Annotated in this window: 50 protein-coding genes and 1 tRNA gene (1 of these 51 running past the window's edge); 30 read left to right on the top strand and 21 right to left on the bottom strand. The window is 46.2% G+C overall.

All coding sequences use genetic code 11. The annotated features are described in order from the left end of the window. Positions 1 to 2 precede the first annotated feature (2 nt). Together R7093_RS20865 and orn are read right to left on the bottom strand one after the other, a co-directional pair. A tRNA-Gly gene (locus R7093_RS20865) sits at positions 3 to 75 on the bottom strand. A gap of 156 nt (positions 76 to 231) precedes the next feature. Further along, positions 232 to 777 (bottom strand): oligoribonuclease, encoded by a 546-nt coding sequence (gene orn, locus R7093_RS20870; RefSeq protein ID WP_318146790.1) that lies wholly within the window; start codon positions 775 to 777, stop codon positions 232 to 234. A gap of 129 nt (positions 778 to 906) precedes the next feature. Between orn and rsgA the strand changes: the two genes are divergently transcribed. The 4 genes from rsgA (at position 907) to R7093_RS20890 (ending at position 5,547) form a co-directional block, all read left to right on the top strand. Then, positions 907 to 1,971: a small ribosomal subunit biogenesis GTPase RsgA gene (rsgA, locus tag R7093_RS20875; RefSeq protein WP_005381463.1), complete on the top strand. Its 1,065-nt coding sequence runs from the start codon at positions 907 to 909 to the stop codon at positions 1,969 to 1,971. 116 nt (positions 1,972 to 2,087) lie between these two features. Then, a complete protein-coding gene (gene asd, locus R7093_RS20880; protein ID WP_005381465.1) occupies positions 2,088 to 2,945 on the top strand; it encodes an archaetidylserine decarboxylase in 858 nt (285 codons plus the stop codon). Between the two features lie 166 nt (positions 2,946 to 3,111). Continuing rightward, positions 3,112 to 4,527 (top strand): SLC13 family permease, encoded by a 1,416-nt coding sequence (locus R7093_RS20885; RefSeq protein WP_213915369.1) that lies wholly within the window; start codon positions 3,112 to 3,114, stop codon positions 4,525 to 4,527. A 132-nt stretch (positions 4,528 to 4,659) separates the two neighbouring features. Continuing rightward, on the top strand, positions 4,660 to 5,547 hold the full coding sequence (locus R7093_RS20890) for a DMT family transporter (RefSeq protein WP_005381469.1): 888 nt from the start codon (positions 4,660 to 4,662) through the stop codon (positions 5,545 to 5,547). Positions 5,548 to 5,629: 82 nt separating this feature from the next. Here the strand turns inward: R7093_RS20890 and gpmM are convergent, their stop codons facing one another. Then, entirely contained in the window at positions 5,630 to 7,162 is a 1,533-nt protein-coding gene (gene gpmM, locus R7093_RS20895; RefSeq protein ID WP_005381471.1) for a 2,3-bisphosphoglycerate-independent phosphoglycerate mutase, read from the bottom strand. Between the two features lie 547 nt (positions 7,163 to 7,709). Between gpmM and R7093_RS20900 the strand changes: the two genes are divergently transcribed. From R7093_RS20900 to R7093_RS20920, 5 genes are all read left to right on the top strand, one after another. After that, positions 7,710 to 8,144 carry a rhodanese-like domain-containing protein gene (locus tag R7093_RS20900; protein WP_005381472.1) on the top strand — a complete coding sequence of 145 codons (435 nt, stop codon included), beginning with the start codon at positions 7,710 to 7,712 and terminating at the stop codon, positions 8,142 to 8,144. A 225-nt stretch (positions 8,145 to 8,369) separates the two neighbouring features. After that, positions 8,370 to 8,834, top strand: coding sequence for a protein-export chaperone SecB (secB, locus tag R7093_RS20905; protein ID WP_005386410.1), 465 nt, complete (start codon positions 8,370 to 8,372; stop codon positions 8,832 to 8,834). Positions 8,835 to 9,029: 195 nt separating this feature from the next. Continuing rightward, positions 9,030 to 10,067 (top strand): NAD(P)H-dependent glycerol-3-phosphate dehydrogenase, encoded by a 1,038-nt coding sequence (gene gpsA / locus R7093_RS20910; RefSeq protein WP_005381474.1) that lies wholly within the window; start codon positions 9,030 to 9,032, stop codon positions 10,065 to 10,067. Positions 10,068 to 10,145: 78 nt separating this feature from the next. Continuing rightward, complete coding sequence (gene cysE / locus R7093_RS20915) at positions 10,146 to 10,967, top strand: serine O-acetyltransferase (RefSeq protein ID WP_005381475.1); 822 nt, start codon at positions 10,146 to 10,148, stop codon at positions 10,965 to 10,967. Between the two features lie 27 nt (positions 10,968 to 10,994). Continuing rightward, the gene (locus R7093_RS20920; RefSeq protein WP_005381476.1) at positions 10,995 to 12,140 is read left to right on the top strand and encodes a murein hydrolase activator EnvC family protein; all 1,146 of its coding nucleotides are present in this window, start codon (positions 10,995 to 10,997) and stop codon (positions 12,138 to 12,140) included. 73 nt (positions 12,141 to 12,213) lie between these two features. Here the strand turns inward: R7093_RS20920 and R7093_RS20925 are convergent, their stop codons facing one another. From R7093_RS20925 to epmA, 4 genes are all read right to left on the bottom strand, one after another. Continuing rightward, complete coding sequence (locus R7093_RS20925) at positions 12,214 to 13,170, bottom strand: acetyltransferase (protein WP_005381478.1); 957 nt, start codon at positions 13,168 to 13,170, stop codon at positions 12,214 to 12,216. A 144-nt stretch (positions 13,171 to 13,314) separates the two neighbouring features. Continuing rightward, positions 13,315 to 13,950, bottom strand: a complete 636-nt coding sequence (locus R7093_RS20930) for a TetR/AcrR family transcriptional regulator (protein ID WP_005381480.1) — start codon at positions 13,948 to 13,950, stop codon at positions 13,315 to 13,317. Between the two features lie 21 nt (positions 13,951 to 13,971). After that, positions 13,972 to 14,346 carry a VanZ family protein gene (locus R7093_RS20935; protein WP_017635567.1) on the bottom strand — a complete coding sequence of 125 codons (375 nt, stop codon included), beginning with the start codon at positions 14,344 to 14,346 and terminating at the stop codon, positions 13,972 to 13,974. Positions 14,347 to 14,355: 9 nt separating this feature from the next. Beyond that, positions 14,356 to 15,327 carry an elongation factor P--(R)-beta-lysine ligase gene (epmA, locus tag R7093_RS20940; protein ID WP_047104264.1) on the bottom strand — a complete coding sequence of 324 codons (972 nt, stop codon included), beginning with the start codon at positions 15,325 to 15,327 and terminating at the stop codon, positions 14,356 to 14,358. Between the two features lie 435 nt (positions 15,328 to 15,762). Here epmA and frdA point away from each other — a divergent pair, with 435 nt between their 5' ends. Genes frdA through frdD form a run of 4 tightly spaced genes read left to right on the top strand, consistent with a single transcriptional unit; the run spans position 15,763 to position 19,095 of the window. Next, on the top strand, positions 15,763 to 17,562 hold the full coding sequence (frdA, locus tag R7093_RS20945; RefSeq protein ID WP_005381487.1) for a fumarate reductase (quinol) flavoprotein subunit: 1,800 nt from the start codon (positions 15,763 to 15,765) through the stop codon (positions 17,560 to 17,562). Continuing rightward, entirely contained in the window at positions 17,562 to 18,320 is a 759-nt protein-coding gene (locus R7093_RS20950; protein WP_005381489.1) for a succinate dehydrogenase/fumarate reductase iron-sulfur subunit, read from the top strand. The genes frdA and R7093_RS20950 overlap by 1 nt, the downstream gene beginning before the upstream one ends. Before the next feature lie 2 nt (positions 18,321 to 18,322). Continuing rightward, complete coding sequence (gene frdC / locus R7093_RS20955; RefSeq protein ID WP_005381491.1) at positions 18,323 to 18,706, top strand: fumarate reductase subunit FrdC; 384 nt, start codon at positions 18,323 to 18,325, stop codon at positions 18,704 to 18,706. Between the two features lie 11 nt (positions 18,707 to 18,717). Continuing rightward, the gene (gene frdD, locus R7093_RS20960) at positions 18,718 to 19,095 is read left to right on the top strand and encodes a fumarate reductase subunit FrdD (protein WP_005381493.1); all 378 of its coding nucleotides are present in this window, start codon (positions 18,718 to 18,720) and stop codon (positions 19,093 to 19,095) included. A gap of 102 nt (positions 19,096 to 19,197) precedes the next feature. Here the strand turns inward: frdD and R7093_RS20965 are convergent, their stop codons facing one another. Both R7093_RS20965 and efp read right to left on the bottom strand, forming a co-directional pair. After that, positions 19,198 to 20,601 carry an SPFH domain-containing protein gene (locus R7093_RS20965; RefSeq protein ID WP_005381498.1) on the bottom strand — a complete coding sequence of 468 codons (1,404 nt, stop codon included), beginning with the start codon at positions 20,599 to 20,601 and terminating at the stop codon, positions 19,198 to 19,200. 267 nt (positions 20,602 to 20,868) lie between these two features. After that, complete coding sequence (efp, locus tag R7093_RS20970) at positions 20,869 to 21,435, bottom strand: elongation factor P (protein WP_005381500.1); 567 nt, start codon at positions 21,433 to 21,435, stop codon at positions 20,869 to 20,871. Between the two features lie 32 nt (positions 21,436 to 21,467). Between efp and epmB the strand changes: the two genes are divergently transcribed. Beyond that, positions 21,468 to 22,490 carry an EF-P beta-lysylation protein EpmB gene (epmB, locus tag R7093_RS20975; RefSeq protein ID WP_005381502.1) on the top strand — a complete coding sequence of 341 codons (1,023 nt, stop codon included), beginning with the start codon at positions 21,468 to 21,470 and terminating at the stop codon, positions 22,488 to 22,490. Between the two features lie 95 nt (positions 22,491 to 22,585). Then, on the top strand, positions 22,586 to 23,083 hold the full coding sequence (locus tag R7093_RS20980) for an MgtC/SapB family protein (RefSeq protein WP_005381504.1): 498 nt from the start codon (positions 22,586 to 22,588) through the stop codon (positions 23,081 to 23,083). A 100-nt stretch (positions 23,084 to 23,183) separates the two neighbouring features. Here the strand turns inward: R7093_RS20980 and R7093_RS20985 are convergent, their stop codons facing one another. The 5 genes from R7093_RS20985 to R7093_RS21005 form a co-directional block, all read right to left on the bottom strand. Continuing rightward, the gene (locus tag R7093_RS20985; protein WP_005381507.1) at positions 23,184 to 23,747 is read right to left on the bottom strand and encodes a VC2662 family protein; all 564 of its coding nucleotides are present in this window, start codon (positions 23,745 to 23,747) and stop codon (positions 23,184 to 23,186) included. 583 nt (positions 23,748 to 24,330) lie between these two features. Beyond that, positions 24,331 to 24,711 carry a hypothetical protein gene (locus tag R7093_RS20990; RefSeq protein ID WP_021024079.1) on the bottom strand — a complete coding sequence of 127 codons (381 nt, stop codon included), beginning with the start codon at positions 24,709 to 24,711 and terminating at the stop codon, positions 24,331 to 24,333. Then, positions 24,708 to 26,444 carry a group II intron reverse transcriptase/maturase gene (gene ltrA, locus R7093_RS20995; RefSeq protein ID WP_021024080.1) on the bottom strand — a complete coding sequence of 579 codons (1,737 nt, stop codon included), beginning with the start codon at positions 26,442 to 26,444 and terminating at the stop codon, positions 24,708 to 24,710. The genes R7093_RS20990 and ltrA overlap by 4 nt, the downstream gene beginning before the upstream one ends. A gap of 1,120 nt (positions 26,445 to 27,564) precedes the next feature. Continuing rightward, positions 27,565 to 29,211: a chaperonin GroEL gene (gene groL, locus R7093_RS21000; protein ID WP_005381509.1), complete on the bottom strand. Its 1,647-nt coding sequence runs from the start codon at positions 29,209 to 29,211 to the stop codon at positions 27,565 to 27,567. Positions 29,212 to 29,288: 77 nt separating this feature from the next. Then, the gene (locus R7093_RS21005; RefSeq protein ID WP_005381516.1) at positions 29,289 to 29,579 is read right to left on the bottom strand and encodes a co-chaperone GroES; all 291 of its coding nucleotides are present in this window, start codon (positions 29,577 to 29,579) and stop codon (positions 29,289 to 29,291) included. 240 nt (positions 29,580 to 29,819) lie between these two features. Between R7093_RS21005 and R7093_RS21010 the strand changes: the two genes are divergently transcribed. Next, entirely contained in the window at positions 29,820 to 31,202 is a 1,383-nt protein-coding gene (locus R7093_RS21010; protein ID WP_017821828.1) for an MATE family efflux transporter, read from the top strand. Between the two features lie 90 nt (positions 31,203 to 31,292). On the opposite strand, the gene pfkA is transcribed toward R7093_RS21010, so the two are convergent. The 3 genes from pfkA to R7093_RS21025 form a co-directional block, all read right to left on the bottom strand. Next, complete coding sequence (gene pfkA / locus R7093_RS21015; protein WP_005381521.1) at positions 31,293 to 32,255, bottom strand: 6-phosphofructokinase; 963 nt, start codon at positions 32,253 to 32,255, stop codon at positions 31,293 to 31,295. A 283-nt stretch (positions 32,256 to 32,538) separates the two neighbouring features. Further along, positions 32,539 to 33,447, bottom strand: coding sequence for a CDF family cation-efflux transporter FieF (gene fieF / locus R7093_RS21020; protein ID WP_025768809.1), 909 nt, complete (start codon positions 33,445 to 33,447; stop codon positions 32,539 to 32,541). Between the two features lie 111 nt (positions 33,448 to 33,558). Next, positions 33,559 to 34,071, bottom strand: coding sequence for a CpxP family protein (locus R7093_RS21025; protein ID WP_047104268.1), 513 nt, complete (start codon positions 34,069 to 34,071; stop codon positions 33,559 to 33,561). 190 nt (positions 34,072 to 34,261) lie between these two features. Here R7093_RS21025 and R7093_RS21030 point away from each other — a divergent pair, with 190 nt between their 5' ends. From R7093_RS21030 to trmL, 4 genes are all read left to right on the top strand, one after another. Then, a complete protein-coding gene (locus R7093_RS21030) occupies positions 34,262 to 34,951 on the top strand; it encodes a response regulator (protein ID WP_005382384.1) in 690 nt (229 codons plus the stop codon). Next, entirely contained in the window at positions 34,951 to 36,345 is a 1,395-nt protein-coding gene (gene cpxA, locus R7093_RS21035) for an envelope stress sensor histidine kinase CpxA (RefSeq protein ID WP_318146791.1), read from the top strand. Before R7093_RS21030 ends, cpxA begins: the two co-directional genes overlap by 1 nt. Positions 36,346 to 36,519: 174 nt before the next feature. Continuing rightward, a complete protein-coding gene (locus tag R7093_RS21040; protein WP_005382382.1) occupies positions 36,520 to 37,128 on the top strand; it encodes a superoxide dismutase in 609 nt (202 codons plus the stop codon). A 136-nt stretch (positions 37,129 to 37,264) separates the two neighbouring features. Then, on the top strand, positions 37,265 to 37,744 hold the full coding sequence (gene trmL, locus R7093_RS21045; protein ID WP_005382381.1) for a tRNA (uridine(34)/cytosine(34)/5-carboxymethylaminomethyluridine(34)-2'-O)-methyltransferase TrmL: 480 nt from the start codon (positions 37,265 to 37,267) through the stop codon (positions 37,742 to 37,744). A 70-nt stretch (positions 37,745 to 37,814) separates the two neighbouring features. Here the strand turns inward: trmL and R7093_RS21050 are convergent, their stop codons facing one another. Continuing rightward, the gene (locus tag R7093_RS21050; protein WP_005382380.1) at positions 37,815 to 38,333 is read right to left on the bottom strand and encodes an FxsA family protein; all 519 of its coding nucleotides are present in this window, start codon (positions 38,331 to 38,333) and stop codon (positions 37,815 to 37,817) included. Between the two features lie 431 nt (positions 38,334 to 38,764). Here R7093_RS21050 and aspA point away from each other — a divergent pair, with 431 nt between their 5' ends. The 4 genes from aspA to R7093_RS21070 all read left to right on the top strand — a co-directional run bounded on the left by aspA (position 38,765) and on the right by R7093_RS21070 (position 44,517). After that, entirely contained in the window at positions 38,765 to 40,216 is a 1,452-nt protein-coding gene (aspA, locus tag R7093_RS21055) for an aspartate ammonia-lyase (RefSeq protein ID WP_005382379.1), read from the top strand. A gap of 176 nt (positions 40,217 to 40,392) precedes the next feature. After that, complete coding sequence (locus R7093_RS21060; protein WP_005382378.1) at positions 40,393 to 41,700, top strand: anaerobic C4-dicarboxylate transporter; 1,308 nt, start codon at positions 40,393 to 40,395, stop codon at positions 41,698 to 41,700. A 161-nt stretch (positions 41,701 to 41,861) separates the two neighbouring features. Then, positions 41,862 to 43,694, top strand: a complete 1,833-nt coding sequence (locus R7093_RS21065; RefSeq protein ID WP_005382376.1) for a protein-disulfide reductase DsbD — start codon at positions 41,862 to 41,864, stop codon at positions 43,692 to 43,694. A gap of 193 nt (positions 43,695 to 43,887) precedes the next feature. Next, entirely contained in the window at positions 43,888 to 44,517 is a 630-nt protein-coding gene (locus R7093_RS21070; RefSeq protein WP_005382375.1) for a response regulator, read from the top strand. Here R7093_RS21070 and R7093_RS21075 read toward each other — a convergent pair. Beyond that, positions 44,514 to 46,265, bottom strand: coding sequence for a potassium/proton antiporter (locus R7093_RS21075; protein ID WP_005382374.1), 1,752 nt, complete (start codon positions 46,263 to 46,265; stop codon positions 44,514 to 44,516). The two genes, R7093_RS21070 and R7093_RS21075, sit on opposite strands and share 4 nt — an antisense overlap. Positions 46,266 to 46,785: 520 nt before the next feature. Between R7093_RS21075 and R7093_RS21080 the strand changes: the two genes are divergently transcribed. From R7093_RS21080 to R7093_RS21100, 5 genes are all read left to right on the top strand, one after another. After that, a complete protein-coding gene (locus tag R7093_RS21080; protein WP_005382373.1) occupies positions 46,786 to 47,049 on the top strand; it encodes a DUF4212 domain-containing protein in 264 nt (87 codons plus the stop codon). Between the two features lie 12 nt (positions 47,050 to 47,061). Continuing rightward, entirely contained in the window at positions 47,062 to 48,789 is a 1,728-nt protein-coding gene (locus R7093_RS21085) for a sodium:solute symporter family protein (RefSeq protein ID WP_005382372.1), read from the top strand. Positions 48,790 to 48,897: 108 nt separating this feature from the next. Then, complete coding sequence (locus R7093_RS21090) at positions 48,898 to 49,380, top strand: hypothetical protein (RefSeq protein ID WP_005382371.1); 483 nt, start codon at positions 48,898 to 48,900, stop codon at positions 49,378 to 49,380. Between the two features lie 199 nt (positions 49,381 to 49,579). After that, positions 49,580 to 49,957: a hypothetical protein gene (locus R7093_RS21095; RefSeq protein WP_005382370.1), complete on the top strand. Its 378-nt coding sequence runs from the start codon at positions 49,580 to 49,582 to the stop codon at positions 49,955 to 49,957. Between the two features lie 17 nt (positions 49,958 to 49,974). After that, positions 49,975 to 51,360: a class II fumarate hydratase gene (locus R7093_RS21100; protein WP_005382369.1), complete on the top strand. Its 1,386-nt coding sequence runs from the start codon at positions 49,975 to 49,977 to the stop codon at positions 51,358 to 51,360. A gap of 91 nt (positions 51,361 to 51,451) precedes the next feature. Here the strand turns inward: R7093_RS21100 and R7093_RS21105 are convergent, their stop codons facing one another. Together R7093_RS21105 and R7093_RS21110 are read right to left on the bottom strand one after the other, a co-directional pair. Beyond that, positions 51,452 to 54,883 (bottom strand): PAS-domain containing protein, encoded by a 3,432-nt coding sequence (locus tag R7093_RS21105; RefSeq protein ID WP_047104277.1) that lies wholly within the window; start codon positions 54,881 to 54,883, stop codon positions 51,452 to 51,454. A gap of 134 nt (positions 54,884 to 55,017) precedes the next feature. Then, the gene (locus R7093_RS21110) at positions 55,018 to 56,205 is read right to left on the bottom strand and encodes a 3-phenylpropionate MFS transporter (protein ID WP_005382367.1); all 1,188 of its coding nucleotides are present in this window, start codon (positions 56,203 to 56,205) and stop codon (positions 55,018 to 55,020) included. A gap of 233 nt (positions 56,206 to 56,438) precedes the next feature. Here R7093_RS21110 and R7093_RS21115 point away from each other — a divergent pair, with 233 nt between their 5' ends. After that, positions 56,439 to 57,671, top strand: partial view of a DUF294 nucleotidyltransferase-like domain-containing protein gene (locus R7093_RS21115; protein WP_005382365.1) — the 5' portion only. 594 nt of this gene lie beyond the right edge of the window; 1,233 of the gene's 1,827 nt are visible here — the first part of the coding sequence; it begins with the start codon at positions 56,439 to 56,441; its stop codon lies off the right edge, out of view.

A 57,671-nucleotide genomic window follows, 5' to 3' on the forward strand; every position in this document is an offset into this window, starting at 1 on the left:
GGAGCGACACACGAGGTTCGAACTCGTGACCTCAACCTTGGCAAGGTTGCGCTCTACCAACTGAGCTAGTGTCGCATCAACAACGTTTCCGCTGTTTAGGGCTGCGAATTATAAGAGCATTTTTTTGTGATGCAAGTCCTTCCTTCAAAAAAACTTTATTTTTTTACTGAACGACGAAAAAGCAATCAAAAGCGATATAAATTACAACAATTTGGATCGCAACCTTAACAGTTAAATCTTGAAAATAGTACCTCGATAGTACTTAAGTTCTGCGATGGACTCACGAATGTCGTCCAAGGCCAAATGTGTTCCCTGTTTTGTGAACCCATTTAGCACCTCAGGTTGCCAGCGACGTGCTAGTTCTTTAAGAGTACTAACGTCAACATATCGGTAATGGAAGAACTCTTCCAACTCAGGCATATGCTTGTATAAAAAGCGGCGATCCTGCCCAATGCTGTTACCACATATTGGCGAAGCTCCTTTCGGCACCCATTTTTCTAAAAATTCAATGATTTGTGCGACTGCGTCTTGTTCTGAGATTTGACTGTTTCGAACGCGCTCCACCAAACCGCTTGCCGTATGCGTATTAGTGCACCAGTCGTCCATTTTCACCAGTTCTTCTTCCGGCTGATGAATCGCTAACACTGGACCTTCAGCCAAAATATTTAGTTCGCTATCTGTGACAATAGAAGCAATTTCGATGATTTTGTGCGTTTCAGGATCAAGCCCTGTCATCTCTAAATCAACCCAAATTAGGTTTTGATCGCTAAAGGACATGGTTACGCCGCCTATTTGTTTATCGATAAAAGAGGTACTATACCTCAAAATACGAGAAACACGATACTCATACACGGAGCCAAGAGTACGGCTCAACCATTTGAGTAAATTCACATAAAGTACAGAATTGTGGCAAAGAAGAAAAAGTTAACCAAAGGTCAGGTGCGACGCGTACGTAGCAACCAACAAAAGCGTTTGAAGAAGCAAGAAGAGTCCATCCAGTGGGATGAAAACATGCTAGGCGCCAGCAAGCAAGGTCTCGTGATCACTCGTTTTGGTCAGCACGCGGACATTGAAGACCTTGAAACAGGCGAAATTCAACGCTGTAACCTCCGCCGTGGTATTGAGTCTCTAGTATCTGGCGATCGTGTTTTATGGCGCGAAGGATTGGAGTCTATGGCGGGCATCTCTGGTGTTGTTGAAGCGGTAGAACCTCGCTCTTCAGTGCTCACTCGTCCAGATTATTACGATGGCCTAAAACCCGTTGCAGCCAATATTGATCAAATGGTAATTGTCTCTTCGGTATTACCAGAGCTATCGCTAAATATTATTGACCGCTATCTCGTTGCATCAGAAACACTGAATATTGCGCCATTGTTGGTCTTAAATAAGGTCGACCTTCTAGAAGCCGATGATCGTGCAATGTATGAAGAATGGCTCAAAGAATATGAACGTATTGGCTATAAAGTGCTTCTGGTCAGCAAGAAGTCTGGAGAAGGCATTGCTGAACTAGAAACCCTGCTGCGTGACCGAATTAATATCTTTGTTGGTCAATCAGGCGTAGGGAAATCCAGCTTAGTCAACGCGTTAATGCCGGAACTAGAGAGCGAAGTGGAAGAAGGCGAAGTCTCTGAGAACTCTGGCTTGGGCCAACACACCACGACGGCTGCACGTTTATACCACATTCCAACGGGTGGCGATTTGATCGACTCACCTGGAGTACGTGAATTTGGTCTTTGGCATTTGGAAGCAGAAGAAGTAACAAAAGCATTCATTGAATTTCGACCATATTTAGGTGGTTGCAAGTTCCGAGATTGTAAACACAATGATGACCCAGGCTGCCTTCTACGTGAAGCTGTCGAGAACGGGGAAATTAACGAAACTCGCTTTGAAAACTATCATCGCATTTTGGAAAGCATGGTTGAAAATAAAGCAAATCGTCAGTATTCACGTAATAAAAAAGCCGATCTGTAATTGAGTTAAGGCTGTAACTGTGTAAAAAGTCTTCACCTAATACTGACAAGCAAATTAATTTTCAGTAACATCACGCGCCCTAAAGCGCGAATCTAACAGAAGTATCGGAATTAAAGATGGACAAGTTTAAAGTTGGACTGCAGTACTGGATCCCACAACACGGCCTCACTCGCCTAATGGGTAAACTGGCTTCAGCAAAAGCTGGCGGTCTAACAACAGCAGTTATTCGTTGGTTTATCAAACAATACAATGTGAATATGGATGAGGCAAAGCACTCAGATCCTAAGCATTTTAAAACGTTCAACGAGTTTTTCGTTCGTGAGCTAAAAGAAGGCGCACGCCCAATTTCTGAAGGCGAAAACGTCATCACTCATCCAGCCGACGCTTGTGTTAGCCAGTTTGGCCCTATTGAAGATGGTCAACTTATCCAAGCAAAAGGTCATCACTTCTCAGCACAAGAATTGCTGGGCGGTGACGCGAATTTAGCGGACGAATTTAAAGATGGTTCTTTTGCCACATTGTATCTATCTCCGCGCGATTACCACCGTGTACACATGCCATGTGACGGCACTCTGCGCCAAATGATTTACGTACCAGGTGACCTGTTCTCAGTAAACCCTCTGACAGCAGAAAACGTACCGAACCTATTTGCACGTAACGAGCGTGTGGTGTGTATCTTCGATACTGAGTTTGGTCCAATGGCACAGGTGCTTGTTGGTGCGACAATTGTTGGTAGCATTGAGCAAGTATGGGCTGGCACGATCACTCCGCCTCGTGGAAACACTGTCTACAAATGGGATTACCCAGCAGAGGGTGACAAGGCCGTGATCTTGAAAAAAGGTGAAGAGATGGGCCGCTTCAAACTGGGTTCTACTGTTATTAACCTGTTTGCCAAAGACGCGATTGAGTTTGACGCAAGCATGGAAAACGGTAAGCCAACCGTTATGGGCACACCTTACGCCTTGAAAAAATAAGTAAAACACCGTTAAAGAGCCCTTTATTAAGGGCTCTTTTTATTGATAAAAAGCAAAACTCCGTTCGAAATTTAGCCTCTATTTCTCAAACTCATACCTGCCTCTAAGACCCTCATTCCACAATCAATTATCCTGCGCTTAGAATGAATATTTAGAGGGGCAGCCAATGCCAAAGATGAGTGTAAACACGTTGGCGAAATTGCTGGTGTGCTTTTTAATTCCGCTCGGTGTTTTGATGATGCCGATCGATGCTATTCCTATTAACGATCTCACTTTAATTCAGCATCGCCTGTTGGCTATTTTTCTTCTTGCTGCCCTACTTTGGGTTCTCGAGCCGGTTCCCGTTTTTGCTACGTCCATTCTTATTATCGCTCTTGAACTGATCATGATATCGGATAAAGGTTTGCATCTATTTCGCAATCCACCAGCGGGGCATGATTTAGGAGAGTTAATTGCTTACACCGATATTTTCTCGGCCTTCTCTTCACCGATCATTATTCTTTTTATGGGTGGTTTTGCTCTTGCGATTGCGGCTTCCAAATACGAGCTCGACAACAACCTCGCCCGAGTACTATTAAAACCATTCGGCACCCAACCTAAGTTCATCATGCTGGGCTTGATGTTAATTACCGCCGTTTTTTCAATGTTTATGTCCAATACTGCCACGACCGTGATGATGCTAGCCCTGCTTGGCCCCATCGTCGCTTCAGCACCTAAAGGGGATTTAGGCATTAAAGCACTGGTGTTGTGTATTCCAATTGCCGCGAATACAGGCGGCATTGCGACTCCGATAGGCACGCCACCTAATGCGATAGCGCTTCAATATCTCACTGGAGAAAACGCGATAGACTTCCTATCGTGGATGACAATGGGTCTACCATTTGTGTTGGTACAACTCACTGTAGCTTGGTTCTTGTTGCAAAAGCTGTTTCCGTCTAGCGAACCAGAAATGAAACTAAAGCTAGATGGTACATTCAAAAGGAGCTGGCGTGCGATCGTCGTCTACATCACTTTTGCACTAACCATTTCGCTTTGGATGACAACGAAAGTGCATGGCATGAATACATACGTTGTCGCGATTATCCCACTAGCAGTGTTCACGTTAACGGGCATTATGGGAAAAGAAGAGCTCAAGCTGATTAACTGGGATGTTTTATGGCTAGTTGCCGGTGGTATAGCAATTGGCATTGCCTTAGACAAAACGGGCTTAGCCGAAGCATTAGCGCACGCCATTGATTACAGCCTGCTATCACCATTTGCCGTTGTTTTAGCCCTATCGGTAGTGTGCTGGTTAATGGCGAACTTTATGTCTAATACCGCAACGGCAAACTTATTGATGCCTATTGCTGCCGCTATTGGTACATCCATGCCAAGCCTTATTGCGGTTGGTGGCCTACAAGGTTTACTGGTTGTCGTCGCCTTCTCCGCATCACTTGGCATGATCTTACCGGTTTCCACACCACCAAACTCTTTGGCTTATTCAACAGGCCTCATCGAGAGCAAAGACATGGCGAAAGTAGGCCTGATTCTCGGTTTGATTGGTCTACTTATCGTGTATGGCGCAGTTTTGGTACTGTTTTAATCGAAGAGCTCCATGAAAAAGCGTGTTGTCATGGAGCTGCTCTCCAGCTACTGCCCTTACAGAGCGGCTTTTACATCCCATAAATTTCGTGCATATTAAGACTCCTCTACTCTGCAAGGACGTCGACACATCATGGGTTACGAATGGCTTGCTTTATGCGCCGCTTTTCTGTGGGCAGTTTCTAGCCTAATTTCGGTCATTCCTGCACAACACCTAGGCGCTTTTTCTTACAGCCGCTGGCGCATGGGCTGTACGGCCGTGATCTTATCAACAATGGCCTGGATAACTGGCGGCTGGTTAACGGTTTCTTGGGAACATGTAACGCCAATGATGGCCTCAGGACTGATTGGTATTTTTATTGGCGATACCGCTCTATTCGCGTGTTTGAATCGTATGGGGCCAAGACAAGCCGGGTTACTCTTCTCTTGCCACGCCGTGTTCTCTGCCATCTTGGGCTACTTCTTATTTAGCGAAGTCATGACCACAATAGAACTACTGGGCGCATCATTGGTATTTAGCGGCGTGGTGATGGCGATATTCTTTGGCCGAAGAGGTCAAGTGAATAACGTCTTGGAAGACATTAAAGGTAACATCTGGGTAGGTATTGGACTTGGCTTAACCGCAGCAATGTGCCAAGCATTGGGAGGCATTATCGCCAAGCCAGTAATGCAAACCAGTATTGACCCAGTTGCGGCTTCTGCTATTCGAATGATCAGTGCCTTTTTCGCCCACAGCATGTTGTTAGTTCTAGGGGTCAAAGTCGCTCGCTCGACGCAACACATTACTTGGCGCGTATTTGGTATTACTGCCCTTAATGGTTTCTTGGCGATGGCCGTCGGCATGACGCTAATCTTATACGCACTGCAAGAAGGAAATGTAGGTATGGTTGCACTTCTATCTTCAACCACGCCAATTATGTTGCTACCACTGCTCTGGATTTACACTAAACGCCGACCAAACCGATTTGCATGGTTGGGCGCAGCCCTAGCTGTGATTGGTGCTGGCATTTTGGTTCAGTAACCTTACAGACCAGCCCTTACTGCCAGATACAAAAAAGCCCGAGTTTAAACTCGGGCTTTTGTCATTCGGAGCCGTTAGTTAATTATTTAACTAGTACTTCACCCGTCATTTCTGCTGGGATTTCTAGACCAGCTAGAGAAAGCATGGTTGGTGCAAGGTCAGACAGTTTACCGCCTTCTTTGAATTCAACCGCTTTGTCACCTACATAGATTAGAGGTACTGGTAGGTTAGTATGAGCAGTGTGGATGCCGCCAGTTTCAGGGTCGATCATCATTTCTGCGTTACCGTGGTCCGCAGTGATCAATAGTTGACCGCCAACTTCTTTGATTGCTTCAACCACTTTACCCACACTTTCATCTAGAGCTTCGATTGCTTTCTCAGCCGCTTCATAAACGCCAGTGTGACCAACCATATCTGCGTTCGGGTAGTTACAGATGATGGTATCGAACTTACCAGACTTGATAGCCGCAACCATCTTATCTGTTAGTTCTGGAGAGCTCATTTCAGGCTGCATGTCGTACGTTGCAACTTTTGGTGAAGCAACCAATTGACGCTCTTCGCCTTCAAATTCGTTCTCAACACCACCGTTGAAGAAGAAAGTCACGTGTGCGTATTTCTCTGTTTCAGAGATACGTAGCTGAGTTTGACCTTGTTTAGATAGCCACTCACCGTAAGTGTTTTCTAGAGACGCAGGTGGGAATGCGATAGCTAGAGGGATATCAGCCGCGTATTGAGTCAGCATCACAAAGTTGATTGCTGGGAATACTGCACGCTCAAAGCCGTCAAACGCAGGAACGAATGCACGAGTGATTTGACGTGCACGGTCAGCACGGTAGTTCATGAAGATAACCGCATCACCATCTTGCATGATTGCGTCTTCTTGACCTTCCGCTTTGATAGCTGTTGCTTTAACGAATTCGTCGTTTTCTTCACGAGCGTAAGCCGCTTCTAGACCTGCAACTGCCGTTTCTGCTGTGAACTCAGCTTTAGCTTGAGTTAGAAGATCGTAAGCAACTTGGACGCGATCCCAGTTGTTGTCACGGTCCATTGCGTAGTAACGACCTACTAGAGAAGCAACGCGGCCTTTACCTAGTTTCGCAAATAGGTCTTGGAAACGTTGTAGTGAGTTTTCAGCACTACGTGGTGGTGTGTCACGGCCGTCTAGGAAGCAGTGTAGGTAGATTTTCTCTGCGCCACGCGCCGCTGCCATTTCAACTGCAGCGTAAATGTGGTCTTCGTGAGAGTGAACACCGCCTGGAGACATCAGGCCCATGATGTGTACTGCTTTTTCAGCTTTCACAGCAGAGTCGATTGCTTCAACTAGCGCAGGCGTTTGTTCGAACTCACCATCAGCAATTGATTTAGTGATACGAGTCAGGTCTTGGTATACAACGCGGCCTGCACCAATGTTAGTGTGACCAACTTCAGAGTTACCCATTTGACCATCAGGAAGGCCAACATCCATGCCTGAAGCAGAGATTAATGTGTGTGGGTTATTCGCAATCAGAGCATCCATTACTGGTGTTTTCGCATTCGCAATTGCGTTACTTGCTGTGTCTTCACGGTAACCGTAACCGTCAAGGATAACTAGAGCCAGTGGCTTCTTAGCTGACATAGTGATGACCTCATCAAATTTAAGTAACTTTTGGCGTAGGGCCTCGCTGCCCTATCTAACCTTGAAACAAAACTAGCGTAATTTTACTACACTTTTTAACCAAAACTGTAGGTTAAGATCAAATAATGTTTGCGATTTATTGTTGCTATCTTACAAGTTAAGCGAACAACGAGTCAGTGCCGACAATCGTGTTCCACAAGCATAGTCATTTCTAATACGCTTTGTACACCCCAGTCTAAGTTCGGTTTTCTTACGCTTCTCATTCTTATTTTTGCACTTGAAACAGCGCTCATTTAAAGCAACATCAAACAAGATGGGTTAATACCTATTGTTCTCTTTTCTCAGTAAAACAGAAGTCACTTAAACCGATAAGTCCAATAGGCAAAAGCAATCAAGCTACCAGAGCAAAATGTACGGATAGTAAGGGCATAAAGGGTTTATAGAGATCTCAATTATTCGTTAGAAAATTTTAACCCTCTCGCCTAAGAGCCGTAACCTCGCTATACTCCTGCTTTATTTTTCCGCCAACAGCGTAAGAGCTCAAGACATGCAAGAGTACATTGAATTTTTCCAACAGAACATGATTCTATCTTTGGTTTGGGTAGGTCTTCTTGTCGCCTTTATCATGAACATCGTGAAGTCAGCGACAGCCGCATACAAAGAAATCAACGTAAACCAACTGACTCATCTTATGAACCGTGAAAACGGCGTTGTAGTGGATATCCGTACCAAGGACGAGTTCAAAAAAGGTCATATCACCGACTCACTTCACATTTTACCGTCAGACATCAAAGCGGGTAACTTGGGTAGCCTTGAAAACCACAAATCAGACCCAATCATTGTGGTATGCAAGACAGGACAGACCGCTCAAGAAAGCGCAAACCTATTAGTAAAAGCTGGCTTCGAAAAAGTGAGCCTACTAAAAAATGGTTTGATTGCGTGGAACGAAGCGAACCTGCCGTTAGTTCGCGGTAAAAAGTAGGAACGTGGCAAGAACGAAAGTTCGCGTTTAAACGCGCTTTTACCAAGCCTCGCGGACAAAAAACTGAGCAAATTGAAAGCAGTTGGAGCACTAAGTTGTGACGCTTTGCACGTAATACACGCTTCATCTAGTCAAGGTAGATTGGCTCAGTTAGTCTCAGGACATACCAGTTTTCTGAGCTTAGACGTTTCTAGGCTCAACAAATATTGATTTAAGGATTAAAAAATGGCTGAAGCAGCACCTCAAGACGCACAACAAAACTTCGCAATTCAACGCATCTTCCTAAAAGACGTTTCTTTTGAAGCGCCGAACTCTCCAGTAATTTTCCAGAAAGAGTGGAACCCAGACGTTAAACTAGACCTAGACACTCAAAGCCGTGAGCTTGGTGAAGGCGTTTACGAAGTTGTTCTACGCCTAACCGTTACTGTGAAGAACGAAGAAGAGACTGCGTTCCTATGTGAAGTTCAACAAGGTGGTATCTTCACTGCTGAACAAATGGAAGCTGGTCAACTTGCACATTGCCTAGGCGCATTCTGCCCGAACATCCTATTCCCATACGCTCGTGAAACTATCTCAAGCCTAGTCGTTAAAGGTACGTTCCCTCAACTGAACCTAGCGCCAGTAAACTTTGACGCGCTATTCATGAACTACCTACAACAGCAAGCTCAACAAGGCGAAGCTGAAGCGTAATTCACGTTTTATAAGTGACGAATAGCCACAGTGCTGACGTCACCGACTCAAATAAAATGCACAGAGCGTCTACCATTCGATGCAATGTGCATTTTTTATTTCTGACAAAAGTTCCTAGTTCCTAATCGTCAGAAGGCGTAAAATTTGACGATTAGGAACTAGATTCTACTAGTAGCAAGACAATTAGGCGGTAGCATGACACAAGCAAATACAAACAATGCTTACGGTAAAGACATCGCAATGACTGTGATTGGCGCAGGCTCATACGGCACCTCTTTGGCAATCTCACTCGCTCGTAACGGCGCGAACGTTGTCCTTTGGGGACACGAGCCAGAGCACATGGCTCGCCTAGAAGCAGACCGAGCTAACCATGCCTTCTTACCAGGTGTTGATTTCCCTGAAAGCTTGATCATTGAATCGGATTTAGAAAAAGCCGTTCAAGCAAGCCGAGATTTGTTGGTTGTGGTTCCAAGCCATGTCTTTGGCATCGTGCTAAACAGCTGTAAACCATTCTTGCGCGAAGACTCTCGCATCTGTTGGGCAACCAAAGGGCTTGAACCTGAAACGGGGCGCCTACTGAAAGACGTTGCTTATGACATTATCGGTGAAAACTACTCACTAGCAGTATTGTCTGGCCCAACGTTTGCGAAAGAGCTCGCAATGGGTATGCCGACTGCAATTTCAGTTGCGTCTCCAGATTCTGAATTTGTTGCGGATCTACAAGAAAAAATCCACTGTAGCAAAACCTTCCGCGTATATGCCAATAGTGACTTTATTGGTATGCAATTGGGCGGCGCTGTGAAAAACGTTATTGCGATTGGTGCGGGTATGTCTGATGGTATTGGTTTTGGCGCCAACGCCCGTACTGCATTAATTACTCGTGGCTTGGCTGAAATGAGTCGCCTTGGTGCTGCGCTGGGTGCACAGCCAGAAACCTTTATGGGCATGGCAGGTTTAGGCGATCTTGTCCTGACATGTACCGATAACCAATCACGTAACCGACGCTTTGGCTTGGCATTAGGCCAAGGTAAAGACGTTGATACGGCTCAAGAAGAAATTGGCCAAGTGGTTGAGGGTTACCGCAATACAAAAGAAGTATGGCTACTCTCTCAACGTATGGGTGTTGAGATGCCGATAGTTGATCAAATTTATCAAGTATTGTATCAAGGAAAAGATGCGCGCTTAGCAGCGCAAGATTTACTTGCTCGTGACAAAAAAGCCGAAGGAAAGTAGCAATCTACCGCCCTTTGCAGCTCATCTGAGAAAAATTGAAGTTGTCGGGTCACGGAAGAACCACTCTGGATATTGAGAATGAAACACTGCGAAAAACAAAAAGTCTGGAACAAAATTGTCTCAGAAGCCCGTGAAATGTCAGAACAAGAGCCTATGCTGGCGAGCTTCTATCATGCCACCATTATCAAGCATGAAAGTTTGTGTGCCGCTCTGAGTTATATTCTGGCTAACAAATTGAACACCGCTTCCATGCCAGCGATGGCTGTGCGTGAAGTGGTTGAAGAAGCCTTTGCAGCTGATCCAACCATCACTGACGGCGCGGCTTGTGATATTTGTGCCACGGTCAATCGCGACCCTGCTGTTTCAATGTACTCAATGCCATTGCTGTACCTAAAAGGCTATCACGCACTGCAAGGCTACCGAGTAGCAAACTGGCTGTGGAAGCAAGGTCGTCACGCTCTTGCGACTTACCTACAAAATCAGATTTCGGTAGCATGTCAGGTCGATATTCACCCTGCAGCGCGCATTGGTAGTGGTATCATGCTCGACCATGCAACAGGCATCGTGATTGGTGAAACTGCCGTGGTCGAAAACGACGTGTCTATACTGCAAGATGTCACCCTTGGTGGTACTGGTAAAGAATGCGGTGATCGTCACCCGAAAATTCGCGAGGGTGTGATGATCGGAGCTGGTGCAAAGATTCTTGGCAATATCGAAGTCGGTGAAGGCGCGAAAATCGGATCTTGCTCTGTGGTATTGCAAGCCGTGCCTCCTCACACAACGGTGGCTGGCGTGCCTGCAAAAATCGTCGGACGTCCAAAAACGGACAAACCCTCTCTCGATATGGATCAAGGCTTTAACGGCAAGTCGCAAAGCTTTATCCATGGAGATGGTATTTAATCGTCAACAAACCTTTTTGACAACAACGTGGTAGGTAACTCTCAAGTGCGAAAACAAAATCACCCTGTTCTACGCTCGGCTATTTTATTAACTTGTGCTTTATCTGCCACTTATCCCATTACCTCCTCTGCTGTGAGTCAGCAAGAGCTCAAAGGCGTATCCAGTGAGATAAGCCGCCAGCGCAAATCGCTCTCTTCCCAAGAAAAGCAGCTCAATGAGTTACAGAAGTCACTAAAAGATCAAGAGCTTGGAATTTCTAAGCTTGAGCGTGAAATACGACAAACCAAGTCTAATCTCGCGCAAGCAGACAAAAACATAGAAAACCTGGAAGAGAAAATTGCCTTGCAAGAAGCACAGCGTCAAGAGCAAGAAGAAGAACTCAAACAGCTACTGCAAACGTATTACGTAACCGAGCGAGCGAAAGCCAATGGTCACTTGTTAAATCAAGGTGTGGAAGAAGACCGCATGAGCCAATACTTCCAGCATTTAGCTAAAGCACGTGCTGAAGTGATTGATGCGATCACCAAAATAACCCAAGAATTAGCGCACAACAAAAACCAACTCGAGCTAGAAAAAGAGCAAATCGAGACTCTGCTCAAGCAGCAATCCGAAAAACGTACAGCGCTAGCGAGTACACAATCCAAGCGTAAGCAAACCCTGAATAAAATTCAGAGCAGTATCAAGAATGACAAACGCTACTTAGCCGAGCTGCAACGCAACGAAACCCGTTTAAAAGCAGAGATCGCCAAAGCAGCGAAGCGTAATGCGGTGCCAATGGACGGACTCGGCAAACAGCGCGGTAAGTTGCCTTGGCCACTCAAAGGCAGTGTGTTACACAACTTTGGTACGCGACAAACCGGGCAGGTAAACTGGAAGGGCATGGTGCTGTCTGCCAACTATGGTCAACAAGTGAAAGCCGTTTATCCCGGAACTGTCGTATTTGCGGAGTATCTGCGCGGATACGGTTTAGTGGTACTGCTCGACCACGGCAAAGGTGACATGACCCTCTATGGTTACAACCAAGCCTTAACTAAAAAAGAAGGCGACCGAGTCACCGCAGGCGAAGTGATTGCTCTCGCGGGTGATACGGGCGGTCAAGACAGGCCATCGCTGTACTTCGAAATTCGTCGTAATAGTGAAGCGCAGAATCCGAAATCTTGGTTAAAGCGCTGATTATCTGACTTATTGACTTGTCATAAAAAAGGAGCCACTCGGCTCCTTTGTTGTATTCATGTTTTGGAAAACGCTATGCGTAGTAGGTTTCTACCGCATCAATAAAAGCATTCACATCATCTTTGCTTAACGCGTTGATTCCTGCCGCCGCCTCTCGCCCCCCACCTGTCGGGAACTGACCACACACGGCAACGGCACCTTGTTTATTGTTTAATGGGGCACGGAGTGAAACCGTATAAGTCCCATCTGAATTTTCAGTAAGTACCGCATGCGCAGAGTCAGGGGTTTGGTTTGCTAGCCAGTTGCCATAAACACCACTGATTCGGCGTGATGCCGCCGTGTTTGGTAACTCAAACAACTTCAGCTTACCGCTCTCATGCATGGCAGGCACTGCGAGAGCCGCCTCCATGTCTTGTTGGTAAGCCGATTGCAATTGGTAGTATGGCGAGGCCGTATCTTCAATAGCTTCAAATGGTGACGTGTACTTCAGCAAAGCTCGGTACAGCTCCGCAGGGTGAAAGTGTAAATCTTCGACCTTCGATCCGTAGCCGTTGTAGTTAATTAAAGTACCCAGCTCTTTTAGCTGCTCTTTCTGTTGCTGCAACAAGCCCGCGTTATTCGCTAACTCATCGGCTTTAGCAATCATGTTATCGCCATAAGCCGCCGTAATCGCCCAGTCATGAAAACGCCCATCAAGCAACTTATCGACAATCAACGCCGTGCACATGTTGGCATCGAGATCGATGTGCGCATCCAAATTACCATGCTGAGGAATGTCGCCCGCTTTGTGATGATCGGCGTAAAAGACGTGCGCGCCTTGAGCCAAAGCTTGCTCTAGACCTGCCATGTTCTTTTCCATCGAAATGTCTAACACAGTCAGCTCATCACCCGCTTGCACGTCTACTTTTTCCACCAGCTTGATGTCGCGCTTTACACCGGTTATTAACTGGGCATCGACAGGATCAGCCAAACGCAATTGTAGAAGAGCAATGATGCCATCAGCATCACCATTAAAAATGTCGTAATTCATGGGGCGATAGTTCCTTTATCGAGAATCTTATCCCTGCAAGGGTTTTTAGCGTATGGGACTATTGTGCGTGGCATATTTGACAAGTCAACTCGAGCCACGACTCGAAAATGAGAGTGACTCTCGAAATATTAAGCAGTTTGACGTTTAACTGTGTAGATTGCTAACCGCATCTTCTAATAACAGTAGCTGCTCTAAGCCCTGCTCAGTTGCTAATGGCTTAACGACATTAAGCATCTGCAACATCCCTTGCTTCACCATTTGCTCGGTAATGTTGGTTTTTGAAGCCATCGCGGATTGATACGCCAACCAACTACACGCAATCAAGTGTAATGTACATACCAATGACTTCAACTGTTGTTGATCGACATTCAACAGCTTCATCGTTACGAACTCTTGCATAATAGCAATGAGGTTCGCTTGCAGCTTCTCTTGCACATCGATGTACTGTTCGTGTAGCTGTTCATCTCGTGACAAGATTTCTGGTAAGTTTGCGTAGAAAAAGCGGTATTTCCACATCAAGGTAAAAATAGAGTCTAGGTAGCTCTTCAGCATAGTCAGGCTCTCTTGCGAACCTTGAATAGGGGTAAATCTTTCTAAAAGTTCTGCTGAATAAAGCGCAAAGATCTCACGAACGATTTCTTGCTTATTGCGGAAGTGGTAATACAGATTACCAGGGCTAATTTCGATGTGATCGGCAATGTGATTGGTGGTGATGTTGCGCTCACCATGTTGGTTGAACAACTCCAGTGCCGCGTAGACGATTTTGTCGCGCGTTTTCATTGTTATCGTGTTCCCTCTTCATTAACGAATCGAGTATAGCGACTTCACCAACCTAGGTCGATAGAGGCTCCAAATACGGTAACATAACAGACCAGTTAAGATGCCAGTTGAGTTGGCGACAAGGTCTAACCAAGAAGTTTGTCGCCCTACATACCCTTGCAACCACTCAATAACGGCGCTGAATAGCAAAATACTAATCGCCACCGCCCAACGTTGACGCCAACGCCACACACAAAAACAACCTAAAAACGCAAAGCCGCTATACGCCATAGCGTGCTGCATTTTGTCGAGATACGCGATATTGCCCCAGTCTTGCAGTTCACCTGAACTCAGAGATAAAAAAGCGATCAATATGGCGTAGCTAAAGATGACGAAACGTGCAGCCGTCAGGTTCATTGGACGTCCTTATGCAATTGGAAATGGAAAGGCCGTCACTTGATCAATGTGGTCACAGCCTAGCGCCAGCATGATCAAACGATCGATACCCAACGCGACCCCTGCACAATCTGGCAACCCTGCTTCCAGTGCAGAAATCAGATGATAATCGATCGGCTGTGGTTTTAAACCCATTTCGATACGCTTTGCGTTATCTTGTTCAAAGCGCGCTAATTGCTCTTTCGGGTTATCCAGTTCATGAAATCCGTTCGCCAGCTCTATCCCCTTAAAGTACACTTCAAAACGATCCGCGACGCGATGATCTTGAGGATTGATTTTCGCAAGCGCCGCCTGTGATGCAGGGAAGTCGTACACAAAAGCCGGCACGTCCTGGCCAATTTTGTTTTCTACTCCCACGCTAAATAGTAGTTGCAGCAGCGTATCGCGATCTTCTTCTGGCTCAGCAATGTCACTCAAACCCAGCTTGCTTGCCGCCGCTTTCAGCTCAGTCATCGAGCCTTCCAGTGGACACACACCCAACACATCAATGAAGGCTTGCTTATACGTCATGCGCTGCGCTGCGCCACACTTCAATACCAGCTGCAACAGGTCATCCATTTCATCCATCAATTTATGATGGTCAAAGCCAACGCGATACCACTCCAACATCGTGAATTCAGGGTTGTGGTAGCGACCATTCTCTTCATTACGAAATGCTTTGTTGATTTGATAAATACAACCGCTACCCGCAGCCAAAAGGCGCTTCATATGGAATTCTGGGCTGGTCATAAAAAACAGCTTACTGCCATCGGCATAGCCTGGGCCAACAAACTCGGTTTGGAAAGTATGCAAATGGATGTCAGTCACGGTTGCGTGACTCATGGCTGGCGTATCGACTTCCATCACCTGTCGGTCAGCGAAGAATTGTCGAATCGACGCGATTAACGTCGCACGTTGACGAAGTTGGTCAATGGAAGCAGTAGGTTGCCAGTTGGTTTGCATAACAAGTCTCTCAAACTTTAATTCAGCGAGGAAAGTCTCATTCTACATGCTTTTTACTCTTCAAGAAGAGAGGAATATCCCTTCTTCTTTTTACTAATGTGCTCGCAAATTTGAGGCAAGCATTACTCGTGCCGCAGAACAAAAAACACTCAGTTAAAATCCTATTATCCATGCGGTTAATGTCACGCAACACGGGTTTAACATCCCTAATGTTAATGCTTGAGGGCCAAAACCTCGATGCCGTGATAGCAGTCACATAACCTATAAATTCTATGCCCTTAAGTGCATTACCGAAGCAAAAACCCAATTACATCAATTTTTCTGCCATGTGGCTCATCTACACTAACCCTACTACTTTTGGGGAGTTCTTTTTAAGGAGCGCCTCGTAATGACAATAACAAGCGGATTTCCGCAATCACACACTGGAGGATAACTGTGCAAATTATCACCACAGATATCGCAGTCATCGGCGCAGGCGGCGCTGGTCTTCGTACTGCTATTGCAGCGGCTGAAGCAAACCCAGACTTAGAAGTCGCTCTGATTTCTAAAGTTTATCCAATGCGCTCCCACACGGTCGCTGCAGAGGGTGGCTCAGCAGCAGTTATCAAGGATGAAGATAGCTTAGACAACCACTTCAACGACACTGTTGGCGGTGGTGACTGGCTATGTGAACAGGATGTTGTTGAATACTTTGTAGAGAACGCGACTCGCGAAATGATCCAAATGGAGCAATGGGGTTGCCCATGGAGTCGTAAAGAGAACGGTGAAGTCAACGTACGCCGCTTTGGTGGTATGAAGGTTGAACGTACTTGGTTCGCTGCAGACAAAACTGGCTTCCACATGCTTCATACGCTATTCCAGACATCAATGAAGTACAGCAACATCAAACGTTTTGATGAGTACTTTGTGGTGGATCTGCTTGTTGATGAAGGCGAAGTTCAAGGTCTGATTGCTATTCACATGTCTGAAGGCGAGCTTGTTACTATCAAAGCAAAATCGGTTGTTCTAGCAACAGGTGGCGCGGGCCGTGTTTACCACTGTAACACCAACGGCGGTATCGTAACGGGCGATGGTATGGCAATGGCTTACCGTCACGGCGTTCCTCTACGTGATATGGAATTCGTTCAATACCACCCAACCGGTCTTCCAGGCACAGGTATCCTGATGACGGAAGGTTGTCGTGGTGAAGGCGGTATCATCGTTAACAAGAATGGCTACCGTTACCTACAAGATTACGGCATGGGCCCTGAAACTCCAGTTGGCCAACCGAAGAACAAATACATGGAACTGGGTCCTCGTGACAAAGTTTCTCAAGCTTTCTGGCACGAACAACAGAAAGGCAACACCATCAAACACCCACTGGGTGACGTGGTGCACCTAGACCTTCGCCACCTTGGTGAAGAGTACCTACAAGAACGTCTACCGTTCATCTGTGAGCTAGCAAAAGCTTATGTAAACGTGGACCCTGCAAAAGAGCCAATTCCAATTCGTCCAACCGTTCACTACACGATGGGTGGTATTGAAACGGACGGCGGTTGTGAAACTCGCATTAAAGGCCTATTCGCGGTGGGTGAATGTGCGTCTGTTGGTCTTCACGGTGCAAACCGTCTAGGTTCTAACTCACTGGCTGAATTCGTAGTATTTGGCCGCGTAGCTGGTGAAAACGCAGTGAAACGTGCGGCAGAATTCAAAGGCTGGAACGACGCGGCAATTGACGCGCAAGTCAAAGCCGTTGAAGAACGCATCGCAAAACTGATGAACCAAGAAGGCGACGAAAACTGGGCAGAGATCCGCACAGAAATGGGTCACACCATGGAAGCGGGCTGTGGTATCTACCGCCAAGAAGATTTGATGCAAGCGACTATCGACAAAATCACTGAGTTGAAAGAACGCTACAAACGCATCAGCATCAAAGACAAAGGTAAAGTGTTCAACACAGACCTTCTATATGCAATCGAAGTGGGTTACGGCCTAGAAGTCGCAGAAGCGATGGTTCACTCTGCGATTCTACGTAAAGAATCTCGCGGCGCGCACCAACGTCTAGACGATGGTTGTACAGAGCGTGATGACGTGAACTTCCTAAAACACTCACTTGCTTTCTACAAGCCAGAGTCAGCACCAAGTATCGATTACAGCAATGTGACCATCACTAAGTCACAACCAAAAGCTCGTCTATACGGTGAAGCAGCAGAAAAAGCCGCGGCTGAAGAGAAGAACGCAGAGGAGCAAGCATAATGTCAGCAAATCGCATTCAAAAAGTAGACATCCTGCGTTACGACCCAGAAAAAGATGCAGAACCATACAAGCAAACATTCGAAGTACCATTCGATGAAACCATGTCTGTGCTTGACGCACTTGGCTACATCAAAGACCACCTAGACAAAGATCTGTCTTACCGTTGGTCTTGCCGTATGGCGATCTGTGGTTCTTGCGGCATCATGGTGAACAACGTACCGAAACTTGCTTGTAAGAGCTTCCTACGTGACTACCCAGACGGCGTGACTATCGAGCCTCTAGCGAACTTCCCAATCGAGAAAGACTTGATTGTTGATATGACGCCATTCATCGAGCGCCTAGAAGCAATCAAACCATACATCATTGGTAACGATCGTAAACCAGAAGACGGTACGAACTTGCAAACGCCAGAACAGATGGCGAAATACAAGCAATTCGCTGGCTGTATCAACTGTGGTCTGTGCTATGCAGCATGTCCTCAGTTTGGTCTTAACCCAGAGTTCATCGGTCCTGCTGCACTAACGCTAGCCCACCGCTACAACCTAGACAGCCGTGACAACGGTAAAGATGAGCGCATGAAGCTTATCAACGGTGAAAACGGTGCTTGGGGTTGTACGTTTGTTGGTTACTGTTCTGAAGTTTGTCCGAAGAACGTTGACCCAGCAGCGGCAGTAAACCAAGGCAAAGTGGAGTCTTCTATGGACTTCGTGATTGCTATGTTGAAACCTGATGGTTCACCAAAGAAAGTGGAGGCATAAGGATGAGCAATCGTAAACCTTACGTTCGTGAAGTAAAACGCACTTGGTGGAAGAACCATCCTTTCTACCGCTTCTACATGCTACGCGAAGCTACGGTGCTTCCGTTAATCCTATTCACTCTGTTCCTAACTTTCGGTTTAGGTTGCTTGGTGAAAGGTCCTGAAGCATGGCAAGGTTGGTTAGCATTCATGGCGAACCCAATCGTAGTCGCAATCAACATCGTTGCACTACTCGGTAGCCTATTCCACGCTCAAACTTTCTTCAGCATGATGCCACAAGTAATGCCAATTCGTTTGAAAGGCAAACCAGTGGACAAGAAGATCATCGTATTGACTCAGTGGGCCGCTGTTGCGTTTATCTCACTGATCGTTCTCATCGTGGTGTAAGGAGCTGAGCAATGAAACCGAATTATAGTGTAAACACATCACCAAAACGTTCTGATGAGCCAATCTGGTGGGGTCTGTTTGGCGCAGGTGGTACTTGGTTCGCGATGATCACGCCAATCACGGTATTGGTGCTGGGCATCTTGGTCCCACTAGGCGTGATTGATGCAGAAGCGATGAGCTACGAGCGTGTCTCCGCATTCGCAACCAGCATCATCGGTGCGCTATTCATCATTGGCACGCTAGCATTGCCAATGTGGCATGCAATGCACCGTGTACACCACGGCATGCACGACCTTAAGTTCCACACTGGTGTGATTGGTAAAATTGCATGCTATGCATTTGCAGGCCTCATCACTGCACTAGCAGTTATCTTTATCTTCATGATTTAAGAGACTGACCAAAAAAGAAAAAGCTGGCTAAATGCCAGCTTTTTTATTGCTTTGGGTTACCTATGATCTTTTTGCTTTTTAAGCTTTTGACCACCCATGATCTTATTGCTGTGTGACCTTCTTTGTCTGGTCCATAAGACCCAGAGCACCAAAGCCAGTAATCACATCTAGGTTTGTTTTCAAGCCCGTTTCGTCACTTCCACCAATGTAATTTTGTGGCATCTGAACTTGGAAGTTTTGCAAATTGTTGTACAGCGAGTTCGCTACGTCTCGATTCAATTCTGCCAAGTAAACTTCACGGTTTGCTCCTAACGCCGCATACTTACCTTTAAGGACTTCAGATTCTGCGCGACCTTTCGCTAATATCGCTTTCGCTTCAAACTCAGCAGAAAGTGCGTTCGCTTTTTGAATCGCTAAGTTAGCCTCTGCGATAGCTAGCTCTTTCTCCTTCTCGACTTCAGCAAGTCGTTTGGTTTTTTCCACTTCAACGATTTCACGCTCTGCAATCTGACGTGCAACTTCCACTTCTTTTTGCTGAGCAATAATTGCGAGTTCTTTACCACGCTGAGCGTCTTGCACCTCACGTGTTCGTTGAATCTCTTTGCGTAACTGCTCTGTCTCTGCCTGTGCTTTCGACGTTTCTTGTTCCTGAATCGCGCGAATACGATCCGCCACTAGACGCTTTTTATCTGCCAATAACTGATCTAATTGCTTTTCTGGCTGCGGGTCACCAATGGTCACCTGCGTCACTTGAATACCGTATTGTTGTAACGGATTGTCTTGACGAATTGGTTGCCCGGTTTTGTCTACGACTGGCACAGTTTTCCATACCAGTTGATTGGTGCGCTGTAATTGGTTCGGATTGGCTTGATTCGCCCCAACAGGCGCAAGATCCAACTCTTCCACTTCAACCTGACGTCGCTCTGTTAGATAAATCCCCTCTCGTAACTGATCGCCAAGTTTCGATTTGAACTGGTTCAAACCACCTTGGAAAAACTCTTCACCCGTGTATTGGGTTGCGGTAATCACCGTTACGTTACGTGCGTTCTTTACAAGCAGCGCATCGATCAAGTTACTGTTGTTGCGGAACTCTTTATGCATCTTCTTCACCGCTTCAGGGTCATTACTGAGCTTAAAGCGGAATGTTACGGGGATCTGACCAATATAGGTGTCGGCAAATCGAACCTGAATCGCATCAAGACGTTGATAAAAATCTTCGCCCTTGCTGTTACCGAATGACACGGTGATCACTTGGTCATACTTGGTGATTTTGGACAGAAATGGCATACGAAAATGAATGCCAGGTTCAGTAAACACATCCAACTCACCAGTAATATTATTCTGATGCACGTAGCTGTAACCCGCATCGGTCATCAGCACCGAGCTATTAATCGTTAAGCCTATTGCCAACAGCGGTACGCCAAATACGGCTGCTTTTAATCCTTTATGTAGTAACTGACGTCTTTCTTCCACCTTTAAACCCCTTCCTAAACCTCTGCTTTCCATTTTGTTCTCCTTTTTTGGATTGTTACTGAGTTAAATCGATAAAAATCAGATTGCTATGCAACTCAGCAACAAGTACTAATGTATCAAAATGTTACATTAAGGAATAATCGACAGATTCATGGAATAAATAAGATTTTTACGAATAATACAAAATCATCAAAAATTTGCGGAGGATATCGATGTTTTACGCAGAGGGATTAAAAGAGAAGAATCACAGGCAATAAAAAAGGCCGCCGAAGCGACCTTTCTAACAATCATATAAAGTGCTTACTTCACACGACCTACGTATTCAGCAGTACGAGTATCTACGCGAATCACTTCACCAATTGAGATGAACAGAGGAACACGAACAACAGCGCCAGTTGATAGCGTCGCTGGTTTACCGCCAGTACCTTGAGTATCACCTTTCAGGCCTGGGTCTGTGTCTACAACTTCTAGCTCAACGAAGTTTGGTGGAGTAACAGTAATTGGGTTACCGTTCCAAAGTGTGATCATACAAGTGTTGTTTTCTACCAACCACTTAGCGTTTTCACCTACCGCTTTTGCATCCGCTGCGATCTGTTCAAACGTTTCACTGTTCATAAAGTGGTAGAATTCGCCGTCTGAATATAGATAATCTAGGTCGATATCCATTACGTCTGCCACTTCACAAGTGTCACCAGACTTGAATGTTTTCTCTAGCACTTTACCAGAAAGAAGTTTACGAATTTTAACACGGTTGAACGCTTGGCCTTTACCTGGTTTAACGTATTCGTTTTCCAGAATTACACAAGGCTCGTTATCAAGCATTAACTTAAGACCGCCTTTAAATTCATTGGTGCTAACTGTAGCCATTTTTTCCTCTTACATTCTTAGAGCTAAATTCAATGCCGCACATAATAACCCGAAAAGTCGAATCTGTTGAGCAAAACTGGCTCAAACAGTTGGCGAATGGGATCTCTGATCCTGCAAAATTGCTCGAAATACTGGAAATTGATCCTTCACCGTGGCAAGACGGGTTTGCCGCGCGCAAGCTGTTTGCACAGCGTGTACCGCAAAGTTTTGTCGATAGGATGGAGAAAGGCAACCCTAAAGACCCTCTTTTACGTCAGGTTTTACCACTGAGCGACGAATTTGAGGTGCATCCGGGTTACTCCAATGATCCATTGGAAGAGCAGGACAATGAAGTCCCTGGCCTGCTACACAAGTATCGCAACCGCGCCCTGATGATTGTCAAAGGTGGCTGCGCGGTAAATTGCCGTTACTGTTTTCGTCGTCACTTCCCTTATCAAGAGAACAAAAGCGGGAAACAAGCCTGGACCAAGTGCTTAGAGTACATGGCACAACAACCAGAGTTGAACGAAGTCATCTTCTCAGGTGGTGATCCATTAATGGCAAAAGACGATGAGATTCATTGGCTTTTAGAGCACATTGCTCACATTCCTCACATCAAACGTCTGCGTATTCATAGCCGTTTACCTGTGGTGATTCCTGCTCGAGTCACTGATGAACTATGCCAACTTTTGCAAGCATCAAGGTTACAAATCATCCTCGTCACTCACATCAACCATGCCAACGAAATCAATGACGAATTTGCTGAACAGATGTTCAAGCTCAAAAGAGCGGGCGTTACGCTTCTAAACCAAGGCGTTCTGCTGAAAGGCGTGAATGATTCGGTAGAAGCTCAAGTGGCGTTAAGTGAGGCCTTATTTGACGCGGGTATCTTGCCTTATTACCTCCACGTTCTTGATAAGGTGCAAGGCGCAGCGCACTACTTTATTTCGGACGAAGAAGCGAAAGCTATTATGCGCGGACTCATCACGCGTGTATCGGGTTATCTGGTACCAAAACTCACACGAGAAATTGGTGGCAGGCCAAGTAAAACGCCGTTGGATTTGCATTTAGAGTAAGCTCTGACGCTCAATTAAATTTGTCGTCTAGATTGATTATTTTTGTTCGCTTTGCACGGTAAGTCTATGCATACTCCGCACTTTTGGAGGTCAAGATGCATACAGCATTCGAACAAATTTTCGATCTTGGCCCATTCAGTTGGCCTGCCCTACTATGCTGCGCCATTAATGGGCTCATGATCGGTATAGAGCGCCAAACTCGTGGTAAACCGGTTGGCATTCGCACAGCAATATTAATTATTTCAGGCACCTACCTGTTTATGTCGATGGCAGTGTCGTTATCGCCAAATACACTTGATCAAGCACGAGTGCTTGGTCAGATCATTACTGGCGTCGGCTTCTTAGGCGCTGGCGTTATGATGACACTTGATGGAAAAATCCATGGCGTAACATCCGCGGCTGTAATATGGGTGCTAGCAGGTTTAGGTTTGATGATAGGTTTGGGTTATTTAACGCAGTCGGTGGTTATTACTCTCCTGACACTAACCGTGTTGTTAGGTGTGGATAAAGCAGAAAACCACATCAAAGCATTACGCCGCGGTGTTCATCAAAGAATTCAACAACGCAAAACTTCATCACGATTAATTAAATAGTTAACGCTCCGAGAAACTCGCTTCATCTCATCAGTAATTAAAGAGCCCTCGACGAACATCGAGGGCTTTCTGTATATAAAGATTCTGACTTTCTCAGGGATTACTTAGCAAAGTTGATGAGTGGGAAACACTTGAAGAAACCGTTATCCGCACAGTTCAAAAGACCAATTTGCACGCCATCGATTTGATCGGTCATGTTGAAGAAACCAAACTGGAAATTAGACTTCTTAGAGATACTCGCTAAGCCCACATCCGCCATGGTGTAGCCTTCAGAATAGTTCACCGCGCTCCAGTTCAAGCCTTTTACGTTGTTCGTAATGTTAACAGCACCCAAGTTAACACCCGTCGTCTGACCTTGGTTCCAGTTAACTAAGCCTAAAGACGCGCCTTTCATTTCTTGATTTACTTTTGCTGCACCAAAAAACAGACCGAAGTTCACACCTGTCGTACGATCCGTTTCTGACATACCAAGCAGTGAAAAGTCGACACCTTTAACCTCATTTACCTGCCCATGCAACACAGCTAAACGAACGCCACCTACTGAAGAATTAGAGGGTGCGTTTGTGTTATCGATAGTAGAGAACATCACAGGTGTACTGTCGGCAAAAGCAACAGGTGATGCGATAGCGGCTGCAACCGCCAATGACGTCATAAGCTTTTTCATTTTCATCTCCATGATGGGAAGCAACAATTTACAACATAGTGTAATGTTCAGATTTTGCTCTGTCCCCGTTCAAAAAGTGTTAGTAATAGGTCAGATTTAACCATCTGACTCAAAAGAAAAAATATTTCTCTTCGATTTTTTGCTTCTGAAATGGCGCTTTTTACGCTCAAAAATTTCATGATAAGCCACACCAGAACGTCATGTTTCTCAGGTGACACGCATAAAAAAGTCGAGGCATCTGCCTCGACTTTTAAGGGTTTGGTCGGTTATCTTTCCGCTATAAGGTTTCCCTAGAGCGATGAGATAAGCTGGCTGTCGGGTAGCAGCGACGCATTACTGCGCCACCGCCCCCTAAGAACCGTACGTGCGAGTTTCCCCGCATACGGCTCAAGCCTTTATAAGCCCGTACTTGCATACGAGCCAGCAACAAAGATAAGCACTTCAATTAATGAAGTAGCGTCTCTCCGAATTTCTACTGATTATCACTCTTGTAAGCAAACCAGAAGACTACACCCACTAAGGCGATAGTTACTAACAAGCCTAACAGCCAGTACCACATATACATGACGAACCTCCTTCCTGTTCAAAACGTATTGTAGGGATTACCGTCAGAATCGACATCGATACCTTTGTGACCCATCATAGGTAGCCCCGTGGCTGGATTGTAGGATTTTCGTTTACGACTAACCCTAGGATGATTGTGTGCGTTGTCCTTCACAAACCTAATTACAGTTATAAGCAGGAACACGCTGAACGAAGCCAAAGCAAACTGCCAATGCACGAAAGTGACCCCAAGCCAAAATACTAACGCTGCAAAGCGATTTTTATGGATGAGGTTCAATAAGCGCATGAGCCAGAACACAATAGGAATGGCCATAACGCCCCATCCCCAAACTGTGTCAGTTACCATAACAAAACCCAATAACAGGAGAAACAGCCCAAAAACATTTACTAGATGTCTCATGACGCTCTCCCTACTGTTGGTTTTTCATTCAGTTGATTTGAGTCTATCTCAAGTTCCTTTTCGAGAGTAGCCCCCTCTGAATGTTGTCTATGGTGCAATTGCCTGTGACAGTTAATATGCAACATCATCAAATTCGAGCTCATGTCCGTGCCGCCATCCACTCTTCTGACGATATGGTGAATATCCCATTCATCTTCTGAGTGAAACTGCTGGTGACACACCGCACATTTGTAGTCTTGTCTTTCGACAATCTTCCATAGCTTCCAGTTACCCGCCAAAGATTTCTTCAATCTTTGCATTTTCAGACGCTCAAAATATTGCTCGTCTTCCGGTAGGTAACAATTCGCTGTTGCCCGAATTTTCACATGTTTATCGACTTTCACTCTCGCTGAACTCAGCAGGCGGTAGTGACCGTCTTCCCCTTTCGGTTTCGGTGCACTGAATACCCAGTTTCTATCACCCACTGTTTTAAAGTATTTTTCTTTAATCCAGCGTTTACGGCGATTCAAATGGATTCGGCGACACCACTGCCATAACATTTTCCAGATACGATAATCGATATACTTGAATGTCTCACTCGCACATACCCAGCGGTGGTAGTTGCACCATCCTCTGAGCATCGGGTTCAACTTCGCTATCACCGCTGAAGCTGGCACCGTTTTATGGCTGTTGAGATAATCTCGTATACCGCGCAGAAAATTCTTCACGTTTTTCTTTGACGGCTTAATCAACATCTTGCCGTCGTATTTACGCAAATTCTGCCCGAGAAAATCGAACCCGTCGTCTATATGCGTGATCAGCGTTTTTTCTGCTGACAATTGCAACCCACGTTCTGCCATAAAGGCTTCAACTATTGGTAAGACCTTATCTTCTAGTAGCTCTTTCGAGATACCAGTGACGATGAAGTCATCTGCATAACGCACATAGTTGACCTTAGTTTTGTAACTGGCTTTTGTGTTCTTCTTCCCGAAGTGGGATTCGAGCACCGTTTCCAGTCCGTCTAAGGCCATATTGGCGAGTACAGGTGAGATAATCCCACCTTGCGGTGTACCCGCCTCCGTCGAGTTAAACTTCCCAGATTCCATGAATCCGGCTTTCAGCCATTTCTTAAGTATCGCCTTATCCATAGGAATATTGGCGATAAGCCAGTCATGGCTGATAAAGTCAAAACACCCTTTGATATCACCCTCCAGTACCCAACGGGCACTGGCCTTGCGACTGAGGTTCACGAAACATTGTTCGATAGCATCAGCACAAGAGCGATTCGGGCGAAAGCCATAGCTGTTTCGATCCGCCGTGGTTTCCGATATGGGTTCAAGAGCTAACAGGTATAGTGCCTGCATTGCTCTATCACGCATGGTTGGTATTCCCAGCGGCCTACGCTTGCCATTAGCTTTAGGAATATAGACTCGCCTCAGCGGACTTGGCTTATAGCCTTTACGCATCAGTTGGTCTATAGCTCCCCATTTCAAGGCAGGAGTGTTCCAGATTTCTCCATCAACACCCGGTGTGTTTTTCCCTCTGTTTTCAGTGACGCGCCGAATGGCTATCACCTTGGCAGCAAACGAACGAGTTAACATGCGTTGCAGTCTTTTGACCTGTCGCCAGTCAGACTTTTTCGTTGCCTTTGCGATCCGTACCTGTAGCCCTCTCACCGTACGATACATTAGTGACCAGTCGATGCTGTGCCACTGCTGTGTCTGGTGGGAGGATGCAGATACGTCAATTTGCATTGAAGTATGCACCTTGCTTTCCTCCATTAACGATAAGTTAAACAAGCAACACAAGGCGCATCTGTGCCCCATAGGGCAGAGATTTACCCTATGAGGCTTGAACTTGTTGCTGACAGTACCCTAGATCCTCAAATAGGAAAGGTAACGCCCACAATTGGACTCTGACAGTTTCAACTACCGTAAACTTGACGGCTTTACTGATTTTCACGCAATTAAAGACCAAGCAGACGTGGGCCCCGTTTCCGGTGAAAGCACGTTGGCTTTCTATCCAGCTCATTACAAGCTGGCTTTCGCTTTTTCTGCTCTCCTGTGCCCGCATCCTCAACAGCGCCTCTTACGAGTTGCCTGCCCTATTGGGGCAAAGATACGGGGTTTCCGAGTTCCGTTTTCATTACACGAGTTACTTAGGTTCTACCTATCCACCGATGGCGCATGAGTCAGCGTATCCCCAGATGTAAAAGAGATAACCGGCCATATACCTTTTGGTCAGAGCGTTAGTGGCGACTAATCTTCCCAAAGGGATACTTAGTCGTCACGACAATAGCGTTACGCTCGTCGCGGCTGACGGTGTTTATTAGTAGTTCACTTACGTTAACCATATAACTCAGCCTAGCTCCTCAACCACCTGCTATTGGCGATTGTCTTAACCTTCACTTCGCAGTAAGGATTAACCACTTGCGTGGGGGTACATTGTCAGGAAGCTCCGCACACCGCGTTACCGCAGATGCACTATCCCTAGGCTACTATTGGCTGAACAATAGGTCTCACTGTCCAATCACCTACCCGTTCGAGTATGAAATTGGTTAAGACAATAATGAAAACAGCTTCGCACCGTGTAGGTGGCTCAAGCTTAAATAAGACACGAATATTCCCGTTACTTCACAGACACTGATAGCGCTGCTTCAACGTATATCATTCGCCTAAAGCGAGGGACACAGACTTTCGCCCATGCCTAAAATCGGACCTCTTACGAGGATCGATATTCGGGCTTGGGTTAAGCCCGAATATCGGGTTTTATTTATTTGCTATTTCGGCGGGTGGGATAGTAACCACGACATAAAATTAGTGGTTACTATGGACGTAGCCCGCTCGGCTAGCTACCTACGCGACTCTCGTCGCACTACATCATGCCGCCCATACCGCCCATACCACCCATGCCGCCCATGTCAGGCATCGCTGGCGCGTCTTTTTGCGGTAGGTCAGTAACCATCGCTTCAGTTGTGATCATCAGACCTGCAACCGATGCTGCGAATTGTAGTGCAGAACGAGTAACTTTAGTTGGATCTAGGATACCCATTTCTAGCATGTCGCCGTATTCGCCTGTTGCCGCGTTGTAGCCGTAGCTACCTTCACCCGCTTTCACGTTGTTCGCAACAACTGAGTCTTCCTCACCTGCGTTCTTCGTGATTTGACGGATTGGCGCTTCCATTGCACGTAGTGCAACGCGGATACCAACGTTTTGTTCTTCGTTGTCACCCGTTAGGTGAGCAATCTTAGATGCCGCGCGGATAAGTGCAACACCACCACCAGCAACAACACCTTCTTCAACCGCTGCGCGAGTTGCGGCTAGCGCATCTTCTACACGGTCTTTCTTCTCTTTCATTTCAACTTCAGTCGCAGCACCAACTTTGATTACTGCAACACCGCCAGCCAGTTTAGCTACGCGCTCTTGTAGTTTCTCTTTGTCGTAGTCTGAAGTTGCGTCTTCGATTTGTTGACGAATCTGAGCAACACGGCCAGAGATCATCTCTTCTTCACCGATACCATCGATGATAGTCGTGTTTTCTTTCGTGATAGAAACACGCTTCGCTTGACCTAGATCTTCTAGTGCAACTTTTTCTAGCTCTAGACCGATCTCTTCAGAAATCACAGTACCGCCAGTTAGGATAGCGATGTCTTGTAGCATTGCTTTACGGCGGTCACCGAAACCAGGTGCTTTCACAGCTGCAACTTTTACGATGCCACGCATGTTGTTCACAACCAATGTTGCTAGCGCTTCGCCTTCTACATCTTCTGCAATGATAAGCAGTGGACGAGATGCTTTCGCGACAGCTTCTAGCGTTGGAAGAAGCTCACGAATGTTTGAGATCTTCTTGTCTACTAGAAGAATGAATGGGTTTTCTAGATCAACACTGCCTGATTCTTGGTTGTTGATGAAGTAAGGAGACAGGTAACCGCGGTCGAACTGCATACCTTCTACTACGTCTAACTCGTCTTGTAGCGCCTGACCTTCTTCAACCGTGATAACGCCATCACGACCCACACGCTCCATTGCTTCTGCAATGATATTACCTACGCTTGCGTCTGAGTTTGCAGAGATAGTACCAACCTGCGCGATCGCTTTTGTGTCGTTACATTCAACAGAAAGCTCTTTTAGTTGCTCAACTGCCGCGGCAACAGCTTTGTCGATACCACGCTTAAGATCCATTGGGTTCATGCCCGCTGCGACTGCTTTTAGACCTTCGTTAACGATAGATTGCGCTAGTACCGTTGCTGTTGTTGTACCGTCACCCGCTGCGTCGTTTGCTTTAGACGCAACTTCTTTAACCATTTGTGCGCCCATGTTCTGGAATTTATCTTCCAGCTCGATTTCACGCGCTACTGATACACCATCTTTAGTGATAGTTGGTGCACCAAAAGATTTGTCTAGAACGACATTACGTCCTTTAGGACCCAGTGTTACTTTTACTGCGTCAGCCAGAACGTTTACACCTTCCAGCATTTTAACTCGTGCGTCATTACCAAATTTAACGTCTTTAGCAGCCATCTTTGATTTCCTTTCTAAAATTCTTTGTGTGTAATTTCGTAATTGAATCTGAGCAAAAAATTACTCAATGATTGCTATTATTCAACGATCGCCATGATGTCGTTTTCAGACATGACAAGCACTTCTTTACCGTCGATTTTTTCAGTTTTTGTACCGTAACCTTCAGCGAAGATAACGGTATCACCGACTTTAACGTCTAGTGGCAGTACGGTGCCGTTTTCTAGGATGCGGCCTTTACCCACAGCTAGAACAACACCGCGAGTCGATTTTTCTGCAGCAGAACCAGTCAGAACGATGCCACCAGCAGACTTAGATTCAACTTCTTTACGTTCAACGATAACTCGGTCATGTAATGGACGAATGTTCATCGGTCGTCTCTCCTGAAAATTTCCATGTTTATTTGATAATTGTCCTTAGGGACTGTAGCCCCAGACACGTGATCCCTATATAAGGGGTCGAAGCAGCGATCCCAAGGGGGTGGCACAAAATTTTTGTGACTTAGTTAAAATAACGAACAACTAGGCAACGGTTTGCGTTAGAAATGCTCACTCGCTCGGCATCTCGCTTTCTTGTATCCTTGCAGTTTGCTCACCAGATAGTTGTCACACATGCAGGAAAATAACAAGCTGGAACCCCAAGCGACCGATAAGCATGGTTTGTTGACCGCACCCATTCCTGAAACGCTGCGGAAAATGACCGTACCCATGACCATGGGCATGATCGCAATTTTGATGTTTAACTTGGTGGACACGTTTTTTATCTCGTTGCTTGGCACTCAAGCGCTAGCGGCTATCAGCTATACCTTTCCTGTCACCTTTGCGGTTAATTGCATTACGATGGGGATTGGGATGGGACTATCGACCAATATTGGTCGCTTGCTTGGGCAAGGTCATGCACCACAAGCTGCTCGGTTCACCACCCACGGTTTGTTGTTAGCCGTGTTACTTGTGGCTATCGCGTCTTCTATTGGCTTTACCACCATTGCGCCATTGTTTCGTTTTCTTGGTGCGTCTGATGATCTCATCCCTCTTATTGAGCAATATATGCAGGTCTGGTATCTCACCATTCCTCTGCTAGTGATCCCAATGGCGGGCAACAGTGCTATCCGAGCTACTGGCGACACAAAAACACCAGCAAAAGTCATGATGTTGGCTGGTTTGATTAATGGCATGCTCGATCCATTGTTGATTTTCGGTTATGGCCCTTTTCCGGAACTTGGCATTCAAGGCGCAGCCATAGCAAGTGCCTTTAGCTGGTTAGGTGCTTTGTGTGGCTCATTCTATGTGCTAATTAAACGGGAAAAATTGCTTGCTCAACCCCAATGGGCTTTGCTGAAACAAGACTGGCAACAGACACTAAAAATTGGTACCCCTGCAGCGCTATCAAACGCGATGAATCCGTTGTCCGGTGCCATTCTGATGATGCTGTTATCCAATCACGGTACGGCGGCGGTTGCTGCTTACGGCGCAGCGCAGCGTATTGAGTCTATATTGATTTTAGTATTGATGTCGCTGACCTCTGCCCTCACACCGTTTATGGCACAAAATTTAGGAGCCAAACAACCGCAACGAGCCTTTTCCGGTTTATTTATTAGCATGCGTTTTGCAGTGGTATTCCAAGGGTTTATCTTCTTGATGATGGTGCCACTGAGCATTCCTCTGGCTGCGCTGTTTTCTCAGGAAGATGCGGTGAAAAACCTGCTTTGGCATTATTTACTGGTGGTGCCATTTAGTTATGGCTTCCAAGGCATCGTGATGATGTTAGTCAGTGGTTTGAATGCGATGCACAAGCCATTGCGTGCATTCCAGTGGAGCTTTATGCGGCTGTTCATTTTTACCTTGCCATCGGCGTGGATCGGGAGCCAAATCTACAGCATTGAAGGCTTGTTTATCGGTATCGCGGTTGGGAATACGTTGGGTGGGCTACTGGGCTACTTGTTTGCGCTGCGCGAGCGAAAATTAACGCTCATAGAGCAGAGCAGCGTGTCTTAACACTCGTCTATCGCTAGTTTCTTTTTGTTGATTCTCAAATACAAAAAAACCGCGGAAAGCCGCGGTTTTGTTTATCTATTTCAAGCTTGCTTAGAACAACTCTTCAGCAACTTTGTATAGATCGTTGCGTACTGGACGCTTCATGTTTTCGATTGCGTCGATGATATCGTGGTGAACAAGTTGCTCTTTCACGATACCTACACAACGACCACCATGACCTTCGATCAATAGGTGAACAGCGTAGTTACCCATACGAGATGCTAGTACGCGGTCAAATGCAGTTGGACGACCACCACGTTGGATGTGACCAAGTACTGTTGCACGAGTTTCACGACCTGTCGCGGCTTCGATGTCACGTGCTAGTTCATTAGCATCCATCATTAGCTCAGTAAGCGCGATGATCGCGTGTTTCTTACCTTTAGCGATACCATCTTGGATGTTGCTGATCAGCTTGTCTTTGTCTAGACCAGTTTCCGGAGTGATGATGTATTCACAACCGCCCGCAATTGCAGACATCAGAGTCAAATCACCACAGTGACGGCCCATGATTTCTACAATTGAAATGCGTTGGTGAGATGAAGAAGTATCACGTAGACGGTCGATTGCATCGATAACGGTGTTTAGTGCACTTAGGTAGCCCACAGTGTAATCAGTACCTGCGATATCGTTGTCGATTGTGCCCGGAAGACCGATACATGGGTAACCCATTTCAGTCAGTTTCTTCGCACCCATGTACGAACCATCACCACCGATTACCACTAGTGCATCGATACCATGTTTTTTCAGGTTCTCAATCGCTTTTTCACGAACTTCCACTTGTTTAAACTCAGGGAAACGTGCAGAACCTAGGAACGTACCACCTTTGTTGATCACATCTGAAACGCTAGAACGATCTAGCTTCTCGATGCGGCCTTCGTATAGGCCTAGGTAGCCGTCGTACACACCGAATACTTCCAATCCTTCGGATAGTGCTGTACGTACTACGCCGCGTATCGCAGCGTTCATACCAGGTGCGTCACCGCCACTTGTTAAAACACCGATCTTCTTAATCATGCTCACCCTCGATCTTTGGCAATCAATTATTTAATTTTCTTTTAGGCCCCTTGTTACCAAGCAACCTGCATAATCCAGAACTGTGCGTTATGTTACATTTCCTCTACAGGATTACCAATGAAAACGCACTTTTTTATGTAACTTTTCTACTTATGTAAGAGTATTACAGTTTCTCTATGAAACTTTGTTGATTCATATCAGGATCACGAATCTTAATAAGTATTGATGGAAAGATAGTCAATAAGTACCTTTTTGTCGTCGGGCACTGATGGATTTTTCAAGCCTACCAATCTTGCGCTTTCTGCTCTTTCTCAGGTCCGAAAACGACAGACAATGGATCTTGATGGATCAATACGTCCGCATCAGGAAACAGAGCCAATAAATTATCTTCCACTTTATCAGCGATGTAATGCGCCTCAATTAATCGTAAGTTATCGTCTAGCTCTAAATGCAACTGTATAAAGCGCGTCGGTCCGGACATTCGCGTGCGTAACTGATGCACGCCCAATACCCCTTTTACGCTCAAACAAGCTTGGTTAATTTGCTCAAGTTCTTCATCGGGCAACTTTCTATCAAGTAAGGTTTGAATCGCTTCGCTGACCATTTTGAAAGCGCTATAAAGAATGAAGACACCAATACCAATCGCAAACACAGCATCCGCTTGAGTCACTCCAAAATAACTGAGCCCCAGAGCCACCATGATCGCAGCATTCATATACAAGTCAGTCTGATAATGCAGAGAATCCGCCGCTATTGCTTGGCTCCCCGTCACGCGAACCACATGTTTTTGGAACATCACCAAGCCAAGTGTGACCACAATCGCAAACAGCGATACATACACACCTAACTCCGGTGCGTGTAAAGCATGTGGGCGGAAAAATCGGTCAATCCCGTTAAGAATCAAAAATACTGCCGAGCCCGAAATAAACATTGCTTGGGCTAGGGCCGCTAAGGACTCAGCTTTACCATGTCCAAACGTATGTTCGCGGTCTGCCGGTTGTAAGGCGTAACGAACCACCACAAGATTCACAACCGAAGCCGCGATATCTAACATGGAGTCAATCAATGACGCCAATAAGCTCACTGAGCCGGTTACCCACCACGTGATGACTTTTACTATCAGAAGAAGCGTCGCCACAATGGTTGCAGTCCAAGCGGCGGTCGTAACTAAACGTGCGTATTGCTGTTTCATAATCAAAGAGTTAACTAAAACCATACGTTGAGTATATTGAATGACCATGAAATAACCAGATCAAAAAGAGGCAACCAATGGCTGCCTCTTTATATAACATCAATTCATGACTTAATTATTGCGCGACTTTTCCATGCGCTTGTGCATTCTGTCGCCACACTCTTGCATACGTTCATTTTGTAGCTCAACAAATTTCGCTTTCTGCTCAGGTGTTAATACGCTAAGCATTTGGTGCTTTCTTTCTAGCATTTGCACGCGACGTTCCGTTTGGCGCTCAACCATCTCTTTTGCTAACTCGGTAGCTTGAGCTTCATCAAAATTATCCGCCAGCAAAAGCGATTGCACTTTTGCGTGATGCGCTTGACGCTCAGCCATACGTGCTTCTTTGCCATCAGCGAATTTTGCTTTCATTTCTGCTTTGTTTGCTTCACGCATTTCTTTTAGCTGATCTTTTTGTGCATCAGTCAGGTCTAGTTGACGCATGACACCTCGGTCCATACCCATGCCGCATTCGTCACGAGGACCTTTATGATGGTTTTTACCACCGTAAGCGAATGCGCTTGCGGCGCCAAGAGTAAGAGGTAGAACAACAGCAGCTAACACAAGTTTTTTTGCAGACTTCATAATACGATTCCTTACACAGGTGAGTGGTTCTTCTGAGCTGTTCTCACAGCGCTTGAGTATAGAATACGACCCGCTAGGTAAAGCGACGTATAGGGAGCGTAAAGAATCGTAAAGAGTGATTTTTCTCCTCTTCGTTGCGCGTCATTCCAATGTAATATTAGGCTATCGGTAACTTACTATAGGTGCCCCCATGGCAAACATTCTTTTAATCGATGACGATATCGAGCTAACCAGCTTATTAAAAGAAGTACTCAGTTTCGAAGGGTTTGACGTCAGCGAAGCAAATGACGGTGAAGCCGGCTTAGCCGCGATCAATGATAAGATTGATTTGATTTTGTTGGATGTCATGATGCCAAAACTCAATGGCATGGAAACGCTGAAACGCTTACGTGAAAATTGGGAAACTCCCGTCTTGATGCTGACCGCTAAAGGGGAAGAAATTGATCGCGTGATCGGCTTGGAACTGGGCGCGGATGATTATTTACCAAAACCTTTTAGTGACCGAGAGCTGTTAGCGCGAATCCGCGCGATTTTACGCCGCACTAGCAGCACACAAAAAAATACCAAAAACAGCGATTGCATTGAGTATCAAGAAATCCGCCTCTATCCCGGTAAGCAAGAAGCGTATTGTGAGCAACAGTTACTCGATCTCACAGCAACCGAGTTTGCGCTACTCACCCACTTCGTACAAAACCCAGGACAAGTGCTGACCAAAGAGACACTGAGCTTAGATGTGCTTGGTAAACGACTCGCTGCTTTTGATCGCGCTATCGATATGCATGTCTCGAACTTACGTAAAAAATTACCAGATCAAAGCAATGGCAAGCCGCGAATCAAAACCCTGCGTGGTCGTGGCTACATGCTGCTTGAGGAGGATTAATGCGCCTATCACGCATCAAACTGCCAAACATCAATAGCCTGTATGGACGCATCTTTGCCATTTTTTGGTTCACCATGTTATTAGTATTGATAGCCGTGCTATCACTGCCACATTTGGACCCACGCAAAGCTCGCGATATTCCAGAAGAACACTACAAACGTATGGTAGAAACGCGTGACTCAATCCAACAAAAATACAGCCAGCAAACAGATTTAGGCCGCATACTTTTTCGTATCGAGGGCAACCGTCACGGCAAGCACGACCCTCGCCCACGAGTCTTTTTTTCTGACTACAGCGGTAATGTTCTTACGACAGAAAAACGCAGCAATTTTCAATTGCGTGCCATGCAAAACTTTGTCACCAGTATCGAAGATTACAATAATCCAAAGCAGAAGCTGTATGGTCGATACATGATTGCGGGCCCAATTCCTATTACTTTGGCAGGTTCCGATATCTTGATGTACGTGGGCTTCAAATGGAATGAGCCACCACCTCTACTCCTGCGTCTGTTTGATCACCCATTCCAGCTCTTGCTTGCGGTCATGTTGGTTAGTACACCATTGCTGTTATGGCTTGCTTGGGCTTTGAGTCAGCCTGCACGTCGTCTTGAAGCCGCTGCTCAACGTGTAGCGAAAGGTGAATTTGTCACAGACCCAAATTTAGAAAAAGGTACGGCGGAATTTCGTCAAGCAGGCAGCAGCTTCAACCAGATGGTCGAAGCGGTTAATCAAATGATTTCAGGACAACAACGTTTGCTATCCGATATCTCTCACGAGCTGCGCTCACCTTTAACTCGTCTGCGCATGGCAAGCGCATTAGCGACGCGTAAACAAGGCGAAAGCCCAGAACTGACTCGTATCGATACCGAAGCGCAGCGCTTGGAACAGATGATCAGCGAACTATTAGAGCTTTCTCGCATGCAGGCGAACAGTCATATGACTCGCGAAACACAGCCACTAGAAAGTTTATGGGAAGAAATCATTAAAGATGCGCAGTTTGAAGCAGAGCAAATGGGCAAACAGCTACACTATTCAGAATTACCTAAGCGCAATATTTCCGGTAACCCTAAACTGCTGATGAGTGCGGTGGAAAATATCGTTCGTAACGCCATTTACTACGGAAAAGATGAGGTACAAATCGACATCAAAGCCGATGACGATACGCTTCGTATCACGGTTGACGATAATGGAGAAGGTGTACCAGCAGAGGAACTGGCCGCGATTTTTCGCCCGTTCTATCGCGTTTCCACGGCACGCGATCGCCACTCTGGCGGCACAGGTCTCGGCCTAACCATTACCGAAAGTGCCATTCGCCAGCACAGTGGCACGATCGCAGCCAGCCGAAGTCCTTTAGGCGGATTGCGTATGAGTATCACCTTACCGATCAATTGTTAGTCTCAATTTGATGAACTAACAATAATTCGCACCATATTTCTAGAGTGAGTGATTAACAGCCCCACCCTCACTTTAGAAATTGGTGAGGCTTCTTAGAATACCCTTACAAAGATCAAAGTTGATAATAATTATCGTTAGCATTAAAGTAAATTTTCCAATTAAGGAGGATTTACTATGTCACATACATTTCCCGCTCTGCCTTACCCGTACGATTCACTAGAGCCGTACATCGACGCGAAAACCATGGAAGTGCATTACAGCAAACACCACAAGACGTACTTTGATAAGTTTGTAAATGCCGTTGAAGGGAGCGAGCTCGAAACTCAGTCATTAGACGAGATCTTTGACAATATCTCTAAGCTCAGTCCAGCAGTACGTAATAATGGTGGCGGCTATTACAACCACATCATTTATTGGAATTGCATGTCACCAAACGGTGGCGGAGAGCCTCAAGGCGCGCTTGCTCAAGCAATTAACGATAAATTTGGTAGCTTTGCGCAATTTAAAGAGGCGTTTGCCCAAGCTGCCATCAATACCTTTGGGTCTGGCTTTGCATGGCTGATCGTAAAAGATGGTGAGATTCACATTACGTCCACCAGTAATCAAGACAACCCTCTGATGGACGTAGTGGATGTGCGCGGTGAACCAATCCTCGCATTAGACGTGTGGGAGCACGCGTATTACATCAGCTACCAAAACCGTCGCCCAGAATATATTGATGCGTGGTGGAACGTCGTCAACTGGCGAGCAGTTGAAGAAAACTATGCTCACGCTCTCTTATAAAGAGCATCGCTACTTACGGTATTAACATCCGCGCTAATGCCTGCTTTCATACCCAGGTCAATTTTGCTGAATCTCGCATCTCTCGGTGACTTGGGTATATACTGCCCTTCTCTTTGACCAACTCTATTTCAATACCATGTTTGATATCGCTTTATACGAACCAGAAATCGCGCCGAACACCGGCAACATCATTCGACTATGCGCCAACTGCGGTGCAAACCTTCACTTAATTGAACCTCTGGGTTTCGATCTTGAAGAGAAAAAAGTCCGCCGTGCTGGTTTGGATTACCATGATTTAGCTCGCGTAACACGCCATAAAAACTATCAAGCGTTCTTAGAGTATTTAGAGAAAGAGAAGCAAGGTAACTATCGATTGTTTGCCTGCACCACCAAAACCACAGGTCACCACGTTGATGCACAATACCAAGCGGGTGATGTTTTGATGTTTGGTCCAGAAACTCGTGGCTTGCCTGCTGAAATCATCGATAGCTTGCCAATGGAGCAGCGTATTCGCATTCCAATGATGCCAGATGCGCGCAGCCTAAACCTTTCGAATGCCGTTGCGATCATTGCTTTTGAAGCATGGCGTCAAATGGGCTTTGAAGGCGCATTGTAAGCAGCACGAATTCCAAATACAGAAAAGGGCGCTTGATGCGCCCTTTTGTTTTCTTTACTGTCTAACTCAATCAGTTGAGCTTGTTGCGATCATCATCGTCTTTACGCTCGTATTCCCCTTCGAAGGTCTTGCCATTATCTGACTGGGAATCAAATGGGTCACGACGGAACGGGTCTTGCTCAAATGGCCCCTGGTTAGAGAAACCACCTTGGAAGCCACCGCCATGCATGGTTTTCACCACCATTTTGCTCATCAAGTATTTAGCTATCGCGGCGCGTGGCGCAGGAAGCAACACCAACATACCAAGGGCATCGGTCATAAAGCCCGGGGTTAACAGTAGCACGCCAGCCACCGCTAGCATTACGCCTTCAAAAATTTGCTGGGCTGGAATTTCACCTTGTTCAAGACGCCCCTGTACTGAAATCAGTGTTTGTATACCTTGGCTACGAACCAACGATGCACCAACAAATGCCGTGATTAAAACTAGTGCAATGGTCGGCCATAAACCTAAAAAGCCGCCCACCTGAATAAATAAGCCGATTTCAATGATCGGAACAAAAATAAACGCTAATAATAAGATAGGAAACACACGCCCTCCTTTGTTTAATTCAGTGTAATGGTAAAAGCAGACTAAGCTCAAACGAATCGTTGTAAAAAAGCGTGTTCATACTGGTCTCCTTCTCTTTTAGGCAAAGTAGCAGGAGCACGTTTCATTCAATTGCATACCGATTTTTTCGTGCTTTTAAAGTGCTAATTTCGAACTCTAAAAACTCATGTTTGTCGAGGAAAATCGAGTACCTATAAAGGGTTATTAATAACCCGTTCATACTTTGCAAATTATTGACTCATGAAAAACGAAAAAGGTGATCTAGTTACTATTTTTATGCGCTAGGTGCAGTATCATGTGCCACATAAGTCAGGACGGATTTTCCAGCCAAAAATTCTGATGAATGGATTCTAGATTGCAGAAATGGCTAATAAATAACTTTATTATCAGAATTATCATCTAAGGATCCTGCTATGGCTACCCTATCTGATGCTCCAAAAACAGCAAACCCAGCCACTCGTATTGAAGAAGATCTATTAGGTCAACGTCATGTCCCTGCAGATGCGTACTACGGTATTCATACGCTACGTGCGATCGAGAACTTCAACATCTCTAATATGACCATCTCTGACGTACCAGAATTTGTACGCGGCATGGTAATGACCAAAAAAGCAGCAGCGTTAGCAAACAAAGAACTTGGCGCTATTCCAAAAGACGTTGCAAACTACATCATCGAAGCGTGTGATTTGATCCTAGAAACTGGCAAGTGTATGGATCAGTTCCCATCAGACGTATTCCAAGGCGGTGCAGGCACTTCAGTTAACATGAACACGAACGAAGTGATCGCAAACGTTGCGCTTGAGTTGATGGGTAAAGAGAAAGGCCAATACGAATTTGTTAACCCAAATGACCATGTAAACAAGAGCCAATCAACCAACTGTGCGTACCCAACAGGTTTCCGTATTGCGGTATACAACAGCGTACACAAGCTAATGGAAGCAATTGAGTACCTAAAAGGCGCATTCGAACTTAAAGCCGTTGAGTTTAAAGATGTACTGAAAATGGGCCGTACTCAGCTTCAAGACGCAGTACCAATGACAGTCGGTCAAGAGTTCCATGCGTGGGCGGTAACACTAAACGAAGAGATTCGTGCTCTAGATTACACATCTAAACTCCTCCTAGAAATCAACCTAGGCGCAACCGCAATCGGTACTGGTCTAAATACACCAACTGGCTACCAAGCGCTTGCAGTAAAACACCTAGCGGAAGTAACAGGCCTTGACGTTGTTGCAGCAGAAGACCTTATCGAAGCAACGTCTGACTGTGGTGCATACGTAATGACTCACGGCGCGCTAAAACGCCTAGCAGTGAAACTATCGAAGATCTGTAACGACCTTCGTCTACTTTCTTCTGGTCCTCGTGCGGGTCTAAATGAATTGAACCTACCTGAAATGCAAGCAGGCTCTTCAATCATGCCAGCTAAAGTAAACCCAGTTATCCCAGAAGTAGTAAACCAAGTTTGCTTCAAAGTTCTCGGTAACGACAACACGGTTTCTTTCGCAGCAGAAGGCGGTCAGCTACAGCTAAATGTAATGGAACCAGTTATCGCACAAAGTGTGTTTGAGTCTATCTCTCTACTACACAACGCGTGTGTGAACTTACGTGATAAATGTATCGACGGCATCACAGTGAACAAAGAAGTTTGCGAAAACTACGTTTACAACTCTATCGGTATCGTCACTTACCTAAACCCATACATCGGCCACCACGAAGGTGACATCGTAGGTAAGATTTGTGCAGAAACTGGTAAGAGTGTTCGTGAAGTCGTGCTAGAGCGCGGTCTGCTTACAGCAGAGGAGCTTGATGAAATCTTGTCAGTAGAAAACTTCATGCATCCTACTTACAAAGCAAAACGTTACGAGTAATAACGAATCCGAAGGGGGCCACTCAGGCCCCTTTTTTAGGCTCTCATACGGTTAACCACATTTTTTATATGCTTTTATTGCCGCTAAACCACTAGGTTCTCATTCTCTGAGCATTTACTCCTGTTCCTGAGTGTTCAAAAAATCAGAATCAAATAAAAAACTAAAGAGGTATCAATATGGTCATGGTCGAACTCTTCGTGGTTCTGCTCTTCATCTATTTGGGGGCAAGAATCGGTGGTATCGGCATTGGTTTTGCCGGTGGTGCTGGGGTCATTGCGTTGTCTTTGATCTTGGGCGTACCAACAAGCCAAGCTTACATTCCCGTTGACGTAATTTTGATCATCATGTCTGTAATCACCGCTATCGCAGCAATGCAGGTAGCGGGTGGTTTAGACTGGATGGTGCAAGTTGCTGAAAACTTTTTGCGCAAGCATCCTGAGCGCATCACCTTTTATGCGCCTATCGTAACTTACCTAATGACATTAATGGCGGGTACTGGCCACACGGCATTCTCTACTTTGCCAGTGATTGCAGAAGTAGCGAAAGGCCAAGGCGTGCGCCCTTCTCGTCCACTGTCTATCGCGGTCGTAGCATCGCAAATCGCTATCACCGCATCACCAATCTCAGCGGCTGTTGTAGCGTTCGCGGCAATGCTGCACCCATTTGGCGTTGACTACCTAACACTACTAGCAATCTGTATCCCAACGACGTTCATCGCGTGCATGATCGGTGCGTTCGTGGCGAACTTCATGGGCTGTGAGCTAAAAGACGATGCTGAATACCAAGAGCGTCTAGAAAAAGGCTTAATCAAGCTAAATACAGAAGCAAAACGCGAAATCCTACCAACAGCGAAGAAAGCAACCTTCATCTTCCTAGGCGCAATCGCATTTGTCGTGTGTTACGCAGCAGCAATTTCTGGCTCTGTTGGCCTTATCGAGAACCCTGCTCTAGGTCGTAACGAAGCTATCATGACGGTAATGCTAGCAGCTGCGGCAGCTATCGTAATGAGCTGTAAAATCGATGCTGGCAAAATCCCAGCCGCAGCAACATTCCGCTCTGGTATGACAGCGTGTGTGTGTGTTCTTGGTGTGGCATGGCTAGGTTCTACGTTCGTTAACGCGCACGTTGACGGCATCAAAGAAGTTGCGGGTGCGCTACTAGCAGACTACCCATGGATGCTAGCACTTGTTCTATTCTTCGCTTCAATGCTGCTTTACTCACAAGGTGCAACCACTGTTGCGCTGATGCCAGCAGCACTAGCAATCGGTGTTGCACCACTTACCGCAGTTGCATCTTTCGCAGCAGTAAGTGCGCTATTCGTGCTGCCAACTTACCCAACGCTTCTAGCAGCGGTTGAGATGGACGACACGGGCTCAACTCGTATCGGTAAGTACGTATTCAACCACCCATTCTTTGTACCTGGTGTGGTAACCATCGCTTCTGCGGTAGCACTTGGCTTCGCATTCGGTGGTCTACTGATCTAGTAGAAACAGAGTCTTACTCGGGGAGCTTCGGCTCCCTTTTTTATTGCCTGTTGTCTTGATTTATGCTCAATAAATCTTCATTTTCATGAAACTTATTGACTCGCCTCCGGGTCTGATTGAGTTACACTAACGGCAATTATCTAAGATGAATTGACTCTTTTATGCGCGCATTACTTTCCGTTTTACTCTTAGGGCTCATTACCTTTTCCACTCCGTCTTTAGCTTTATTTGGCAAAGACCAGTTTAACAGTAGCCAGAACAACAGTTTTGGTAGCAGCAGCGACAGCTTTGTTCCGGTTGATCAGGCGTTTCCATTTAACTTCTACCAGCAAGATGACAAATTGATGCTCGATTGGCAGGTACGTGACGGGTACTACCTATATCAAGAGCGCTTGTCTGTAGCTGGTGAGAAAGTATCGCTAGGCGAACTGCAAATGGAAGACGGCACACCGCATAAAGATGAATTCTTTGGTGACGTGCATATCTATACGCAACCTCTCTTCGTTAACGTACCAATGTATGATTGGCAAGACGGTGCGCGCGTGGTGGTGCAATACCAAGGTTGTGCGAAAGCAGGCTTCTGTTACCCGCCAGAAACTCGCGTGATTCCTATCAGCGCGTTTACTTCGTCGAACTCAGATTCAACAACGGCGACAACTGCATCAAAAGCAGAACAGGCACCAACAGCAACGCCACCAGCGGTGCAATCATCTAGTTCTGCCGACACACCATCAGCTCCAGTAACACAGCAAGATAGCCTTGCAGCCAACCTTGCTGATAACTGGTGGACACCACTTCTGTTCTTGGCGCTTGGTGTGGGCTTGGCGTTTACACCTTGTGTGCTACCGATGTACCCAATTCTGACCAGCATAGTGCTTGGCAGTGGCAAACTAAGCCAACGCCGCGCGCTAGGCTTGTCATTCGTCTACGTGCAAGGCATGGCGCTGACTTACACCCTACTCGGCCTTGTGGTCGCGTCTGCTGGCATGCAGTTCCAAGCGGCAATGCAACACCCTTATGTGCTGATTGGTTTGAGCGTACTGTTCATCGCACTCGCTTTGTCTATGTTTGGTCTGTACTCATTACAGCTACCAAGCAACGTTCAAACGTGGTTAAACAACCTCAGCAACAAACAACAAGGCGGCAGCAGTGCAGGCGTATTCGCTATGGGGGCGATTTCTGGACTGGTGTGCTCACCATGTACCACAGCGCCTCTGTCTGGTGCGCTACTTTACGTTGCACAAAGCGGCGATTTGCTTACCGGTGGTATCGCGTTATACGCGCTGGCGATGGGCATGGGTATTCCGCTGATTCTTGTTGCGGTCTTCGGCAACAAACTGCTACCAAAAGCAGGTGGTTGGATGGACCGAGTGAAAACACTCTTCGGCTTTATTCTGCTTGCCGCACCTATCTTCTTACTAGAACGCATCATGCCAGAAATGTGGTCAACGATTCTGTGGTCAGCACTGGGTATTGCTGCTTTTGGTTGGCTATACCACATCAAAAACAGTCTAGAGTTTGGTGGCTGGAAACAAAGTGCCGTGGGCATAATCGCCGTCTTAGGTTTGCTAGCCTCAGCACAACCTATCTTAAATTACTGGTTTGGCAACAGCACAACACAAACTCAGCAAGCCACTGTTAGCTTTACTCGCATTGCTAACGTGGCGGAGCTTGAAGAACAACTGGCACTTGCGAAAGCGGCAGGTAAACCCGTCATGCTCGATTTCTACGCCGATTGGTGTGTAGCATGTAAAGAGTTTGAAAAGTACACCTTCCATGACCCAAGCGTCGAAGCCAAACTGCAAGACTTCGTTCTTCTGCAAGCGGACGTGACCAAAAACCAAGTGCAAGACATCGAACTACTGAAGCACATGAGTGTGCTTGGTTTACCAACAATTGAGTTTTGGGATGCCAGTGGTGAACACGTTTCAAACGCTCGTTTGACGGGCTTTATGCAAGCCGAGCCTTTCTTAGAGCATATCAAGCAGTTCTGATAACCAGATATTCAAACGCCAGTGATGTCCACTGGCGTTTTTATTGCTCAGATTTGAATAAGAACATTGCGTTTATATGCAATTTTCCTAATAAAAGTCGATTTGGTTCAGACTTTTAGCGAATAAATATTGTCCACTCTCTCAAAGCTGGACAATAATAAATTTAACGAAATAGTCAAAAGTGTTTAACGTCATGGATTCGACCTACACCATCATTATTGCAGATGATCACCCACTCTTCCGGAATGCCTTGTTTCAATCTATCCACATGGCTATTAGTGGTGCAAATTTGCTGGAAGCGGACTCACTCGACGCACTTCTGGCTTTGTTGGAGCGAGAGGAAGAGCCAGATTTAGTGCTATTGGATCTCAAAATGCCAGGAGCAAATGGTATGTCTGGCTTGATTCATTTGCGAGCAGAGCATCCAGATTTACCTATCGTCGTCGTTTCAGCGAGTGAAGAGCCGGCGATCGTGACGCAGGTGAAAAGCCATGGTGCATTTGGTTTTATTCCCAAGTCCAGCGACATGCGCGAATTAGTGAACGCGCTCAATCAAGTGCTGAATGGCGACCCATACTTCCCTGAAGGGTTGATCACCAATAACGCGGCATGTAATGACTTAGCGGAAAAGATTGCTGCGCTAACACCGCAGCAATATAAAGTGTTGGGAATGTTGTCCGATGGCTTGCTGAACAAGCAAATCGCTTACGAATTGAATGTTTCAGAAGCCACCATAAAAGCGCACATGACAGCGATTTTCCGTAAGCTCGGTGTAAAGAACCGCACGCAAGCCGTGATTATGCTGACGGAAATGAGCGACTAGATTGACGTCTTATCGTCAGACTTACTTTTTTCGTTTGGCAATCGGATACCGACTTTAGTGACCTGCTGATCAACAACATCAGCGACGATCCAATGCAAACCTTGCCACTCGAAATGGTCTCCCAATACTGGCGTGCTACCTAATTGCTCTTCGACAAGGTTTCTCAAACTTTTATCCAGCGGTTCATCCCCCAGATTCAAACCATACATCACGGCAATATCGGCAAGCTTCACTTCAATATCGAGGAAGAAGTCACCGAAGAATCGCGCTAGCGACGCTTTCTCTGGGGCTTCACTAAACAGTAAGCTCAGTGCATCTAAATCCTTTTCTTGTGCTAATACACACAAGGTATCATCTTCCTCAAGACGCGTACTGCCGGATGGGTGCAATAGCTCTTTACTGCGAAATACAGCGGCGATACGCGTTCCTTCCGGCATCGAAAGACTACGTAATGGCTCACCAATGCACCATTTATCTGCTTTAAGTCTATAGATAAACAGCTCCCACTCACTGGTCGGGTAAATCTCTACACCCGTACGCGAAATTGGCTCAGGCTTCGAAGGTAGCTCGACCTTTGCAAGAGACATCGCCTTAGTCAACGTGCCCCCTTGTACTATCAAAGACACCATTACTACAAAGAATGCCAAATTGAAGTACAGTTGAGCATCTGGCAACCCTGCCATCATCGGAAATACCGCGAGGATGATAGGTACAGCACCACGCAGTCCTACCCAAGAGACAAACCACTTTTCACGTGGCGTGAAACTCTTGAATGGCAGTAAACCAATCCAAACTGAGATTGGTCGGGCAAACAAAATCATCCCGAAAGCAAGCGCAAGACCTGGCAACGCAATAGAGAGTAAATTGGATGGTGTAACCAACAAACCAAGCACCAAGAACATACCAATTTGAGCTAGCCACGTCATACCATCTAAAACATGAAGAATAGAGTGGCGGCTGCGTGTTGGACGGTTACCTAATAAAAGACCAACAAGGTAAATCGACAAAATACCACTGCCACCCAAAGTGTTAGATAAAGCGAAAATAAGCAAGCCACCACTGACCGTTAAAATAGAATACAGCCCATCTGGTAATTGATTACGATTGATAACTTTCCATAAGATCCAGCCACCAGCGAAGCCAAGTAACGCGCCGATACCAAACTGCTTAAGAAAACTGAACGCCAAAAAGCCCGCACTTAAATCTGCGCCAGGGTTCGCTAAAATAGCAATCAGAGTTACGGTCAGAAACACCGCCATAGGGTCATTGGTGCCGGATTCAATTTCCAGCGTTGAACCAACACGTTCGTTCAGGCTACGACCTTTGAGTAGAGAGAAGACCGCGGCAGCATCGGTGGAACCAACAATCGCACCAACCAATATGCCTTGCAATAAATCTAAGTCGAATAACCACGTTGCCATCAGCCCGGTTAAAATGGTGGTGATCGCAACGCCAAATGTCGCCAAAGAGACCGAGGGCCATAACGCAACCCTAAAGCTGGCGACCCGCGTTCTCATCCCACCATCAAGCAAAATGATGGCTAATGCGAGGTTACTAACCAAATAAGCGATCGAAAAGTTATCGAATAAAATGCCGCCTAAGCCGTCTTCCCCCGCTAGCATTCCAACGGCTAAAAATACCAAAAGAATTGGGATTCCCAACTTAGAAGACACTGGGCTTAAAAGAACGCTAAGTGCGATTAACAACGCACCTATTAGAAAAAAACTGTTAATGGTGTCTGCGTCCATTCTCACCCTCCCTTAATGAAAAACGATAATAATTGTGATGAGCAAGGCTACTTCGTTAATGAGGTAATGCCCTAATCTGCCTCCCCTTTACACCGTCTCAAAATGCGAGGTTGTACGAGAATGACTCAGTTATATTACTTTATTGTGCGTTAAAACGGTGATTTGATGCGAAAACTTTATGTAAATAAATTACTTGTGAGCTTTCTTATCTACGCCTTCTCTCTTTAAGAGCCACAAGATCACCACCAATACTTACACAGCATCTCCAAGTTCAATGAAGAAAAGATTAATGGCCCGTCTTAATCATGCCTGTTTATCCAATCAACCTTTAGACCTTTGGCTAACTTAACAGTTTATTAACATAACGTTTTACCCCTTTGTTCGCTGCAAAAGCCCATAATATGGGGATTCTTCATTTTTAACACCCCGACTAAAGTTGAAAAGAGTTATTGCCAACACCTTGCTAATGTACATATTGAAACATTTCATTAACAACAATACCAATCGTAAGGAGACGGCAATGGCATTTGAAAGCGAAGAAAGAGCCAAAGCCTATTGGGACAAAAACGTGAAGCTCATGATCGGCCTAATGGTCATCTGGTTCGTCGTGTCTTTCGGCTGCGGCATTTTATTTGTCGACGTACTAAATCAATTTCAACTAGGCGGTTACAAACTCGGTTTCTGGTTTGCTCAACAAGGCTCCATCTATGCGTTCCTAGGAATTATTTTCTATTACGCATGGAAGATGCGCCAAATTGACCGTGAATTCGGCGTGGACGAATAAGGAGTCACTCAGATGGATTTGAAAACTATTACCTACCTGGTCGTTGGCGCCACGTTCATCCTGTACATCGGGATTGCTATTTGGGCTCGCGCCGGATCAACCAAAGAGTTTTATGTTGCTGGTGGCGGTGTAAACCCGATTGCAAACGGTATGGCAACCGCAGCCGATTGGATGTCCGCAGCGTCGTTTATCTCAATGGCAGGCTTAATTGCCTTCATGGGCTATGGCGGCTCAGTATTTCTAATGGGTTGGACTGGTGGCTACGTTCTGCTTGCGCTGTTGCTAGCGCCTTACCTACGCAAATTTGGTAAGTTTACGGTGCCAGAGTTTGTTGGTGAACGCTTTTACTCCAACACAGCACGTATCGTAGCGGTTGTTTGTCTTATCATCGCATCAGTGACTTATGTTATCGGTCAGATGAAAGGCGTAGGTGTTGCGTTTGGTCGCTTCTTAGAAGTGGATTACTCCACCGGCCTATTAATTGGTATGTGTATCGTTTTCATGTACGCGGTTCTTGGCGGCATGAAAGGCATCACTTACACGCAGATTGCTCAATATTGCGTACTCATTCTTGCTTACACTATCCCTGCAATCTTTATCTCTCTGCAACTCACTGGTAACCCAATCCCACAAATTGGTCTGGGGAGTACCATGGCTGGTACCGATGTCTATCTACTCGATCGGCTTGACCAAGTGGTGACCGAACTCGGATTCAGTGAATACACGACCCAAGTACGTGGCGACACACTTAATATGTTTGTCTACACCATGTCACTGATGATTGGTACTGCCGGTCTACCACACGTAATTATCCGTTTCTTTACCGTGCCGAAGGTTCGCGACGCACGTACATCAGCAGGCTGGGCTCTGATCTTCATCGCAATCCTTTACACTACTGCACCAGCGGTATCAGCGATGGCTCGCCTCAACCTAATGAATACGGTAAATCCAGCTCCGGGTCAGCACCTAGCGTATGACGAGCGTCCTGCGTGGTTCAAAAACTGGGAAACAACTGGACTACTCGGTTTTGACGATAAAAATGGCGATGGCAATATCCAATACACTTCAGATGCGTCCACCAACGAACTGCGCGTTGATAACGACATCATGGTATTGGCTAACCCAGAGATCGCTAAACTACCAAACTGGGTGATTGCACTTGTGGCAGCAGGTGGTCTTGCAGCTGCACTATCTACCGCAGCAGGTTTACTACTCGCCATTTCTTCAGCTATTTCCCATGACTTAATCAAAGGGGTTATCAATCCGAACATATCCGAGAAAAAAGAGCTACTTGCTAGTCGAATATCAATGGCAGTAGCGATAGCAGCCGCAGGCTATCTCGGTTTAAATCCGCCTGGATTTGCCGCAGGTACGGTAGCACTCGCCTTTGGTCTTGCCGCTTCATCCATCTTCCCTGCATTGATGATGGGCATCTTCAGCAAGAGCATCAACAAAGAAGGCGCAATCGCCGGTATGATTGCGGGTATCAGTATTACGCTGTTCTACGTATTCCAACACAAAGGCATTCTTTTCGTTGCTGATTGGAAATATCTAGAAAGTTGGGGAACAAACTGGTTCCTGGGTATTGAGCCAAACGCGTTTGGTGCTATTGGCGCACTATTTAACTTCATCGTCGCATTCGCTGTCTCCAAAGTAACAGCAGAAACGCCACAAGAAGTAAAAGACCTAGTCGAACACGTTCGCGTGCCAGTAGGTGCTGGTAGTGCAGTGGATCACTAAAAACTAATCAAAACCACAAAAGCCCCGTTTGGAACCAGCCGTCCGGGGCTTTTTTATTCTCACTTTTCAGTTACCATATTCGCAGTATGTCGTTGCAAGGAAGCCAAGATGTTCAAAAACAAGCACTTTATTCTCGCTCTACTGATTGCGCCAGTTCTCTCTTTGATCGCTTACTTCGGTACCGATATGGCCCTCAGCGAGAAGCCCCACGCGGCGCAAGAAGGGGAAACTTACAAACTCGCGAGTAAGTCTAATTGTCGTTACACCAGTGGTCTGTGTGATATGGAAAATGGCGATTTTAAAGTGAAATTTCGCTCGGAAAAACTCACTAAAAATAACTTAGAATTGTCACTCAACGCCGCTTACCCACTCGAAGGTGTTAAAGTTTCTATTGTGAGTGACAAAGAGAAAAACGCTCAACCGATTGATATGAAGCCCGCCGATCAAGCAGGCCAAAGCTGGTACATCACCTTACCAAAGCCTGCATCTGCAGAAAGCTGGTTAAGAGTCGTCATTCAATCAGGCGGCACACTGTATTATGGTGAAACGCAAACCGCATTTGTGAAGTACGAAACCTTATTTACTGAATAACGGCGACAAGCTAATTCACCGGTATTCAAACGACAGCGACTTAGTTTCACTCAGCATAAATGAATTCCTACTCAGCCGACGCCTTTGCGTCGGCTTTTGTTTCCGTAAGTCTTTCTTCAACAACCTCTTACTCTAAAAAGGGTTGCCAACCCACAACTTAATTGATAATAATTATCATTACATTTAATGAGAGGTGGTTATGGACAACAAACGGGACATCTTTAACGCATTTTTTAAAGCCCAAGATAGATTCCTTCTCGCCGCACCACATGGCTTTGAGCCAGACGTGATTCATGACTATATTCATTGGGGAATGGTGTTGTCTTCTTGTTATGAACACGATGCCGATGAAGAAAATCTATTGTTGTGTGAGCTGTTTTTACGTCAGGTTTATTTCCATTTACTAGACGCAATTCAAGACTCAACTCGCAGTCGTATCTTCCGTCGTGTCTGTCTCGATTCTATCCATACGCCATTATTTTGCCTCAAACGCTATTACTACCAGTTTGAACAAGGCGACGTGAAATTTCTCGCACTACAACAACAATTACGCCTGATTCAAATCTCACTCGATTAACCAAAAGGATCCCTACCATGAGCACCGAATTCCGCATAGAAACTGACAGTATGGGCGAAGTAACGGTCCCTGCAGATGCTCTCTACCAAGCCCAGACTCAACGCGCCGTCGATAACTTCTCATTCAGTCAACATAAAATGCCATCTGGTTTTATCAAAGCGTTAGCACACATCAAGCAGACTGCGGCACTCACCAACGCACAGCTAGGGCTGCTTGAGGGAGATATTGCCAACGCGATTGCTGACGCAGCTCAAGCAATTATCGAAGGCAATCATATTGAGCAATTCCCAATTGACGTGTTCCAAACGGGATCTGGCACTAGCTCAAATATGAATGCGAATGAAGTAATTGCAACACTGGCCTCCCAGCATCTAGGCGGCACTGTCAGCCCTAATGATCACGTCAACATGGGACAAAGCAGCAACGATGTGGTACCGACGGCCATTCAAGTTAGCGCAGCATTAGCCATTGAAAAACAGCTCTTCCCGGCCCTGTCACACCTAAGCCAAACACTAGAGTCTAAGCAACAAGCATTGAAAGATGTTGTAAAAACCGGTCGCACCCACTTAATGGACGCGATGCCAATTACCTTTGCTCAAGAACTTGGCGGTTGGCAGTTCCAAATCGAGCACGCAAAACAAGCGATTGAACAAGCACTTCCTGCTGTAAAAGCCTTAGCCCAAGGTGGTACGGCGGTTGGAACGGGGATCAATGCCGATCCACGCTTTGCAGACTTATTCGCTAGCAACCTAACCCAGTCAACTCGTATTCAGTTCACGGCCAGTGATAACTTCTTTTTCAATTTAAGCAGTCAAGATGCGATCGTCGCTCTGTCGGGACAGCTCAAAACAGCAGCAGTTGCGATCATGAAGATCGCAAATGATCTTCGTTGGATGAATTCAGGCCCATTAGCTGGTTTAGGTGAGATTGAATTACAAGGCTTGCAACCGGGTTCTTCCATCATGCCTGGCAAAGTAAATCCTGTGATCCCAGAAGCCGCAGCTATGGCATCAGCGCAAGTCATTGGTAATGACACCACCATTACCGTCGCAGGCCAAACGGGCAACTTCCAGCTTAACGTCATGCTGCCAGTTATTGCTCATAACGTATTGGAGAGCATCGAGTTACTCTCTAACAGCGCAACCGCTTTAGCTGACAAAGCCATTGCGACGTTTGAAGTTCGCCAAGATAACTTGGATGTAGCACTCGCCAAAAACCCTATTTTGGTCACGGCTCTCAACCCTGTCATTGGTTACCTAAAAGCGGCAGAAGTCGCGAAAAAAGCCTACAAACAGGGACGCGCGATTATTGATGTCGCGGAAGAAGAAACTGATTTGGATAGAGCCACACTAGAGCGATTGCTTAATCCAGCCAAACTGACTCAAGGCGGCGTCGCAGAATAAGCGGCAAACTCAGCCTATCAACTAAGATTACAAACATCGAGACCTCCATTCGGAGGTCTCTTTTTATAGCGATTTTTCAAACACTCCAATCCTAAGCGACTCGATTGAGCACCGAACGCAGCTTAAGCGGCTTAACTGGCTTAGCAATAAAGCTGAACCCATTTGCTTTGATGCCATCAAGCATATCATCGGTACGATCTGCACTGATGATGACGCCTTCAAAGCTGTGGCCTAATCTCAGGCGGCATTGCTGTAGCACTTCTAAACCAGTACGACCATCATCAAGTCGGTAATCGGAGAAAATTACATCCGGAATCCAACCATCCTCAAGCGCTTGTAGACTTTCAACTAAATCAATCGCAACTCGTGTATCGCAGCCCCATCGGGAAAGTAAGTTTTCCATGCCGACTAGAATGTCAGGCTCATTATCGACACATAGGATTCTCAGATGACCAAGTTCAGATTGCTTACTCATTGCCACGTGAACTGGATGAGGCTGAACATGATCAGCTTTATCTAGGGTGATGGAAAAAACACTGCCTTTTCCAACCCAAGAGCGCATCGAAATTTCATGCCCAAGTACCTGAGCAATTCCTTTCGAAATCGCCAAACCAAGTCCGAGACCTTGGTCGGAACGAACTTGAGTTCCGCGATTAAACTCTTCAAAAATCTCTTGCTGCTTCTCTTCTTCAATCCCCACTCCATTATCCCATACATCAATACGCACTCGCCCTTTCACGCGGCGAACACCGAGTGCGACTTTGCCATTCGGGTTATAACGAAACGCATTGGTCAGGAAGTTTTGCACCACACGGCGCAGCAGTTTGGGATCCGACTTAACCATGAGTGAGGACGGAATCATGGTGAACTCTATACCTTGCTGTTTGGCTAACGCACTAAACTCAGCATTCAAATTCGATAACACATCATTTAACGCAAAGCCATGCACGTTGACTTCCAACTTGCCCGATTCCAAACGCGAGATATCCAGCAAATCTCCAATTAAGTCTTCGGCAGCCTCTAAAGCACTTTCAATGTGTGCTGACAGCTTTTTGGCTTCGCTGTCTTTGGCGACTTCCGATAGTGAAGATGCGAATAGACGCGCCGCGTTGAGCGGTTGCATCAAGTCATGGCTTACTGCCGCCAAGAACCGTGATTTGGACTTCGATTCCAAATCCGAGCGCTGCGTCGCTTCCACCAGCTGCTTGTTAAGTTGTTCTAATTCTCGAGTCCGCAGACGTACCCTTTCTTCCAATGTCTCGTTGGCGTCTTTCAGTGCTTGCTCTGCATCACGGAATACGGTGATGTCGGTAAAGCTCATCACAAAGCCACCACCTGGCATTGGGTTACCTTGCACCTCTATCACGCGACCATCGGGACGAACCCGAGAAGAGGTGTGCCGAGTCCCTTGCTCAAGGTGATAAACACGGCGACGGACGTGGTCATCAGGGTCACCAGGGCCACACAACCCCTGCTCTGCATTGTGCCGAATCACATCCGCAATCGGTCGACCTACTTGAATCAAGCCTGGCGGAAATTCAAAGAGTTCTAAATAGCGTTGGTTCCACGCTACCAAGCGTAGTTGCTTATCGACGACCGCAATACCTTGCCCAATATGCTCAATCGCGCCTTGGAGTAAACCCCGACTAAAATCGTACAGTTCAGAGGCTTCATCGACGATAGTCGCCACCTCTTCAAGCTGCATGTTTCTTCCTTGCAGAGCAGAAGTAAGCACTAACTTAGCAGAAGATGCACCAAATACCCCTGCCAGCACACGCTCCGTATGCCGAATCAGAGAAGATGGCGCTTGCTGATTCGGCATTAACTCTTCTCGTTGCTGGCTCCAGTAGGCTTGAAACGCCGCTTTAACTCGCGTTCGTCCTACAAATCTGGACGCTAGCATTTCCAGTTCCGCAACCGTAACGCGGCTCTGGTACAGGCTCATATTTTCGCTTTCAGGCAGCGGTGTACCAACGAATGATGCCGATTGTAAGCGCTCACTTAGGCTTGGTCGGGTAGCCATAGAAACCACAACAAAACACACTGCATTAGCGACCACGCTGAGGATCATCCCCCAATCTGAAATCGCGATATCAAAGCTAGCCAATACCTCTGGTGGCGTAATCAACCAGATCAGGAAGTTATTACTGGCGTCTCCGGCAAGCATGTCTGTTTGGCTCATTAACGTAATCAACCAGGTAGCAAAACCCACCGCGAGGCCAACATACACACCTTTCTTATTCCCTTGACGCCAATACATACCGCCAACCAGCGCAGGAGCGAATTGCGTGATAGCCGCGAACGAGAGAAAGCCGATAGCAGAAAGTGAATGAATGGTGTCCAACGCTTGATAGAAACACCACGCGCCAATCAACAAAACTAAAATCAAACCACGGCGGATCCGCAGTAATAATTCAGAAAAATGGTGATGGTTACGCTGCGTCAGTCGCATGCGACGCAATAGCAATGGCATAACCAAGTCATTCGAGACCATGATCGCTAAGGCAATCGTCGATACGATAACCATGCCACTTGCCGCTGAAGTACCGCCTAGAAACGCAAGCAAGGCGATTTCACTCGCCCCTACCGACATCGGCACACTGATGACATAAGTATCAGGCGAAGCGCCACTCAAGAGACCTTGCCCTACCCACGCAATAGGTAAAACAAAAATCCCCATTAAGATCAGATAAATGGGGAACAACCAACGAGCCACATGCAAATCTTGAGCACGTTCATTTTCCACCACCATCGTATGGAATTGTCGCGGAAGGCAAACGATCGCCAGCATCGTGAGTACAGTATGAATCAATATAGTCGGGATATTTGGTGACTGATACGTCTGTTCGGCAACATCAAGTAAGCTCAAATTCTCGGTGTTCATCGCCAACCAAACAATGAAGACACCAACCACTAAAAAAGCCAGCAGTTTGATAATGGATTCGAAGGCAATTGCCATCATCATCCCACGATGGTGTTCCGTGTTATCAATGTGGCGGGTACCGAATAGCATCGTAAAAATCGCCAATGCGACCACAACAAACCACGACACGCTATCGTTTTGATAACCAAAATCAGTAGCCAGCTCTGGTGCAATGATTTCAAGCCCCATAGTGATACCACGCAGCTGTAAAGCGATGTACGGCAAAATTCCCGCAACCGCTATGAGCGTAACAACCACGGCCAAACCTTGGGATTTACCGTAGCGTGCTCCGATAAAGTCAGCAATCGACGTGATGTGTTCCCGTTTAGCAATCAAAATAAGCCGAGCTAAAACGCGCCATCCGATGGTAAACACTAAAATGGGGGCGATATAGATGGGCAAGAAAGACCAAGGATTACTGCTGGCTTGCCCGACCGTGCCGTAGAAGGTCCACGATGTACAGTACACCGCAATGGAAAGGCTATAAATCCAAGGCCGCCAGCGCGCTAGCCACCTTTTCTGAATGTCGCCGTACCACGCGATGATAAATAAAGCTCCCAAATACGCTAAAGAAACGGGAACCACCAGCCATCCTTGCATCCGATATCCTTTCTTGCCTTTCTTGCTACTTTTAAAGCAAGAGAATAAAAAAACCTCTCCATGAGGGAGAGGTTTATTTAACACTGCTTTGATAAAGGAGACAAAGCTTAGTTTTTAACCTTTGTTACATAAGTCTAATTCTGAGTTTCAAGTGGCTTGTCTGATACATCAACCACCTGATGTGGGTCTTGCGAATCAAGCTTGATGAACAGAGCCAATAACCCCATCGCGGCCATGCCCCAGAACACAAGCGGTCCCCAGTGCTCATAACCCCAACCACTCAATACGGTCATTAACGCGATAAATGCGCCCAACGGAATCGCGTTATACAACGCTTGCAACGCTACGATCTTATTTTCTTCGGAGTTTTGGATATATTGGATCGCGGCAATGTGTGCGGTAGCGAAAGTCACACCATGTAGTAGTTGAACAATCACCAAAGCAATAATCGATGTTGTCGACGCCGTAATACCCCAACGCATCATTACACCAACGGCAGCAGCAATAAACAGCGCGCGTATTGACCAACCTACGAATAAGCGCTTACTCAGTGCAAACACTGCCACTTCTGCGGCCACTCCTAAGCTCCACAAGTAGCCAATGACATCTTCCGAGTGACCAGCGGCCTTCCAGTGAATCGCACTAAAGCCGTAGTAAGCCGCATGACTGCCCTGAATTAGTGACACCAACACTAAGAATTTTAGTATCGGTTTGTCAGTCAAAAGAGCGGTCAGCTTTGGACGTTCTGCGCTTTGCCCACCATGCGTTACAGGCATTGGGTTAGTCGGTCGCATAGCAAACAGCAACGAGATAAACACGCCGAACATCGCAGTGTACAAGATCATATCGGAGCCAAATTCAGCCACCAGGTAGCCCACTGCCGTCGAGCCTGCGATAAAGGCGATCGAACCCCATAGCCGCGTGCGGCCATAATCGAGCATTTTCAGGCGAGCGTAGTAATTTGCCATCGCGTCCGACAACGGAATAATCGGTCCACAACAAAGATTGAACAACACTGTCGCTAGTGCCATTAACCAAAAGCTACCACCCGTAAAAAAGTGAAATCCAACAAAAAGGAGGGCAGCGAAACTCAACCAACGTAAAGCAGGCATAAGATGTTCGACTTTGTGTACTCGTGGGGTGATCACGATATTGGCAACACAACGTGTCGCAAGGCCTAACCCGACCAGCAAACCGATATCTGTCGAAGATACGCCCTGATCCTTAAACCAAAGTGACCAAAATGGCAGATACACGCCATACGCAAAGAAGAATCCGAGAAAGTACTGGGAAATCCAGCCATACGGAGAAGGTTTCAACATTACTAATATCCTAAAACGGGAACACCAACGTTCGAGCCGGGAATTATGGATCGCCATGCGTATTATAAAAAGGGAAGAATAAGAAACTTATCGTTTCCTCGATGGAATACTAACTTTGCGACATTTGGCATCTTCAAACGAAAACATCGTAATTTAGACCAAAGTCGTCTGGCTTCCGGTAAGAAATTTGTCAGACTTAGAGAGTGTTCCTTCCATCATTATTGGGTGTTCTCATGCCTGACAAATTTAACATGCAATCTCCACCGTTCGATCGCTTAACTGAAGCACAACAATCGCGACTGCGATCGTCTCTGGACGTCGCCTACTATCGAGCTCGAGATGTTATTTTATCCTGCGGACAGAAGAACCCCCACTTACATATTCTGATCAAAGGCGCGGTAGAAGAGCGCTCCAACGATCAACAGGAAGTGTTCGCACATTATGCCAACGACGATATGTTCGATGTACGCTCGTTACTTGAAGACAAGGTACGTCATCACTACATCGCGCTTGAGGACACGCTCTCTTACCTACTGCCGAAAGAAGTTTTCCTTGCCCTTTACAACGAAAATGGCCAGTTTGCAGCCTATTTCGATAACAATTTATCGAAACGGCAAGAGCTCATCGAAGCGGCCCATCAACAGCAAAACTTAGCGGAGTTTATTCTCACTAAAGTTGACCGCAGCATTTATCACCCACCGATGATCCTTGAACCAAATACACCAATTAACGAGGTAACACGTTCCTTAAAAGAAAATGGGATTGACGCTGCATTGGTTCAACTCCATGGCGATGATCCACGATTGGAAAAATGGCCATCAGCCCACCCGTACGCAATAGTGACTCGTACTAATATGCTGCATTCTGTGATGATAGATGGTTGCGCGCTCGACACACCAGTGGGTGAGATCGCGAGCTTTCCTGTTTATCACGTTGATGATGGTGACTTTCTATTCAACGCCATGATCACAATGACCAGAAATAGAATGAAACGCCTCATGGTATGTGAAGGCAACCGAGCCGTCGGCATGCTGGATATGACCCAAATTCTCAGCGCGTTCTCAACCCACTCTCACGTGTTAACGCTCAGTATTGCTCGAGCAAGCAGCGTGGAAGAGCTCGCTTTGGCCTCAAACCGCCAACGTCAATTGGTCGAGAGCTTATTGAAAAACGGCATCCGCACTCGCTTCATCATGGAGCTTATCTCAGCCGTAAACGAACAAATTATCGAGAAAGCGTTCGAGTTAGTGATACCACCAGCCTTGCACGACCATTGTTGCTTGATCGTACTCGGCTCTGAAGGCCGAGGAGAGCAAATTCTCAAAACCGATCAAGACAATGCCCTGATTATTCAAGATGGTTTGGAATGGCCTCATTGCGAACAAGTGATGCAATCCTTCACACACACCCTACAACAGCTCGGTTATCCACTTTGCCCTGGTAAAGTGATGGTTAACAACCCGAAA

The organism is Vibrio sp. 1580 (genome assembly GCF_033340055.1).

Bases quoted from the DNA above. Each gene is read 5' to 3' on its own strand.
- orn (WP_318146790.1), bottom strand. From the start codon at position 777: ATGTCCTTTAGCGATCAAAACCTAATTTGGGTTGATTTAGAGATGACA.
- asd (WP_005381465.1), top strand. From the start codon at position 2,088: ATGGACAAGTTTAAAGTTGGACTGCAGTACTGGATCCCACAACACGGC.
- R7093_RS20885 (WP_213915369.1), top strand. From the start codon at position 3,112: ATGCCAAAGATGAGTGTAAACACGTTGGCGAAATTGCTGGTGTGCTTT.
- R7093_RS20890 (WP_005381469.1), top strand. From the start codon at position 4,660: ATGGGTTACGAATGGCTTGCTTTATGCGCCGCTTTTCTGTGGGCAGTT.
- gpmM (WP_005381471.1), bottom strand. From the start codon at position 7,162: ATGTCAGCTAAGAAGCCACTGGCTCTAGTTATCCTTGACGGTTACGGT.
- R7093_RS20900 (WP_005381472.1), top strand. From the start codon at position 7,710: ATGCAAGAGTACATTGAATTTTTCCAACAGAACATGATTCTATCTTTG.
- secB (WP_005386410.1), top strand. From the start codon at position 8,370: ATGGCTGAAGCAGCACCTCAAGACGCACAACAAAACTTCGCAATTCAA.
- gpsA (WP_005381474.1), top strand. From the start codon at position 9,030: ATGACACAAGCAAATACAAACAATGCTTACGGTAAAGACATCGCAATG.
- cysE (WP_005381475.1), top strand. From the start codon at position 10,146: ATGAAACACTGCGAAAAACAAAAAGTCTGGAACAAAATTGTCTCAGAA.
- R7093_RS20925 (WP_005381478.1), bottom strand. From the start codon at position 13,170: ATGAATTACGACATTTTTAATGGTGATGCTGATGGCATCATTGCTCTT.
- R7093_RS20930 (WP_005381480.1), bottom strand. From the start codon at position 13,950: ATGAAAACGCGCGACAAAATCGTCTACGCGGCACTGGAGTTGTTCAAC.
- R7093_RS20935 (WP_017635567.1), bottom strand. From the start codon at position 14,346: ATGAACCTGACGGCTGCACGTTTCGTCATCTTTAGCTACGCCATATTG.
- epmA (WP_047104264.1), bottom strand. From the start codon at position 15,327: ATGCAAACCAACTGGCAACCTACTGCTTCCATTGACCAACTTCGTCAA.
- R7093_RS20950 (WP_005381489.1), top strand. From the start codon at position 17,562: ATGTCAGCAAATCGCATTCAAAAAGTAGACATCCTGCGTTACGACCCA.
- frdC (WP_005381491.1), top strand. From the start codon at position 18,323: ATGAGCAATCGTAAACCTTACGTTCGTGAAGTAAAACGCACTTGGTGG.
- frdD (WP_005381493.1), top strand. From the start codon at position 18,718: ATGAAACCGAATTATAGTGTAAACACATCACCAAAACGTTCTGATGAG.
- R7093_RS20965 (WP_005381498.1), bottom strand. From the start codon at position 20,601: ATGGAAAGCAGAGGTTTAGGAAGGGGTTTAAAGGTGGAAGAAAGACGT.
- efp (WP_005381500.1), bottom strand. From the start codon at position 21,435: ATGGCTACAGTTAGCACCAATGAATTTAAAGGCGGTCTTAAGTTAATG.
- epmB (WP_005381502.1), top strand. From the start codon at position 21,468: ATGCCGCACATAATAACCCGAAAAGTCGAATCTGTTGAGCAAAACTGG.
- R7093_RS20980 (WP_005381504.1), top strand. From the start codon at position 22,586: ATGCATACAGCATTCGAACAAATTTTCGATCTTGGCCCATTCAGTTGG.
- R7093_RS20985 (WP_005381507.1), bottom strand. From the start codon at position 23,747: ATGAAAAAGCTTATGACGTCATTGGCGGTTGCAGCCGCTATCGCATCA.
- R7093_RS20990 (WP_021024079.1), bottom strand. From the start codon at position 24,711: ATGAGACATCTAGTAAATGTTTTTGGGCTGTTTCTCCTGTTATTGGGT.
- ltrA (WP_021024080.1), bottom strand. From the start codon at position 26,444: ATGCAAATTGACGTATCTGCATCCTCCCACCAGACACAGCAGTGGCAC.
- groL (WP_005381509.1), bottom strand. From the start codon at position 29,211: ATGGCTGCTAAAGACGTTAAATTTGGTAATGACGCACGAGTTAAAATG.
- R7093_RS21005 (WP_005381516.1), bottom strand. From the start codon at position 29,579: ATGAACATTCGTCCATTACATGACCGAGTTATCGTTGAACGTAAAGAA.
- R7093_RS21010 (WP_017821828.1), top strand. From the start codon at position 29,820: ATGCAGGAAAATAACAAGCTGGAACCCCAAGCGACCGATAAGCATGGT.
- pfkA (WP_005381521.1), bottom strand. From the start codon at position 32,255: ATGATTAAGAAGATCGGTGTTTTAACAAGTGGCGGTGACGCACCTGGT.
- fieF (WP_025768809.1), bottom strand. From the start codon at position 33,447: ATGAAACAGCAATACGCACGTTTAGTTACGACCGCCGCTTGGACTGCA.
- R7093_RS21025 (WP_047104268.1), bottom strand. From the start codon at position 34,071: ATGAAGTCTGCAAAAAAACTTGTGTTAGCTGCTGTTGTTCTACCTCTT.
- R7093_RS21030 (WP_005382384.1), top strand. From the start codon at position 34,262: ATGGCAAACATTCTTTTAATCGATGACGATATCGAGCTAACCAGCTTA.
- cpxA (WP_318146791.1), top strand. From the start codon at position 34,951: ATGCGCCTATCACGCATCAAACTGCCAAACATCAATAGCCTGTATGGA.
- R7093_RS21040 (WP_005382382.1), top strand. From the start codon at position 36,520: ATGTCACATACATTTCCCGCTCTGCCTTACCCGTACGATTCACTAGAG.
- trmL (WP_005382381.1), top strand. From the start codon at position 37,265: ATGTTTGATATCGCTTTATACGAACCAGAAATCGCGCCGAACACCGGC.
- aspA (WP_005382379.1), top strand. From the start codon at position 38,765: ATGGCTACCCTATCTGATGCTCCAAAAACAGCAAACCCAGCCACTCGT.
- R7093_RS21060 (WP_005382378.1), top strand. From the start codon at position 40,393: ATGGTCATGGTCGAACTCTTCGTGGTTCTGCTCTTCATCTATTTGGGG.
- R7093_RS21065 (WP_005382376.1), top strand. From the start codon at position 41,862: ATGCGCGCATTACTTTCCGTTTTACTCTTAGGGCTCATTACCTTTTCC.
- R7093_RS21070 (WP_005382375.1), top strand. From the start codon at position 43,888: ATGGATTCGACCTACACCATCATTATTGCAGATGATCACCCACTCTTC.
- R7093_RS21075 (WP_005382374.1), bottom strand. From the start codon at position 46,265: ATGGACGCAGACACCATTAACAGTTTTTTTCTAATAGGTGCGTTGTTA.
- R7093_RS21080 (WP_005382373.1), top strand. From the start codon at position 46,786: ATGGCATTTGAAAGCGAAGAAAGAGCCAAAGCCTATTGGGACAAAAAC.
- R7093_RS21085 (WP_005382372.1), top strand. From the start codon at position 47,062: ATGGATTTGAAAACTATTACCTACCTGGTCGTTGGCGCCACGTTCATC.
- R7093_RS21090 (WP_005382371.1), top strand. From the start codon at position 48,898: ATGTTCAAAAACAAGCACTTTATTCTCGCTCTACTGATTGCGCCAGTT.
- R7093_RS21095 (WP_005382370.1), top strand. From the start codon at position 49,580: ATGGACAACAAACGGGACATCTTTAACGCATTTTTTAAAGCCCAAGAT.
- R7093_RS21100 (WP_005382369.1), top strand. From the start codon at position 49,975: ATGAGCACCGAATTCCGCATAGAAACTGACAGTATGGGCGAAGTAACG.
- R7093_RS21105 (WP_047104277.1), bottom strand. From the start codon at position 54,883: ATGCAAGGATGGCTGGTGGTTCCCGTTTCTTTAGCGTATTTGGGAGCT.
- R7093_RS21110 (WP_005382367.1), bottom strand. From the start codon at position 56,205: ATGTTGAAACCTTCTCCGTATGGCTGGATTTCCCAGTACTTTCTCGGA.